Here is a 56611-nt window from a genome sequence, read left to right on the forward strand (position 1 = left end):
TCGCCATTGATGAGATTGGCCTGGCGCATGAAATGGCTGGTTTTCTGAAGCATGGTCTAGCCTCCGTTCGGCGCACTGACGGGCCGGTTTCTGGATCTCTTCGATGAGCGTGCACAAGGCGGCGATGCCGGCACGCTGGAGCCACTGCTCTTTACCTAGGGCAAGCCCCGCAAGCAATTGCAAGATGGCATATAGGGGTTGGGCCAGCACAAGACGAGAGCCGAGCCCTAACCAAAGACATGAACCACCACCGTCAGCCAGAAGGTCGTCGTGAAAGCGGCACAAGCCGTGGCGATGGTCATCTGGTTCGACGCCAGCGCCTGGCCGGTGTTGAACTGCACGGCGATCAGATAGGAATTAATCCCGGATGGCATCGCCGCCACCATCACAGCCACCTTGGCCGTCAAGGGCGGCAGGCCGAGCAGCCAGACGAAGACCAGCACCAGCGCCGGCATCAGGAACAGTTTCAGCGCCGAAAGCACCAGTGCCGGCCTGACATTGCCCGAAATGCCGAAGCGGCGCAGGCTGAGCCCCATGGCGAACAGCGCCACCGGCGCCGCCGTAGCGGCCAGCGCATCGACTAGGCGGATGGCGACAGCAGGCAGCGGCGCACCGGTGATGCGCCATGCAAGCCCCGCCAAAATGCCGATGACCAACGGATTCATGAACAACCGCCTGAGGAAGCGACGGACAACGCGCAAGGGATGCACGGGTTCGCCGCTGCCGCGCCCGAATATCTCGAACAGAACGATCGAGGCCATCAGCATGATCGGCAGATGCACCGAGACCAGCAGAGACAGCACCTCGAAGCCAGCCGCTCCGAATATGCCGAGTATAAAGGGCACGCCGAGCAGCACCACATTGGAAAATGCCGACGACACGCCGCCGACGACACCAGCACGGGCGTCGCGGCCGAAGACACGGGTGGTAACCAGATGGCCGGTGGCCCAGGTGATGGCGACAGCCGCGAAATAGGCGAACCACAGCGGCCATGGCGCCACACCGTGAAAGTCGGACCTCACCATCGTCTGGAACAGAAGCAGCGGCATCGCCACGTTGACGGCGAATTCGGCGATGCCCTCGCCGCTCGCCGGCCTGAGATAGCCGGTCCACCCGGCGACATAGCCGAGCGCGACAAGACTGAAGACGAAGAGGACGGTTTCGGTGAGCGCGGACATTTCCCGAGGGATAAGCGAGCCATGGTCGCGGCGCAATCGCGCCCGAATTTGATCATCGTCGGCTGGCAGGCTTATAGAGGGTTTGGATCATTGGGCGGACGACACGATAAATGGCCTTTGTCGGCACCTCGGAAGGCAATCTTGTCCGACGGCTGGCGGCTTTCGTCACCGTGCTGCTTTGCCTTGCCGTATCTGTGGCTCAGGCCACTGAGACCAAAAGCCTCAAGGGCGTGGCGCTGATCATCGGTCAATCGAACTACGAACATATCGCAGCCCTTGCCAATCCGGCCAATGACGCCCGCGACATGGCCAAGATGCTGACCGACCTCGGCTTCGACGCCCGCAACGTCACGGACCGCGATGCCACCAAGCTCAAGCGCGACCTCGACCGCTTCGTCGAGGATGCAGAAGGCGCCGACGTCGCCTTCATCTACTATTCTGGCCACGGCATCGAAGCCGGCGGCGAGAACTATCTGGTGCCGGTCGACGCCGATGTCTCCTCGCTGAAGAATGCCGGTGAGGCGCTGGTGCCGATTTCCACCGTCATGGACGAGCTGAAGAAGACCGTGCCGGTGACCATCGTGCTGCTCGATGCCTGCCGCACCAATCCGTTTCCGGCCGACGCAGTCGTGCGCCGGGTGCCGACGGCATCCGCCGAGCCGATCGGCGCCGGCGGACTGGAACCGATGCGTGGAGCGAAGGCGCTCGGCAATGTGACGGCGGAGGATGCCAGCCTGGGCACGGTTGTCGGCTTTGCCGCCGAACCGGGCCGCCCGGCGCTCGATGGCGCGATCGGCGAAAACAGCCCCTATGCGGCAGCGTTGCTGCGCCATCTCACCGCGATGAAGGGCACCGAATTCGGCTCGGTCATGCGCATGGTGACCGAAGAGGTCTATCTCGACACCAAGGCGAAGCAACGCCCCTGGGTCAGCGAGAGCCTGCGCCGTCTGCTCTATTTCGGCGTCGCGCCGCTGGAGCCGACGGGCGATGACGGCTTGATCACTGGCGAAAGGCGGCAATTGCTGCTGACCATTTCCGACCTGCCCGACCCCAAGCGGGCGCAAGTGGAGCTGGCCTCGCTCAAGGACGGTGTGCCGCTCGACGCGCTCTACGGCGTGCTGAAGGCGCTCGGCACGGAGAAAATCCCCGAGGATCCGAACGACTTGCAAAAGGTGCTCGACGGTCAGGCCGAGCGCCTGAAGAAGATGATGGCCGAACGCGCAGCGCTGCGCACCGACGACCCCGAGATCAGTCGGCTGGTCGCGTCCGCCGACAAGGCCATTGGCCAGGGCGCCATGGTGACGGCGCGCAAATTCCTCGATGACGCTGTCGGCCGGGTCGAGGAAAACAGCGGTGCGGTTGACGAGGCCGAGGATCTGGTCAAGCAAAAGCGTATCGCAGACGCCGCCATCTATGCCAAACGCGCCGACGCCGCCGCATTGGTCTTCGACTACAAATCCGCCGCCGACGACTATGCCAAGGCGTTCTCGCTGGTCGAGAAGTGGGACGAAAAACTGCGCTGGAACTACAAGAACCAGGAGGCCGAGGCGCTGAACGCCTATGGCTACGCCAGCGGCGATCTCGACGCCTTGCAGCAGGCGATAGAAGCCTACCGCGTCATCTTGAACTTCATTCCCAATGGCGAACAAAATCGCGACTGGGCCATCACCCGCAACAACATGGCAGTGGTGCTCCAGAACATCGGCGAGCGCGAGGTCGAGACCGCGCATCTCGAAGAGGCCGCGCAGATCTTTCGCGATTCGCTTGCCGTCTTCGAGCGCGAGAAGGACGATCCAAACTGGGCCGCCACGCAGAACAATCTGGGCAATGTCCTCCTAAAGATCGGCGAGCGCGAGAGCGACCCGGCCCGCCTCAATCAGGCCGTGGCGGCCATGCGCGCCACCTTGGAAAAGCGCCCGCGCGAAAAACTTCCGCTGGACTGGGCCTCGTCGCAGAACAATCTCGGCCTCGCGCTCTACGCCCTGTCCGAGCGCGAACCGAGCGGCGAACGCCTGGCCGAAGCCGAAGCCGCCTATCGGCTGGCGCTACAGGAATACACGCGCGCAAAAACACCCGTTGAATGGGCGATGGTCCAGAACAATCTCGGCAACACGCTGGTGACTTCAGGCATCCAATTCAACGACAAGGCGAAGATCAACGAGGCTGCCGATGCTTTCCGCGCCGCGCTCGAGGTGCGGACCCGTGAGACGTTCCCGGTGTCCTGGGCGACCAGCCGCCTCAATCTCGGAAATTCGCTGAGCGGTGTCGCCCGCTTCGACATGGGCACGGCCACGCTCGAAGAAGCTGCGGCTGCCTATGACGACGCGCTGACGGTGTTCACCCGCCAGCGCTTTCCGATGGACTGGGCCTCGGCGCAGAACAATCTCGGCTCGATCTACCAGACGCTTGGCCAGCGCACGCGCGATGCGGCCAAGCTGGAACAGTCGGCGGCCGCCTTCCAGGCGGCACGGCAGGTCTATGTCAGGCGGAAGTTCCCGCAGGACTGGGCGATGAGCTACTACAATCTCGGCAACACGCTGCAACTGCTGGGCGGCGTGACCGACAAGCCCGAGCACTACAGCGATGCGGTCGACGCCTACGGCAATGCGTTGCGCGAATACAAGCGCGAGACAAACCCGCGGCAGTGGGCGCTGGCCCAGGCCGGCCTGGGCTCGACTCTGCACTGGTTGAGCATGAGCAATGGCGATGCCAAGACCTTGCAGGCTTCGATCGCCGCGCGGCGGGCAGCGCTTGAAATACTCACCATCGAGGCCGCACCGGTCGACTGGGCCAATGCTCAAAATGGCATCGGCATGAGTCTACTCAATCTCGGCAATCTCCAGCGGACCGACAAATATCTCAACGACGCCGAAGCGGCGTTCACGGCGACACTGAAGGTGTTTACGCGCGATAGCCAGCCGCTGCAGTGGGCCTTCGAACAGAACAATCTCGGCGACGTCCACTGGAACCGCGCCAGCTACGGCGCAGGCAAGCCGGAATATCTCAAGGCGATCGAATTCTTCGAGAACGCCAAGCAGGGCTTTACTGAAGCCGGCTACACGATCCCCATCCCGCTCACCGACCAGAAGATCGAGTTGGCGAAGAAGCAGATGGCGAAAAAGTGAAGTTGCGGGCGCCAATGCATGTCGCCCAAAAGTGACCCCGGTTTTGGGACAACGACATGCATAAAAACAAAATCCAAAGCGCGTCGCGTGAATCCGTTTCGGGCGCGACGCGCTTTGGTCCGCCTTTCGCTTGTCTTTGTGCCGGCTTTCCGATCCCTATATGCGAATGACCGGGGCCGACATCCGGCTCTCGGAAGGTATCAGATGATTCGATTTGTGCTGGCGCTATTTCTGCTTGCTGTTCCGGCCGTCGCCCATGCGACGGACGCCGGCTGGGCGCTGCTGCGGGACGGCGGCCGTGTCGTGCTGCTGCGCCATGCGCTGGTCACCGGCACCACCGATCCGGCCAATTTCGACATCGACAACTGCGCCACCCAGGTCAATCTGTCAGCACGCGGCAAGCAGCAGGCGAACAAGATCGGCGCCTTGTTCGGCGCCCGAGCCGCTCCGGTCGAGCGTGTAATGTCCAGCCGCTATTGCCGCTGCCTCGACACCGCCCGCATCGCCTTCGAAGCCGACCCCGAGCCTTTCGCACCGCTCGATCTCCTGAAAACCGATCCGAAGGAGAAGGCCGCGCAGCTCGATGCGGTCCTGAAGGAAATCCGCGCCTATACCGGCTCCGACAATCTGGTCATGGTCACGCATCTGGAAAACATCGTTGCCCTGACCGGCGTGTCGCCGCGCGAAGGCGAAGCGGTGGTGGTCGAGCCGCAGGGCGACGGCCTGCGCGTGCTCGGCCGCGTCACCTTCTGACGAACCTGGCACTGTTGCCGAAATACCACCGCTGAAAGAAGCGCAAATTCGCCGCCACAATGCCGCTTGCGACAACCCGTCGCAGGGTCTATAGGCGCGCTCCCGGTCACGAAAACCGAAACGAGCACAACGGTTGGAGCTTTCGTCTCCGCCCGTGCAGGCGGCTTTGCCGCCCTGTATACGGCGCCGTTTCGGGGGTTGGGATCGCGGATGTAGCTCAGGGGGAGAGCGCCGGATTTGGGTCCGGAGGTCGCAGGTTCGAATCCTGCTGTCTGCACCACGGATAGCTCAGTTTGGGTAGAGCATCAGACTCATAATCTGACGGTCGAAGGTTCGAATCCTTCTCCAATGGCTGACAGGCCACCACCCTTTCACGGTGTTATCTGAAAAAACGGTCCGGGGACCGGAATGCTGAAGACCTGACGAGCCGCCGAAGCCCACGGGCCAAGGCCGGGTTCGAACGGTCTGACGCCATCGGCTCGCGGCCAGGCCCGCGGTGACGATCAAGGCGCAGTGTCGCCGGCAAGGGAGGCTTCGGCCTCCGGCGCCCGCTTCGCTGCCCCGCGATCCGCTCCCGAAGGTCCGCCGCGATTTGATGCCACCGGTCCCCGGATCATTCGTGCCGGGAATGACGAAGTGAAACGAGAAACGAAAGGGAAGATCGACGCATGACTTGACGCCTCGCATGGGGCCATGCCCGACAGGAGTAAGACAATGACGACTATTCTCGACAAGGTTCTTGGACGCGAGCGCGTCCTCGTAAGGGAAAACGAACGTGCCCTCACCCTCTACAAGGGGGAGATCAAGGCTGTCCTGCTGCCGGGCGAGCATTCGCTCGTCAACCGGCGCGGCAACCTTGAGGTGTCCCGGCACGATCTGAAGAACCCGGAATTCGTTTCGGCGTACGAGAAGGCGTTGTTCGACAAGCTCCCGGATGTGGCCGCGCGTCATTTCACGGTCGTCCGCACCGGACGCACCGACGTTGCCGTCATCGAGCGTGACGGCAATCTGCATGCCGTTCTGGCGCCGGACCGCAAGCTGGTGCTGTGGACGGATGCCGGTCCGTGGAAGGTGACGACGGTCGACACCTCAGTCGATCTCGCCATCGATCCGGCGCTGATGCGCCGGCTCGGGCAGGCCCGGAAGACGGAGTTGATGTCCGTCCATCCGGTTGTCGACGGCCAGGCCGGACTGCTGTTCGTCGACGGTGTGCTGGTGCGCACGCTCACTGCCGGCGTGCATGCGTTCTGGAATGTCGGGCGCATGGTGCAGATGAAGGTCGTCGATCTCAAGCGCCAGTCGCTCGATGTCGCCGGGCAGGAAGTGCTGACCAAGGATCGAGTGACGATCCGCGTCAACATCGCCGCCGAATACCAGGTCGTCGACCCGGTCAAGGCGGTGAGCACGGTGAAGGACTTCTCCGAAGCCCTCTACCGCGCCCTGCAGTACGCCTTCCGCAAGACGCTTGGCGCGCTGACGCTCGACCAGATCCTTGAAAAGAAGGTGACGGTCGATGAGGAGGCGGCGGCCAAGGTCCGTGCCGACATGGCCGCGATCGGGGTAGAGGTCAGCGATATCGCCCTCAAGGATGTGATCCTTCCGGGCGAGATGCGCGAAATCCTCAACCAGGTGGTTTCGGCCGAAAAGCAGGCCGAGGCCAACGTCATCCGCCGCCGCGAGGAGACGAACGCCACGCGTTCCCTGCTCAACACAGCCAGGGTGATGGCGGAGAACCCGGTGATGCTGCGGCTGAAGGAGCTTGAGGCTCTGGAAACCATCGCCGGCAAGGTCGAGCGGCTGACCGTCCACAACGGGACGGGCGGACTGCTCAACGACCTGGTCAAGCTCCGCGACAGCTGAGCTTACGCTGCGTCAAAGAGAAGGGCCGCTGGACCAACCGGCGGCCCTTCTTGCATTTCCCGGTAACCCTACCCACCTCACCCCGGCGCATCAGGCCTTTTCCTGCCGGGAAAAACCGATTAGACAGCGCCCAAACCAGATGCGGACAGATTCCGCCCGCAACCGAAGGAAGAGCCCTTGTCCACCACGTTCGAGAAAGTCGCCAAGATCATAGCCGACACCAGCGAGATCGATATCGACACCATCACCCCCGAGAGCCATACGATCGACGATCTCGGCATCGACAGCCTCGATTTCCTCGACATCGTCTTTGCCATCGACAAGGAATTCGGCATCAAGGTGCCGCTGGAAAAATGGACGCAGGAAGTCAATGACGGCAAGGCCTCGACCGACGATTACTTCGTCATGAAGAACCTGTGCGCCAAGATCGACGCGCTGGTCGCCGCCAAGAACGCCTGATATCGGCTGGCGAGCGGCCTTGACGGGCTGCGCTGCCTGACCCACAAAGCCGCTCATGAGCAGCCCCCGCGACGTCGTCATCACTGGCATTGGCCTTGTCTCTTCGCTGGGAGAAGGCCCCGACGCACACTGGCAGAAGCTGGCTCAGCCGGGCCTGCAGCCGGTGCTCGAAGCCGCGCGCTTTGCGCCCTACACCGTCCATCCTCTGCCCGAGATCGACTGGAACCTGCAGATCGCCAAGCGCGGCGACCAGCGGCAGATGGAAACCTGGCAACGGCTCGGCACCTATGCCGCCGGTCTTGCGCTTGACGATGCCGGCATCAAGGGCAATGACGAGCTCTGCACGACCATGGACATGGTGGTGGCCGCCGGCGGCGGCGAGCGCGACGAGGCCGTCGACGCCGCCATCCTGGCCGCTTCCGAAAGCCGCAACGACCGCGACGTGCTGCTTAACGAGAAGCTGACCACCGAATTGCGGCCGACGCTCTTCCTGGCCCAGCTTTCCAATTTGCTCGCCGGCAACATCTCCATCGTCCACAAGGTCACCGGGTCGTCCAGGACCTTCATGGGCGAGGAAGGGGCCGGCGTCGCCGCCGTCGAGACTGCCGCCGCGCGCATCCGCTCGGGACAGTCGACGCATATACTGGTCGGCGGCGCCTTCCAGACCGAACATTCCGACATGCTGCTGGGCTATGAGCTGGCGGGCTATCTGCATCGCGGCCCGTGGAAGCCCGTCTGGCAAAGACGGGGCGCCGAGGGTGGCGGCCTGGTCTCCGGCTCAGGCGGCGCCTTCCTGGTGCTGGAACAGCGCGAGCACGCGCAAAGCCGTGGCCGCAAGATCTATGCCGAACTCGGACCGGTGGTCTCCGGCCGCGCCAGGCGCTCGCGCGGCGAACTCGACGCCGAGATCGCGGCCTTGCTCGAACAGGCGGCACTCCCCAGCGGCAAGCTGCTTGCCCTGTCGGGCGCTTCCGGCGCGCACACGGCAACATCAGCCGAGAAGGCAGCGCTCGATGCCAATCCGGCGATATCGGCGCGCGGCTTCGCGACACTGACCGGGCATATGAAGGAAGCGCAGTTTCCGTTCGCCGTTGCGCTCGCGGCCCTGGCCGTCGACCGCAAGGCCGCCTACCCCGTTTTCGACGCCGCGGCCGAGAAGCCGTTCGAAGGCATCCCGCAAACCGTGCTTGCAACGGCGATCGGCTATCACCAATTCGAGGGCATGGCGCTGGTCAACGCTGCTTGAAGCAGTGCTGCGCGGTGGTGCTGCAAAATTAAGAGGATCCGGATGGCCAATCTCAGAGATCACATGGGCAGGCCGATCGTCGCCGTCACCGGCATCGGCGTTGTGACTTCGCTTGGCGTCGGCAAGGCAGACAATTGGACGGCGCTGACCTCCGGCAAGTCGGGCATCCACCCGATCACCCGTTTTCCTGTCGATCACCTCAACACCCGCATCTCCGGCATGGTCGACTTCCTCGATTCAAGCTCCAAGGGCGCCAGCCTGCTGACCTACGAGTTGGCCGAAACCGCAGCAGATGAGGCCGTGGCCGAATCCGGCCTCGATTCCTCTGACTTCGGTGGCCCGCTCTTCCTTGCCTCGCCGCCGGTCGAGCTTGACTGGCACGACCGCTTCTCGCTCTACAATTCCGACAGCAAGGACGCCGGCGCCGAAAGGCTGCTGCGGGTCGCACGCGGCCTGAAGGAATTGGACATTTTCGAAACCACGCAGTTCGGCTCGATCGCCGACCGGCTGGCAGACCGCTTTGGCACGCGCGGCCTGCCGATCACGCTGTCGACCGCCTGCGCCTCGGGCGCCACCGCCATCCAGCTTGGCGTCGAGGCGATCCGCCGCGGCGAATGCGATCGGGCGCTGTCGATCGGCGCCGACGGCTCGGCAACGGCCGAGGCACTGATCCGCTTCTCGCTGCTGTCGGCTCTGTCGACCCACAACGACATTCCGGAAAAAGCCTCGAAGCCCTTTTCCAAGGACCGCGACGGCTTTGTGCTGGCCGAAGGCTCCGGTGCGCTGGTGCTGGAATCGCTTGAGGCTGCCCTTGCCCGTGGCGCCAGCGTTCTCGGCATCCTGCGCGGCTGCGGCGAAAAGGCCGACGATTTCCACCGCACCCGCTCCAAGCCTGATGGTTCGCCGGCGATCGCAGCGGTTCGAGCGGCGCTTGCCGATGCTGGCTTGAGCAAGGACGAGATCGACTACGTCAACGCTCACGGCACCTCGACGCCGGAAAACGACAAGATGGAACATCTTTCGCTATCGACCGTGTTCGGCGAACGCATAGGCTCGATGCCGGTCTCGTCCAACAAGTCGATGATCGGCCACACGCTGTCGGCGGCGGGCGCCGTCGAGGCGGCTTTTTCGCTGATGACCATGCGCGAAAGCGTCATTCCGCCGACCATCAACTACGACAATCCCGACCCGGCGATCGAACTCGACGTGGTGCCGAACAAGAAGCGCAATGCCGAAGTCGGCACGGTTTTGTCGAACTCCTTCGGCTTCGGCGGCCAGAACACCTGCCTTGTCATGGCGCGGGAACCGGTCTAATTCATGTCGCCCAAAAGTGCGATGCGGTTTTGGGAAAACGACATGAACAAAATCAAAGACTTAAAACGCGCCACGCGTTTTTAAGTCGCCACTTCCGCTCCAACAGAACCGACAGGCCCTATGCGCGCACTGCAACTTATAGAGGACCGCCGTCTTGAAACGGTGGACCTGCCGCCCCCGCCGCCCCCCGCGCTCGGCGAGGTCACGCTGCGCATCAAGGCGGTGGCGTTGAACCATATCGACGTCTGGGGCTGGCGCGGCATGGCCTTCGCCAAGCGCAAGCTGCCGCTGGTCGTCGGCGCCGAAGCGTCGGGTGAGGTCGAGGCCGTCGGCCCCGGCGTTTCCAGCCTATTGCCGGGACAATTGGTGTCGATCTATGGCGCCCGCACCTGCGGCCTCTGCCGCGCCTGCCGCGAAGGCCGTGACAATCTCTGCGAACATGTTTCAGGCGTGCACGGCTTCCATCTCGACGGCTTCGCCCAGGAGAAGATCAACCTGCCGGCGCGCCTGCTGGTCCCCGCCCCTCCCGGCGTGACCGATATCGGCGCCGCTGTCGCGCCCGTCACCTTCGGCACCGTCGAGCACATGCTGTTCGACAATGCGAAGCTGCAGGCCGGCGAGACCATCCTCATCCATGCCGGTGGTTCCGGCATCGGCTCGGCGGCCATCCAGCTGGCCAAGCGCATGGGCTGCACCATCATCACCACGGTCGGCTCGAACGACAAGATCGACAAGGCCAAGGCGCTCGGCGCCGACCATGTCATCAACTACCGAGAGGACCGTTTTGAGGGCGTCGTGCGCAAGCTGACCAAGAAGAAGGGCGTCGATGTCGTCTTCGAGCATGTCGGCGCCGACACCTTTGCCGCCTCGATGCTGTGCCTGAAGCGCGGCGGTCGCCTCGTTACCTGCGGCTCGACCTCCGGCGTGTCGACGCAGATCAATCTGATGCAGCTCTTCCAGCAGCAATTGAAGCTGCTCGGATCCTTCGGCTGCCGCATGGAGAACATGGCCAACGCCATGCAGAAGATGGCGGCGGGACAGATAGCGCCGGTCATCGACACCGAAGTCGACTTCGACGGCATCGACGCTGCGCTGAAGCGCATGGAAGGCCGCGACGTCTTCGGCAAGATCATCCTGCGCGTTTCCTAATGCTCGGCAAGGTGTTCAAGAAAGCCCGCCGGGACTTCATGTTCCGCTATGGCCGAAGACTGCGCCAGATGGAGCACTGGCTGGTGGCGCGCGTGGCGATGACGATCATTTCGTTGCTGCGCCTCTTGCCTGCCGACAGCGCGCTCAATTTTGCCGACCGCGCCGCCCGGCGGATCGGCCCGCGCGTCGGACGCCACCGCGTTGCCATCAACAATCTGCGGCTTGCCTACCCCGAAAAGAGCGAAGTCGAGATCGAGGCCATCGCCTCCGACATGTGGGGCAACATGGCCCGGCTTGCCGCGGAATACATCTTCCTCGATGCGCTTTTCGACTACGATCCGAAGGCAACCAAACCTGGCCGGATCGAGGTTCGTGGCGCAGAGCATTTCCTCGATATCGCCGGCGAGGAGAAGCCCCACATCCTGTTCACGGGCCATCTCGGCAATTTCGAGCTGTTGCCGGTGGCGGCCGCCACCTTCGGCATGAAGATCACGGCGCTGTTTCGCCCGCCCAACAACCCGTACCTCGCCGACTACATCCACTCGACGCGGCGCTCGAGCATGGGCGCGCTGCTGCCCTCGTCCACCGGCGCCTCCTTCGCGCTGGCGTCCATTCTCGAGAATGGCGGCAATATCGGCGTCCTGGTCGACCAGAAATTCTCCAGCGGGCTGGAGACGACCTTCTTCGGCCGCCCGTGCCAGAGCAATCCGGTTCTGGGTATGCTGGCCCGCCACTATGATTGCGATGTCTATCCGGCGCGCTGCGTCCGGTTGCCGGGCAACCGCTTCCGCCTCGAGATCGAAGACAAGCTCACTCTACCGCGCAATGAGAGCGGCAGTGTCGACGTTCCAGCCACCACCCAACTGCTCGCCGACGTCGTCGAGCGCTGGGTTCGAGAGGATCCGGGACAGTGGATGTGGTTCCACAAAAGATGGGAGATCAGCGGCCGGCGTCGACGCCGTCGCGGACAGTCCAAGGACGCTGCCGGCCAGCGGCAGCGTCAATCTTAGGTCGTCAGTTCATCACCACGATCCGCGTATTGCCGAAGCCAACTTCGCGCACCATCGAATAGAAGACCGCCGCATTTGCCGTGTGCAACCGCACGCAGCCATGCGAGGCCGGACGCCCAAGTTGCCGGACTGCGCCGGTGCCGTGGATGGCGTAGCCGCCATGGAAGAACACCGAGTAAGGCATTGGCGACATGTGGTATTTTTTCGAATACCACATCCGCGCCGTCCGCTGCGGCCGATAGGTGCCCCGCGGCGTGAAGTAGCCGCTGCGGGCGGTGGACACGCTCCAGCGATAAAGCACCTGGCCATATTGGCTGACGGTCATGGTCTGGGACGAGACGTCGATGCTGGCGACCAGCGAAGCAGCCCTGCTTTCGATGGACGTGCCGAACAGCATCGCAGCAAAAGCTGCCGCCATGAGAACGATTTTATTCATGAGATCAAACCCCTTTGATGCCCCTTGCCTGCTCTGTCATCACGCGGTTTTTCATCTTTTTAACGACAGGTGAGTGATCTAACACACACTCCCTGATAAAATCGCCAATCTAAAGCAGCGAATTTGAACGATTTTCCCGCCATAGTTGTCGCCGCAACACGTGGTTTCGGTGCCAGCGGCGTGACACTTGCAAAAACCACCCGTTCGTTGCTCAACTCCCGGCATGAACGAACGACTCTTCAAAGCGATCGACGACCGTTCCGATGAACTGGTCGCACTGACCGCCGACCTGATCCGCTTCCCGACCATCAATCCACCGGGCGAAGCCTATCGTCCCTGCGCCGAATATGTCGGTGCGCGGCAACTCGGCTTCGAAACCGAATTCATCCGCGCCGAGGGCACGCCCGGCGACACCGACCGCTACCCGCGCGTCAATGTCGTCGCCCGCTTCGACGGCCGCGTGCCCGGCGCCTGCGTCCATTTCAACTCGCATATCGATGTCGTCGAAGCCGGCGAAGGCTGGAGCGTCGATCCCTTTGCCGGCCTGGTGAAGGACGGCAAGGTTTACGGCCGCGGCGCCTGCGACATGAAGGGAGGCCTCGCCGCCTCGATCATCGCGGCCGAGGCCTTCATGGAGGTTTTCCCCGACTTTTCCGGCGCCATCGAAATCTCCGGCACGGTCGACGAGGAGTCCGGCGGCTTCGGCGGCGTCGCCCACTTGGCGAAACTTGGCTATTTCTCCAAACCCAAGGTCGACCACGTCATCATCCCCGAGCCGCTGAACAAGGACCGCATCTGCCTTGGCCATCGCGGTGTCTGGTGGGCGGAGATCGAGACCAAGGGCGAGATCGCGCATGGCTCGATGCCGTTCCTCGGCGACAACGCGGTGCGCCACATGGGCGCCGTGCTGCAGGCCTTCGAGGACGAACTGTTTCCGGCGCTCGACCGCAAGGTGACGCGCATGCCGGTGGTGCCCGAAGGCGCAAAGCGCTCGACCATGAACATCAACTCGATCCACGGCGGCCAAACCGAGGATTTTCGCCCCGGCCTGCCGTCGCCCAACGTGCCGGATGCCTGCCGGCTGACCATCGACCGCCGCTTCCTGCTCGAGGAAGATCTTGCCACGGTCAAAAGCGAGGTGACCGATATCCTCGACCGGTTGAAGCGCGAGCGCAAAAAATTCGACTACGAAATCCGCGACCTGATGGAGGTGCTGCCGCTGATGACCGAGCGCGATGCGCCGGTGGTCCAGGCGGTGGCCCAAGGCATCATGGCGATCTTCGACCGCGAACCGGATTATGTCATTTCGCCAGGCACTTACGACCAGAAGCACATTGCCCGCATCGGCCACATTTATGATTGCATCGCCTACGGTCCGGGTATTCTCGATCTCGCCCACCGACCCGACGAATGGGTCGGGATTTCGGACATGGTGGAGTCGGCCAAAGTGATGGCGATCGGGCTGAACGTGCTGCTCAGAGGAACGGCTACCGGCTGATCCACCGGCATCAGCTGAAAAAACATTCCTCCCGGCGCCGTTGCAGAGCACGAAACGCAATTTACTCCACCTCGAAATCACGCTTCTATCGCACCAAGGTTCGAGCATTTGGGAGTTGCACGATGAAATTGTGGAAAACCATTCTTGCCGCCGCGCTGTTGGCGCTCGCAACCGGCAGTCAGGCATTTGCCGCGCGTACCGACCTGGTTATCGGCATTCCGCTCGAACCGCCCCATCTTGATCCGACCGCCGGTGCCGCCGCGGGGATCGACGAAGTGCTCTACGCCAACGTCTTCGAGGGCCTGACCCGCATCGGCCCGAGCGGCGAAGTGCTGCCCGATCTCGCCGAAAGCTGGGCTATCTCGGACGATGGCAAGGTCTACATCTTCAAGCTGCACACCGGCGTCAAATTCCATGACGGCACCGATTTCGACGCCAGCGACGTGAAATTCTCGCTCGACCGCGCCCGCGCCGACAATTCGGTCAACGCGCAAAAGGGCCTGTTCGCGGCCATCGATACGGTCGAAGTCGTCGATCCGGCGACGGTGAAGGTGACGCTGAAGAACCCGCAGGGGTCGTTCCTGTACAATATGGGCTGGGGCGACGCGGTGATCGTGGCGCCGGAGAGCGCCGATACCAACAAGGAAAAGCCCATCGGCACCGGACCGTTCAAATTCCAGAACTGGGCCAAGGGCTCGTCGATCACATTGGTCAAATCGGACAATTACTGGGGCGCTCCGGTGTTCCTCGACAAGGCCGAGTTCCGCATCGTCCCCGATGCTGCGGCCGCCGTGCCGGCGCTGCTCTCCGGCGACATCCAGGCCTTCCCTTTCTTCGATCCCGACAGCGTCGCGCAGGTCAAGGACGATCCGCGCTTCCATGTGGTGATCGGCTCGACCGAGGGCGAAACCATCCTGTCGATCAACAACAAGAAGCCGCCTTTCGACAAACTCGAGGTGCGCCAGGCGATTGCCTTCGCGCTCGATCGCAAGGCGATCATCGACGGTGCCTCGGCCGGCCTCGGCGTGCCGATCGGCTCGCACATGTCGCCCGCCAGCAAGGCCTATGTCGACCTCACCGGCCTCTATCCGCATAATGTCGACAAGGCCAAGGAACTGCTGAAGCAGGCCGGCCTTGAGAATGGCTTCAAGGCGACGCTGAAACTGCCGCCGCCCTCCTATGCGAGGCTCGGCGGCGAGATCATCGCCTCGCAGCTGCGCGATGTCGGCATCGACCTTGAGATCGTCCCCGTCGAATGGGCGCAGTGGCTGGATCAGGTGTTCACCAAGAAGGATTACGACCTGACCATCGTCTCCCACACCGAGCCGAATGACATCGATATTTATTCGCGCAAGGATTATTACTTCAACTATGACAACCCGGCTTTCGACAAGATCATCACCGAACTGAACCTCACCTCCGACGACGCCAAGCGCAACACGCTGCTGGGCGAAGCGCAGAAGATCCTGGCCGACGATGCCGTGGTCGGCTTCCTCTACGAACTGCCGAAGGTTGGGGTCTGGGACGCCAAGCTGCAGGGGCTGTGGGAGAACGCGCCGATCCAGGCGAATGATCTGACCAAGGTGAAGTGGACGGATTGACCGCCTACCTCCTCAAACGCCTCGCCATCGCCATCGCGACCTTGATCCTGGCTTCGATGGTCGTCTTCGCCGTGCTCGAAATCCTGCCCGGCGACCCGGCGCGGCTGATGCTGGGTCTCAACGCCAGCGCCGAGCAGGTCGAGCTGCTGCGCAACCAGATGGGCCTCAACGCGCCGCTTGTCCTGCGTTACCTCTCCTGGGTCGGCGGCCTGCTCAGCCTCGATTTCGGCCGCTCCTACACCTATTCGGTGCCGGTCATCGACCTGGTGCGCGAACGCATGGCGGTTTCACTGCCGCTGGCGCTGATCGCGCTGGCGCTGTCCACCGTCATCGCCATCCCGGTCGGGCTTTATTCCGCCAGCCGGCGCGGCCGGGCCGGCGACACCTTTGCCATGGGTATGGCCCAGCTCGGCGTCGCCATACCGAACTTCTGGTTCGCGCTGATGCTGATCTACCTCTTTGCCGTCTGGCTGCGACTGGCACCGGCCGGCGGCTTTCCCGGCTGGGGTGCCGGTGTCTGGCCGGCGCTGAAATCGCTGCTGCTGCCGGCCCTAGCACTTGCTCTGCCGCAGGCGGCGATCCTGGCCCGCGTTGCCCGCTCGGCGCTGATCGAGGTGCTGAACGAGGACTATATCCGCACCGCCCGCGCCAAGGGCCTGCCCTACCGCGCGGTGCTGTGGCGGCACGCGCTGCGCAATGCGATGATCCCGGTGCTGACCATTCTGGGTCTGCAATTCGCCTTCCTGCTCACCGGCACCATCATCATCGAAAACGTCTTCTATCTGCCCGGTCTGGGACGGCTGGTGTTCCAGGCGATCACCCAGCGCGACCTGATTGTCGTCGAAAGCATCGTCATGCTGCTGGTCGTCGCCGTCATTGCGGTCAACCTCGTTGTCGACATCTCCTATGGCATCGTCGATCCGCGCCTTCGAGGTCGGCAATGACACTGCACATCGAGATCCCGCAGGAGACGTTGGGCAGCGTTCTGGCCAAGGCATTTCGTAACCGCTCCTTCCTCGTCGGTTTCGCCATCACTGTGCTCGTGGCTGCAATGGCGCTCATCTCCTATGTCTGGACGCCTTACGACGTGACCAAACTGGTGATCTCGGACAAGACGCTGGCGCCCTCTGCGGCGCACTGGTTCGGCAGCGACCATTTCGGCCGCGACATCCTGTCGATGATCATGGTCGGCGCCCGCAATTCGATCGCCGTGGCGCTGGTCGCGGTCGGGATCGGCATGGGTGTCGGCGTGCCGCTCGGCGCCTTCGCCGCGGCGCGCGGCGGGTTTGTCGACGAGGCGCTGATGCGGCTGAACGACCTCGTCTTCGCCTTCCCGGCCCTGTTGTCGGCAATCATGATCACCGCCATCTTCGGACCCGGCGCGGTCAACGCCATCATCGCCATCGGCATTTTCAACATTCCGGTGTTTGCGCGCGTCGCCCGCGCCGGGGCGCTGGCGATCTGGCCGCGCGAGTTCATCCTTGCAGCGCGTGCTGCGGGCAAGAGCAAGACGCAGATCAGCATCGAGCACGTGCTGCCCAACATCGCCACGCTGCTTCTGGTGCAAGGCACCATCCAGTTCGCGCTCGGCATCCTCGCGGAAGCCGGCCTCTCCTATGTCGGCCTCGGCGCCCAGCCGCCGATGCCGAGCTGGGGCCGAATGCTGTTCGACGCGCAGACGCGCATGGTGGTGGCGCCGTGGATGGCGATTTTCCCGGGCATGGCCATCGTCATCACCGTGCTCGGCCTCAATCTGCTCGGCGACGGTATCGCCGACATCCTCGACCCGAAATCGCGGCGGCAGCGATGAGCCTGCTGGAGATCGAGAACCTGTCGCTTTCGATCGGCGACACGCCGATCCTGAAGGGGGTCGAGCTCTCCGTGGCGCCCGGTGGGGTCATGGGGCTGGTCGGAGAATCCGGCTCCGGCAAGTCGATGACGGCGCTGACGGTCATGCAGCTTCTGCCGCATGCGGCGCGCGCCAGCGGGCGCGTCACCTTCGATGGCATCGACATCCTGGCGGCCACCGAGGATCAGATGTGCGCCCTGCGCGGCGACGACATCGGCATGGTCTTCCAGGAGCCGATGACGGCGCTCAATCCGGTCAAGACCATCGGCGAACAGGTCGCCGAAGGCATACGCTGGCACACCAGGGCAAGCCGCGCCGAGGCCGAAGACCGGGCTCGTAAAATGCTCGACCGGGTTGGCCTTCCGCAAGCCAAATTCCCGCTGTCGCGCTACCCGCACGAACTGTCGGGCGGCCAGCGCCAGCGCGTCGTCATCGCCATTGCCTGCGCGTTGAAACCCAAGCTGCTTATCGCCGACGAGCCGACGACGGCACTCGACGTGGTGCTGCAGGCACAGATTCTCGACCTGCTGCGCGGCCTTGTCAGCGAAAGCCGCATGGGGCTGCTGTTGATCTCGCACGACCTTGCCGTCGTCACCGAAATGGCCGACCGCATCACCATCCTGCGCCATGGCGAGGTAATGGCGGCCGGCGACACCGCGCGTACACTGTCGGAACAGCTTCATCCCTACACGCGGCAGCTGGCGCTGGCCTCCATGCACGTGCCGGCACGCCCCAAAAGCCAAGCCGCGGTCCAGGGCAAACCGCTGCTTGAGGTCGAAGGCGTGACGCGTGACTATCTGGGACGGCGTACATCCCTGTTCAAACCCGCTCCCCCAATCCGCGCCGTCGACGACGTTTCCTTGTCGCTGGCACCCGGTCAGTCTGTGGCGCTGGTCGGCCGCTCCGGTTGCGGCAAGTCCACGCTTGCGCGCATGATCCTGGCGCTCGACAAATCGACATCGGGAACGATCCGCTTTCGCGGCCAGACCATCACCGGCAGGAGCGAGGCGGAGCTCAAAGCCGCGCGACGCGACATGCAGGTGGTGTTCCAGGACCCTTACGGCTCCTTCGACCCGCGCCAGAAGGTCGAGAAACTGGTGGCCGAACCGCTGCATGTGCTGGAGAAGAAACCAACGCCGGCCGAGCGCCGCGAGATGGTGGCGCATGCGCTGCATGAGGTCGGCCTCGGAGTCAGCGACATGGACAAATATCCGCATGAATTTTCCGGCGGCCAGCGCCAGCGCCTGTCGATCGCCCGCGCCATCATCACCAGGCCGAAGCTGGTCGTCGCCGACGAGCCGGTCTCGGCGCTCGACGTCTCGATCCGCGCCCAGATCCTCGACCTGTTCGCCGAACTCAACCAGAAGCTCGGCATCGCCTACCTCTTCATCACCCACGATCTGACAGTCGCCCGCGCCATCACCGACGAGGTGCTGGTCATGCATGACGGCAGCATCGTCGAGCGCGGCAAGACCGGCGATGTGCTCGACCATCCGCAATCGGAGGCCGCCAAAGCGCTGGTGGCGGCAGCGCCAGATTTGCATCGGGCGATCGCACGCCGGATGCAAGAGCAAGGGTGAGTGGCCGGTTCGCGCAGCGAATTCACCGTGCCGGTGGCACGATGAAAGGTCACGAACGGTGAAGCCCCGGTCCGCCTTCGGGGCGGATCAAAAGGTCCAGTGGACCTTTTGAAGGGAGCTGAACGCCCGAAGGGCTAAGGACGCTGCGAAGCAGCGGGGACCCAGCTGGCCGGGCGGGCGGCTTACTCCTCCGGCTTCACCACATCGACCGGGCTGATGTCGAGCAGGTCGAGCGTGCGGCGCAGCAGCCGCACCTCGCTCTCGGCCAGTTTCGAATCGGCCTTGGCGATTTCCGCCATGTGGAGCGCCAGCAGCTTGCGCCGCTCGACATCGAGATCGCGAAACAGCGCGATGGCCTGCGAACCGTTGGTCTCGTAGCCGAACTCGTTGAGATATTCGATGACTGCGTCGATGCTGGTTTCCGGGATGCCGAAAGCGTCCTTGCAGATGCGCCGGAAGGCAACCATCTCGCTCTCCGACACCGAGCCATCGGCCAGGATCATGCGAAACAGCATCAAGAGTTCCGCCGACAGCACAGGGTCATCGGCAACCTTGCGCACGCCGGGGTCGCCATCGAAGATCGAAAGAATCTGATCGAGCAAAGCCATTGCCAACAGCGTCCCTTTTACTAGTCCGCCCATCGCCTATGACCCCAAAGTGCGGACCGGCTTCGGGATAATGACATGCACTACAGGAAATCCAAGAGCAACGTGCCTGGATAGACGTAGCGCGGATTCGGTCTTGCGCAAACCGGGTCGCCATGATCGAAGGCGCGGCATCTCTTTTCCCGCCGGAATGCCCAGAAAATCCCGATGTTCGACCTCGCCACCCAGACCGTCATCATGCTTGCCTTCGCCGCCTTTGCAGCCGGCTTTGTCGATTCGATAGCCGGCGGCGGCGGCCTGATCACCATTCCAGCCTTGCTGCTTGCCGGTTTTCCGCCGGTTGCAGCACTTGGAACCAACAAGCTGCAGGGCATTTTCGGCACCGCGTCGGCGACCATCCACTACGCCATGAATGGCCATGTCGATCTGCGCCGTCAGTTGCCGTCCGCACTTCTGGCCCTTGCCGGCAGTGCCGTCGGCGCCTTGCTGGCGGCCTTCGTGCCCGGCGATCTCTTGCGGGCGCTGCTGCCGCTGCTTTTGATTGCCATCGCGGTCTACTTCGCCGTGAAGCCCAACATGAATGATGTCGACCGCGCCGAGCGTCTGTCACCCTTCCTGTTCGGGCTGACGATCGCACCCGCGGTCGGCTTCTATGACGGCCTGTTCGGGCCCGGCGCCGGCTCCTTCTACATGCTTGCCTTTGTCAGCCTCGCCGGCTTCGGCGTGCTGAAGGCGGCGGCCCACACCAAGCTGCTCAATTTCGCCTCCAACATTGGCGGCTTCATCGTCTTTGCCGTGGCCGGCGTCATCTACTGGAAGATCGGGCTGATGATGGGCGTCGCCCAGTTCCTCGGCGCGCGCCTCGGTGCAAGCCTCGCAATCCGCATCGGCGCAAGGCTGATCAAGCCGCTGCTGGTGATCATCTGCCTGGCGCTGGCGGTCAAGCTGCTGGCCGATCCTGCAAACCCATTACGCCAGCTAATTGGTGTATGAGCCCACGCCCTGATAGAATGTGGTCGTACGAATCATGTTGGAGGGACCACACATGAATCTTAGTGCACCCACTCAGCTTATTTTCATCATATCCCTTGTCATCGCCATCATCGGCGTTCTTGCCGCGCTTGGCGTTCTTGCGTTTATTCCCTTGGCGTCGGTCTGGATTGTGCTCATCGCCTATATCGTGCTTGCCGCCGGCTGCATGATGCGTGGCGCCTGAGCACGCATATCTCAGGGCAACCGAAGCGCCCGGCCAAAAGCCGGGCGCTTTTGCTTTCGGCCCGTTTTGATTCAGATCAGGGCGTCTGCTAGATTCGGTCGGCAAAGGATGGCCGATGCCGATCGAGATGCAGCGCCGCAAGGAACAGGACCGCTCCATTGCCGGGCGGTTCGAAATGCGCCGGCGGGCACCGCCGCTCGCGCTCGAGGGTATTGTGTCGGACATTTGCGGCTATCGCGAAACCGCGGCCGGCCGTTTCCGCAACATCGAATATGCCTCGCTGACCGTGCCGCTGGTGATCAGCTTCGCCGAACCCTTCGCCATCGGCCTTGGCCGCAGCCCCGGGGACAATGACCGTTTCGCCAGTTTCGCCGCCGGCCTGTTTGCCGGCCCGGTGATCATCGAATCGTTCGGCGACGCCTGCTGCGTGCAGATCAACTTCACCCCGCTCGGCGCCCGCCGCTTCTTCGGCCTACCGATGAGCGAGCTGACCGACAGCATGGTCGTTCTCGACGATGTGCTTGGCGCCGAGGGCTTGGCGCTGCGTGAAAGGCTCGGCAACGCGCCGGACTGGTCGACACGTTTCGACATCGCCGAAACGTTCGTCGCCACCCGTCTCGGCAATGCCGCTGAAACCTCGTCCGAAATCGTATGGGCTTATGAGCGTATTATCGCGTCCGGCGGCCGCGCCCGCATTTCCTCCATCGCCGAAAAACTGGGCTGGAGCCGCAAGCATCTCGCCGGCAAATTCTCCGATGCGACCGGCATCGGGCCGAAAACGCTGTCGCGTATCGTCCGCTTCAACCGGGCGCTCGGCCTGTCGCGGCAGGACCAAAGCGACTGGGCCGATATCGCCGCCGATTGCGGCTATGCCGACCAGGGGCATCTGGTGCGCGAGTTCCGCCAGCTCGCCGGCGATCCCCCAACGGCGCTGAGGTAACAATTCTTCAAGACGGCGGGACGGCCTTCGAACAGAGTGGGTTATCGACCAACTTGAATGAAGGAGGTTTCCATGCCCACCACCGGCGAAGCGCCCCGGCTCTACGCAGCGCTGCGCTACAAAAATGCAGGAAAAATGATCGACTGGCTGTGCGAGGCCTTTGGCTTCGAGGTCCGCGCCCGCTACGGCGAGGGTGACATCGTGCACCACGCCGAACTCACCTTCGGCTCCTCGATGATCATGCTGGGTACAGCGCGCAGCGACGACTACGGCAAGATGGTCGGCGAGCCTGGCTCCGGCGGCGGCAAGTCGATCTATGTCGCCGTCGACGATGCCGATGCCGCCCATGCCAAGGCGAAAAAGGCCGGCGCCGCCATCATCCAGGAACTGACCGACCGCGACTATGGCAGCCGCGAATTCATCTGCCGCGACCCCGAAGGCAATGTCTGGTCGGTCGGAACGTATTGGCCGAAGGCGAGCGAGAAGGCGTGAGCCACATTGCCGACGCTGAAGGTTAGCGAAAGCATCTGAACTTCGTCATCCACGGGCGAAGCAGGAGCGCAGCTCCGTCGCGGAGACCCGAGGATGACGACAGGACAGGCGTGTCAACTAATCACCAAAGCGGGCATATCAACTACCGTGCCAACCCAAAAATCGCGTCGCAGTCGAGATGCGTCTCCAGCTCGGCTGCGATCTCGTCCAGCGCCTTCTCCACTTCGGCACGATAGTCGATGCCGCCGCCCTTGACACCAAGGCTGGCAAGATATGCTGCGCGGAAAGCGTCGGCGGAAAACAAGCCATGCAGATAGGTGCCGAAAACCTTGCCGTCGGCGGAGATGGCGCCGTCATCGGCGCCGTTAATCACGGCGGATGGCCGCGCGGTGTCCGGCCCGGTGGTGCGGCCGAGATGAATTTCGTAGCCCTCGAGCGGCAGGCCGAACGGCACTGAGCGCGCGCTTGAATTGCGCACCGTCTTTTCCGGTTCCATTACCGTCTCGATGTCGAGCAGACCAAGGCCTTCCGCTTCGGTGAGGCTGCCCTCGATGCCATCGGGATCGCGCACCATGCGGCCGAGCATCTGGAAGCCGCCGCAGATGCCGACGACATGGCCGCCGCGTTTTCGGTGCGCCAGAAGATCGCGGTCCCAGCCATTCTCGCGGAACTTAATGAGATCGCCGATCGTCGACTTCGAGCCGGGAATGACCACCAGGCCGGCATCCTCAGGCAGGTGCTGTCCCGGCGGCACGAACACCACTTCGACCTGCGGTTCGGACTTGAGCGGATCGAGATCGTCGAAATTGGCGATGCGGCCAAGCATCGGCACGGCGACTTTCAGCGCCCGTTTCCCGCCTGAAGCCAAGCGTTCGAGCACCACGGAATCCTCCGAAGGCAATCGCGCCGCCGCCTTCAGCCACGGAACGACGCCGAAGCAGCGCCAGCCGGTGAATTGATCGATCGCCTTGATGCCGTCGTCGAAAAGCGAGACGTCACCACGAAACTTGTTGATGAGGTAACCGACGATCATTCGCCGGTCCTCTTCCGGCAGGATCAGATGCGTGCCGGCGACCGAGGCGATGACGCCGCCACGGTCGATGTCGCCGACCAGGATGACCGGCACGTCGGCGCGCATGGCAAAGCCCATATTGGCGATGTCGCGGCTTCTGAGGTTGATCTCGGCCGGCGATCCCGCGCCCTCGACGATGACGAGATCGGCGCCCTCGCCGACCTTCGCCCAGGAGTCCAGCACAACATCCATCAGCCGGCCTTTCAGCGCCTGGTAGTCGCGCGCCCGCGCCTCGCCGAACACCTTGCCCTGGACGATGACCTGCGCCCCGACATCGGTCTGCGGCTTGAGCAGCACCGGGTTCATGTGCACCGATGGCGCGATCCCGCAGGCCAGCGCCTGCAGCCATTGCCCGCGACCGATCTCGCCACCGCCCCTCTCACCGGGAATGTCGGCAACGGCGGCATTGTTCGACATGTTCTGCGGCTTGAACGGCCTGACCTTCAGCCCGCGATTCCTGGCCGCACGGCACAGCCCCGCCACCAGCACGGTCTTGCCGACATCCGAGCCCGTGCCCTGCAGCATGATCGCCTTGGCCATGGCTCAGACCCTGCCCTGCGCGCCGGGAATGGTCGACTTCTGCGCCAGCGGCCCGCCGCGCCAGATGTAGAGCGCCAGCAGCGGCTCGCTGCCGGTGCGCATGGCATGGCTGACATTGGAGGCGTGATGGATCACCTCGCCCGCCTGGCGGACGTGAAAGCCGCCCTCCCCCATGCGCCATTCGGTACCACCGGTCAGCGGAATGTAGATCTCCTCTGCAATATGATGATGGTCGGGATAGGTAATGCCGGGTCCCAGGATCAGCAATCCGGCCGCGGCCTCGTCATTGGCGAAATGACCGCGCAGCCCAAAGACCTCCAGCCAGCCATATTTCTGCAGGAACGCTTCGCCGAAATCCGCCGCATTGTAGGTCTGTCCCCAGCACAGATCGCCCCGACGGTCCGCCAGCAGCTGCACCAGCGCCTGAGCATCCGGCGGCGCCAGTTTGACGATTCGGTTGAGCAGACCAACGCAAGGCAGCGGATGCGGTTCGAGCGGACGCGCCGGCATTGTCCAGTCGATTCGGGCGACAGCGCCCCGCACCAGTGCGTCGTCCACGCCCCGGAGATAGGCATGGAAGCGGCCGAGCAGTTCATCGAAATATGTCGGCACTCTCTGCTCCGTTGATCCATTCATGCACAGCCGCTGCGCAGCAGGCCGGGTTGCGCGGCGGCATCATTGGTCTAGATTGGGCGGCGCGCAAAGCCAAAAACAACAGGCCAGCAGGCCAACCCCCGCCCAGGAAACACAGGGAGCACGCCATGGACGCCGCGGTCGATGCGAGCACCAGCCAGTTCGAACTCAACGAGGAGCAGCGCGCTATCCAGGAGATGGCCCAGGCCTTCGCCGCCGATCGCGTCGCGCCGAATGCGCTCGAATGGGACCGCGCAAAACACTTTCCCGCCGATGTGATCCGCGAGACCGGTCCGCTCGGCCTCGGCGGCATCTATGTCAGGGACGATGTCGGCGGTTCCGCGCTCGGCCGGCTCGACGCCGTGTTGATCTTCGAGGCGCTGGCGCACGCCGATCCGGCTTTCTCCTCCTTCATCTCGATCCACAACATGGCGGCGTCGATGATCGACCGCTTCGGCAGCGACGAGCAGCGCCAGCGCTTCCTGCCGAAGCTGACCTCGATGGAATGGCTGGCAAGCTACTGCCTGACCGAACCGGGCTCCGGCTCCGACGCCGCGGCGCTTAAGACGCGCGCGGTGAAGGACGGCGACGACTATGTGCTCAACGGCGCCAAGCAGTTCATTTCCGGCGCCGGCGACAGCGACCTCTATGTCGTCATGGCGCGCACCGGCGCCGATGGTCCGAAGGGCATTTCCACCTTCGTCGTGCCCAAGGACGCGCCCGGCCTCGCCTTCGGCGCTAACGAGCACAAGATGGGCTGGCACATGCAGTCGACCCGCCAGGTCATTTTTGAGGACTGCAAGGTGCCGGCGCAAAACCTGCTGTGGGGCGAAGGCGCGGGTTTCGGCATCGCCATGGCCGGCCTCGATGGCGGCCGGCTCAACATCGCCGCCTGCTCGCTCGGCGGCGCGCAATCCGCGCTCGACAAGGCGCTGGCCTATACAGGAGAGCGCAAGGCCTTCGGTTCCAAGATCAACCAGTTCCAGGCGCTGCAATTCAGGCTGGCCGACATGGAGACGGAACTGCAGGCGGCGCGCATCTTTCTCTACGCCGCCGCCTCGAAACTCGACCGCAAGGCGGTGGATGGCGGCAAATGGTCGGCGATGGCCAAGCGCTTCGTCACCGATATCGGCTTCAACGTCGCCAACGAGGCGCTGCAACTGCATGGCGGCTATGGCTACCTGCACGATTACGGCATCGAAAAACTAGTGCGCGACCTGCGCGTCCACCAGATCCTCGAAGGCACCAACGAGATCATGCGCGTGATCATAGCGCGCGCACTGATCGGTCGTTAAAGCCAGCATACCGGGAGAGAACAATGACGACGATCGCCTTCATCGGCCTCGGCAATATGGGCAATCCAATGGCCGCCAATTTGGTCAAGGCGGGGCATACGGTGCACGGCTTCGATCTGATGCCGGAGAATCTAACGGTTGCGCGCGAGCACGGCGTCATTGTCATGGCCAATGCCGTTGCCGCGGTGAAGGACGCCGATGTGGTGATTACGATGCTTCCCGCCGGCAAGCATGTGCTCTCGGTCTACGAGGACATCGCGCCCAAGGCCAAGCAAGGCGCGCTGTTCATCGACTCCTCGACCATCGATGTCGAATCGGCCCGTAAGGCGCATGCCGTTGCAAGGAAGCATGGTCTGCATTCGATCGATGCACCGGTCTCCGGCGGCACCGGCGGGGCTGCCGCCGGCACCCTCACCTTCATGGCCGGCGGCTCGGGCGAAGCTTTTGCTGCCGCCGAGCCGATCCTCAAGCCGATGGCTGGCCGCATCGTCCATTGCGGCGACGACGGCGCCGGCCAGGCAGCAAAAATCTGCAACAACATGATGCTCGGTATTTCGATGATCGGCGTCGCCGAGGCCTTCGTGCTGGCCGAAAAGCTCGGCCTCTCGCATCAGGCGCTGTTCGATGTCGCCTCGACCTCGTCCGGCCAGTGCTGGTCGCTGACCACCTACTGCCCGGTGCCCGGCCCGGTGCCGGCATCTCCGGCCAACAGGGATTACAAGCCTGGCTTTGCCGCGGCACTCATGCTGAAGGACCTGAAACTGTCGCAGGAAGCCGCGCAAAGTGCCGGCGCGGTGACGCCGATGGGGGCCGAAGCAGCCCAGCTCTATGCGCTGTTCAACGCCCAGGGAAATGGCGGCGCCGATTTCTCAGGTATCATAAATTTCCTTCGTGGCAATTCTCTATAAGTTTCGAATTTTGCAGCGGTTTTATCGATTTTTCTTGCACGAGAAATTTGCAAATTTAGATTTGCTTAAGCTCTCGATAACCCGACGGTAACGATGTGCCTATACAACGGACGGCGAGGCGGACATATCGCATCCGCCCGGCGCTCCGGATCAGGTCTCGCGTACCGGAGCCCGTAAGTTTCGCAAGTGTATTGTTGGCGAAACGCCATGCGTATCTGGCAAAGCCGCGTTCCCGATGGGACGCGGTTTTTGCGTTTCTGGGAACTATTGCTGCGGCGTCCAGTTATATTTTGGTTGCCGTGCCTGGACTGCCGATGTGATCCTCGTCAACCAGCACGATTGGCGCCCCTCCAGCCATGATGACAAGCAGGCGCAGGTTCCATTTCCCAGCGTTGCGCACGGCATGCGACATCACCCAGCCCCATCCACGGCTACCGTGGACAGGAATGCTGAGCTGGGCGTCGCCCAAGCCGTTTCCGAAGATCTGAACGCTGCCGACCACCCAATAGCCGGCGTCAATATCTTCACCAAGCGCGGCCTTGACACGGTCATCGACGCGCACCGTCTCCATGGTTAGCCGGTAGGCGTCGCTATTCTTCATCATGCGAGGGACGACGGCGATCACGGCGGCAATGCTGAAAAGCGAGATGACGAACAGGCTGAACCCGGCGATCGCCCAGTTGCGTTGCACCCTTCGAAAATGCTCGGCATCGCGCCAGGATACATTCTGCCACGCCCAGCGGCTGCCCTTGGCGCCCAGCACGAAGAGCATGACGATGTTGACCAGTGGGACGAACATCAGCAGCGCGATGAATGTGTTGTTGGCGAGGCCCCAGATCCAGTTGAGGAAAAACGCGCCCCAGTTCCAGCGGTCGAGTTCTGGCGGAATGTCGGCGGGCTGGTTGAGCGGTTGTACTGCCATCATCTCCCCCATCGGCAAAGACTGCCTCGCGGGAGTCTAGCGCAGGCGTGGCCAAACCGGAAACCGGCTTTCACCCCCTCGCCAAGTCGGACAGGCCGAAGCCTCAATCAGCCTTTCGACGACAGCCGGCGAAAATTCGCTTTCACCGCGCGGCTGGCGGGTCTCAGCGCAGCGCTGACCGAATTCGCCGCCGCGGTGCCGTTGAACAGCGACGGCGTGCGGCCGGAGAGGATCTCGGGCCAGAAGCGCGCGGCCGACTGGAACAGCGCCATTTGCGCGGCAAACGCGCCTTCGGCAACAGCCGTAGCTTTCTCCTGCACCGCGCGTACGGTTTCAGGGCTCCAGCCCCGGCCGCTCTGTGCGTCCGCGGCCATCAGCGGCAGGCGCATCATCGCCACCAGCGGCGCCAGCATCAAATCCTGGCCTATCCCGGCCGCCTCCAGCACCCGCCGGCTCTTGCCTGTCTTTGTCATGAAAATCCTGACCCCAATGCAGCCGGTCTTGGCCGGTCCCGCAACACTACGCGCGACGAGGGATATTCGTTCCCTTTTATCGCCACGGAAGTTGCGTTTGAGGCCGGACGCCCGGATTTGCAGGGCGCCCGGCGATCGTTCCGCCTACTTCTTGCGCAGATCCGCTTGCGCCAGATCCAACGCCCTGGCGATGCGCTCGCAAGCCATGTCGATCGTCTCGCGTGTCCAGATCAGCGGCGGCGACAGGATCATCGTGTCGCCGGTGGCGCGCAGCATCAGGCCCTGGGCGATAGCGTGGTCGCGAATGGTGACGGCGGCACTGCCCGCCGGCAGGAAACGCTCCTTGGTCGCCTTGTCCTTGACAATCTCGATCGCCCCCATCAGCCCGATCGAACGCACCTCGCCGACCAGCTCGTGGCCGGCAATGCGCTCCTGCAGCGCCTGGGCGAAATAAGGTCCGGTGTCGTTCTTGACCCGGTCGACCAAGCCCTCGCGCTCCATGATCTCAAGGTTCTTCAGCGCCACCGCGCAGGCCACGGGGTGACCGGAATAGGTATAGCCGTGGTAGAACTCGCCACCTTTTTCGACCAACGTCGCAGTGATGCGGTCGCCGACCAGCAGGGCCGAAAGCGGCTGATAGCCTGAGGTCAGCGCCTTGGCTGTGGTGATGGTGTCGGGCTCGATGCCGAAGGTCTGCGCGGCGAACCATTCGCCGGTGCGGCCATAGCCGGTGATGACCTCGTCCAGCATCAAAAGCACATCGTATTTGCGGCAGATGCGCTGCACTTCCGGCCAGTAGCTAATCGGCGGGATTTTCACCCCGCCCGCCCCCATCACCGGCTCGCCGATGAAGGCCGCAACCTTGTCGGCCCCGGCCTCGAGAATGGCGTCCTCGACGGCCTTTGCCGCGCGCAGGCCGAAATCATGGTCGCTTTCGCCGGGCAGTGCGAGCTCATAGGCATAAGGCATCATCACATGGACGATGTTGGGAACAGCGCCGCCGAGCTGCTTGTGCATCGGTTCCATGCCGCCCAGCGAGGTGCCGGCGATGGTCGAACCGTGATAGCCCATCTTGCGCGAGATGATACGGTTCTTCTCGGGCTTGCCTTCCAGCGCCCAATAGTGGCGCACGAGCCGCAGCGCCGTGTCGTTGGCCTCCGAACCGGAGGAGCCGTAAAACACCTGGGCGATGCCCTTTGGCGCCAGCTCCGCCAGCTTCTTCGACAACAGCACCGGCGTCGGCGTCGAGCATTTGAAGAATGAGTTATAGTAGGGCAATTCCTTTATCTGCGCGTAAGCCGCGTCGGCCAGCTCGTCGCGGCCGTAGCCGACATTGACGCACCACAGCCCGGCCATGCCGTCGAGGATCTCGGTGCCGTCGGCATCGTAGATAAACGGGCCGTTGGCATGGGTGATGATACGCGAGCCGGTCTCGCGCAATTCCTTGTGGTCGGTGAAGGGATGCAGATGATGCGCGGCGTCGATCTGCTGAAGCTGCTTCAGCGAATAGTTCTGATAGGTCATGTCTGGATCTTTCCTCTGAAATCATTCCGGCGGCGCCGGGGCGAATTCGTCAGAGGATAGCAGGTGGTGAATAGCCAATGCGGGCGCACAACCGCAAAAGCTCGGCGCGCAGCGTGCGCGGTGACGGTGTCACCGCGACCCGAAATACGCGAGCCCCGAAGGCGCTGACCAAGATCCTGACAAGAGCCATGGCCGCACCTTAGAGCAAAGGCTAGTCGAGGTGAACCACCCTTTGCTTGGCCCACGACGGCATCCGTCTAGGCTTTGGCGGACAGCGCCCTTTGCAGGAAGACGTATTTCATCGCCGTTTGCGCCGCCTGCGGCCGGCGATCGCCGCGCCCGCCATGGCCGCCCTCGGTCTCCTCGAAGAACAGCGTCCTGCCGTGGCCGGCTTCCTGCAATCGCGCCGCCATCTTGCGGGCATGGCCGGGATGGACGCGATCGTCCGCGGTCGACGTCGTCAACAGCACCGGCGGATAGGCGGCATCGCCCGATACATGCTGGTAGGGCGAGTAGGCGGCCAGCCACTTGGCCTCTTCCGGTTGCGACGGGTCGCCATATTCGCCCATCCACGAGGCGCCGGGCGGCAGTTGGGTGTAGCGCAGCATGTCGAGCAGCGGCACCTCGATGATGACGGCGCCGAACAGCTCGGGATGCTGGGTCAGAGAAACGCCGGTCAGCAGACCACCATTCGAACCGCCCTGGATGCCGAGCGAGCCGGCCGTTGCGATGCCGCGCTTGACGACATCCTGCGCCACCGCGGCGAAATCGTCGAAGGCATTCTGGCGATTGCCCTTCAGCGCCGCCTGGTGCCAGGCCGGTCCGAACTCGCCGCCGCCGCGGATGCAGGCCTGGACATAGGCATTGCCCTTTTCCAGCCACAGCCTGCCGCGCACGCCGGCATAGCCGGGCAGCAGCGGCACTTCGAAACCGCCATAGCCGTAGAGCAGCGTCGGCACCGGACCTTTCTGGTCCCGCCGCCTGACGACGAAATACGGGACCATCGTGCCGTCCTTCGAACGCGCCTCGAACTGTTCGGAAATCAGCGGCGCTGCATCGAAACGCGCCGGCTGCGACTTCACCGTGGCCAGCGTCTCGCCATCGTCGTCCGACCAGATGATCGAGCTCGGCGTCAGGAAATCGGTGAAGGAGAAGGAAACGCTGGAGCCGAAATGCTCGGCATGGGCGATCCCGACATTGCCGTTTTCGGGCAACGCCACCGGCTTGAGCGACCAGCGTTTCCCAATGCGCTCGGCGACGATGACCTTGCCGCGCACATTGTCCATCAGGTTGATGAACAGCCGGTCCTGCGTACGGGCAATGCCGGCGATGGACACGCGATGCGCCGGCTCGAGCATGGTTTCGACAGGTCCCAGTTCACCGGTCTCGATCCAGCGTTCGAAATCCAGGGAATAGAGCCCGTCAGGTTGGCACCCGGTGCCGTCGGGTGCGGTCCACAGGCTGCGCACGCTGAACACAAACCGGCCCTTGAACAGTGCGGTGTCGGTAACATCGTCGGGCAGCGGGATGCGCCGGTTCTCGCCCGATGGCAGGCGCAGGAAGCTGTGCGAAGAAAAGAAGGCGATCGCGCGGGCCAGAAACAAATACTGTCTGTCGCCGTCATATTCGACCCCGACGCCGGCCGCGAGGTCCTGCTTCTCCGCCTCGAAGATCGGCGTCGCGTCTTCCAGGCGCGTGCCGCGCTTCCACAGCTTCACGACGCGCGGATACCCGGACTGGGTCTTGTCCTCTTCCTCGAAGGCGGCCGAGACAAGGACGGTGTCCTTGTCCAGCCAGGAAAAGCCGGACTTGGAGGCGGGAGCCCTGAAGCCGCCCTCGACAAAGGATCTGGCCTCAATGTCGAATTCGCGCATTTCGCTGGCATCGCCGCCATCCGGCGACATCGCCACCAGGCAAAGATTGAAATCGGGATAGAGGCGGCTGGCGCCGCTGAACACCCACTTCACACCCTCCCTGGCCGACAGCACGTCGAAGTCGATAATCGTTTCCCAGTCCGGCTTCTCGGTCTTGTAGGAGGCGACCGTCGTGCGGCGCCAGAGGCCGAGCACGTTGGCCTTGTCCTGCCAGAAATTGTAGACATGGCCGTTGAGCGCAGCGCCGACCGCGATGTTGTCTTCGGCCGTCATCAGGTCGAGCGCGGTCTCGAACGCTGCCTGGTAGGACGGGTCGCCCTGCAACTGGCCGACCGTCAGCTCATTCTGGCGGTGCACCCAGTCGAGCGACTCCTTGCTGGTGCGGTCCTCCAGCCAGAGGAAACTATCGTCCGCAGCGGCATCCGTCTGGCGTCTTGTCGTCGATTGGGTCACGCGTGGTCTCCAAGCTATTGGCGGGCGGCGCTGCCTACATCGCGTCCCAGGCGGTTTTATTCAAGATGGTGACGTGAGGTCATCAGCACCGACGGGAGTAAGCCCTGTCTCTGGGAAAGCCTGTCAGGCGTTTTGGCGCTTGAAGGATCGGTAGAGCGCAAAGCTCACCAGCAGCGCATCGAGGCCGGCGATGACGACAGGCAGGCCGAGCGGACCGATGACCTGCATCAGCGCACCGGCACCAGGTGGTCCGACAATGCCGCCGGCGCCCCACATCAGCGCGAAGGCGGCGTTGCCGGCGACCAGCACCGTTCCCTTGAAGCGGCTGCCGAGTTCGACCAGCGCCATGGTGTAGACGCCGTAGCCGACCGCGCCCATCACCACCAGCACCGGCCACACCAGCGGCGTGGTGATCAGCACCGGCAGCGACAACGCACACGCCGCCGTCGCCAGTGCGCAAAAGACGATCATCGCCCGGCCGCCGAAACGTTCGGCCATCAGCCCGAGCGGAACCTGCAGAAGGATGTTGCCGGCCGACAGCGCCGTCACCAGCGCCGCGAGCTTTGCCTCGGGAAGCGAATAGCCGGCGCCGAAGACCGGGATCAGCGCATAGGTGCTCTGCTGCACCGCCGCCGAAACCAGCACCGCCAGCAGCAGTGCCGGCGCCAACCTGGCAAAGCCGAAAAGGCCGCTGGCGGGCTGACCGTCATCCTCGAAGCCGGTCAGCTTCGACGACAGCGCGCGCAGGATCAGCGCGCAGAGCCCAAAGCCTGCTATCGCGGCAATGAAGGGCGGCCATCCCGAGGCACCGACGGTGATCAGGATGAGCGGCCCGGCCGCGTAGCCGGCGCCCATCAGCGCATTGAACACGCCCATCACCCGCCCGCGCCGCGACGGCGGCGCCAGCGACAGTGCCCACACTTCGCCAAGCACATAGAGCGGGTTGATGACCACGCCGACGAGAAAGCGGATGACGAACCAGGCGACCCAGTCCTGCAAATAGCCGATCCCCAGAAAGCACAGCGCCCCGATCAGCGAACAGCCGACAGCGAGGTTGCGGGCGCCGAACAACCGCACGGCCGCCGGCACGAAGGACGCCGACAGGATCAGGCCGACCGGCATCATAGCGGCGGAAAGGCCAATCAAAGCCGGCGACATGCCTTGGCGCTGCATCAAAAGCGTGAACAGCGGATAGCTTAAGCCTTGCGCGGCGCCGAACATGGCAAGTGCCGCGGTGACGCCGGCCAGCGCCACCCATTGCGTCGCCGCTTCGCCCTCGCTCGAATCGGTCGCGGCCATGCTGCCTTTCCAGTGAATTGCCGACCCACCAGCGGCAAACCACTGAGCTAGCGGTTCGTTTTAGGGAAAGGAAGAGCCGCGGACGAAATCCCCTTGCGCCAAGCGGCTCAGTGGGCGCGTCCTGTCAGCCTGTTCCGTCAGGCTTGTCAGCTGTCGCAAACTGCCCTTCGATCATGTCGCTTCCCTCGTCCTAGTGGTCGCCGCCTCCGCAATAGCCTGCAGTCAGCCGGTCCATTATGCCGCCCGCTGCAAGCATTGTACGAGGACCACCATGACCGCTGCCCTGCACCCAGCCGAACCGCCTCTGGCAACCGACCGCGCCCGTCGCGGTGGCCGTGCGGGCAAGCGCGCCGGCGGCTCGGCCGCTTTCGAGCAGCCGGCTTTCCGGCAGCTGAGAAACCCGCTGACGCCGACCAAGCTGGTCTCCGACGACGAGCTGGAATCGATCCACCTCGCCTCGCTGCGCGTCTTGAGGGAGATCGGCGTCGACGTGCTGCACGACGAAGCCCGCCGCATCATGAAGCAACATGGGGCCGACGTGACCGAAGGCAGCGAGCGGGTGCGCTTCGACAGCGACATGATCCTCGATCTGATCTCGAATTGCCCGTCGGAATTCACGCTGCATGCCCGCAATCCGGCGCACAATGTCCGCTTCGGCGGCAACAATGTGATCCTGTCTATGATGGCCTCGGCGCCGAACTGTTCCGACCTCGACCGCGGCCGCCGCCCGGGCAACCAGGCCGACTACCGCAACTTCCTGCGCCTGGCGCAGATGCACAACATCCTGAACTGCACCGGTGGCTATCCGGTCGAGCCGACCGACATTCACCCGTCGGTGCGCCATCTCGAATGCATCCGCGACCTTGCCACGCTGACCGACAAGGTGTTCCACATCTATTCGCTCGGCAAGGAACGCAATGTCGACGGCATCGAGATCGCCAGGATCGCGCGCGGCATCAGCCACGAGCAGATGCTGGAAGAGCCGTCCGTCTTCACCATCATCAACACCAATTCACCGCTGAAGCTCGACGTGCCGATGATGGAAGGCATCATCCAGATGTCGAGCAAGGGCCAGGTCGTCGTCGTCACGCCCTTCACCCTGTCCGGCGCCATGGCGCCGGTGACCATTGCCGGCGCGCTGGTGCAGCAGAATGCCGAGGCGCTGTCGGGCATAGCCTTTGCGCAGATGGTGAAAAAAGGCGCGCCGGTTGGCTATGGCGGCTTCACCTCCAATGTCGACATGAAGTCCGGTTCGCCGGCCTTCGGCACGCCCGAATACATGAAGGCACAGCTGGTCGGCGGCCAGCTTGCCCGCCGCTACAAGATCCCCTACCGCACCTCCAACACCTGCGCAGCCAACACGGTGGACGCCCAGGCCGCCTATGAAAGCGTGTTCTCTTTGTGGGGCGCCATCCAGGGCGGCGGCAATCTGATGATGCACGGCGCCGGCTGGCTGGAAGGCGGCCTGCGCTGCTCCTACGAAAAGACCATCCTGGACATCGACCTGTTGCAGATGGTGGCAGAATTCCTGACCCCGCTCGACCTCTCCGACGAGGCGCTCGGCTTCGACGCCATCCAGTCGGTCGGCCCCGGCGGCCATTTCTTCGGCACCCAGCACACGCAGGACCGCTACAAAACCGCCTTCTACTCGCCCATCCTCTCCGACTGGCGCAATTTCGAGACCTGGGCGGAAGCCGGCTCGCCGACCGCACTGGAAAAGGCCAACAAGGTTTGGAAGGAACGGCTGGCGTCCTACGAGGAACCCTATATGGACCCGGCGATCCGCGAAGAACTAAACGACTTCGTCGAAAAGCGCACGTCCGAAGGCGGCGCACCGACCGATTTCTGAACGACACAGAGCGCAGCGTTCGTCACGCCGCTGGCCAACACCTGATTCAATTTACCCAAAAACGGATCTACCTTTATGAAATCTCACGTAAAAGCAGTTGTTATCGGCGGCGGCGTCGTCGGCTGTTCGGTGCTCTACCATCTGGCCAAGGCCGGCTGGACCGACATCATGCTGATCGAGCGCTCGGAGCTCACCTCCGGCTCGTCCTGGCATGCCGCCGGTGGCTTCCATACGCTGAACGGCGACCCGAACGTCGCCAAGCTCCAGGCCTACACAGTCCAGCTGTACAAGGAGATCGAGGAGATCTCCGGCCAGTCCTGCTCGCTGCATCTGACCGGTGGCGTGATGATGGCCGATACGCCCGAGCGCATGGATTTTCTTCGCCTGGCCCACGCCAAGGGCCGCTATCTCGGCATGGACACCGAGCTGATCACGCCCTCCGAGGCCAAGGCGATGTTTCCCCTGATGGACGAGACGAATTTCGTCGGCGCGATGTGGGATCCGGTCGAAGGCCATCTCGATCCCTCCGGCACCACGATTGCCTACTCCAAGGCGGCCAAGAAACTCGGCGCCGAGATCGTGCTGCGCAACCGCGTCGTCGACCTGACGCAGCAGCCCGACGGCACCTGGAATGTCGTCACCGAACAGGGCACGGTTCATGCCGAGCATGTCGTCAATTGCGGCGGCCTGTGGGCGCGCGAGATAGGCCGCATGGTCGGCGTCGAACTGCCGGTGCTGGCGATGGAGCATATGTACCTGCTCACCGAGCCGATGCCGGAGGTCGAGGAGTTCAACAAGTCGACCGGACGCGAGATGATAGGCGTGCTGGACTTCAAGGGCGAGATCTACACCCGCCAGGAGCGCAACGGCATCCTGCTCGGCACTTATGAAAAGGCCTGCAAGCCGTGGTCGCCGGTCAACACGCCGTGGGATTTCGGCCATGAACTCTTGCCGCCGGACCTCGACCGTATCGCACCGTCGCTGGAGATCGGCTTCAAGCACTTCCCCGGCATCGAGAAGGCCGGCATCAAGCAGATCATCAACGGTCCGTTCACCTTCGCGCTCGACGGCAACCCGCTGGTCGGACCGGTGCAGGGCCTGACCAATTTCTGGTGCGCCTGCGCCGTCATGGCCGGCTTCAGCCAGGGCGGCGGCGTCGGCCTCGCACTTTCGAACTGGATGGTGCATGGCGACCCGGGCTTCGACGTCTGGGGCATGGATGTCGCCCGCTTCGGCGAGTGGGCCGGCCTGCGTTACACCAACGCTAAGGTGCGCGAAAACTATTCGCGCCGCTTCTCGATTCGCTTCCCCAATGAGGAATTGCCGGCAGCGCGCCCGGCGCAGACCACGCCGCTCTACGACACCATGCTCGCCAACAACGCCGTCATGGGCGACAGCTGGGGTCTGGAAACCCCGCTATGGTTCGCGCCGAAGGGCAAGGAGCCGAAGGACATCGTCTCCTTCCACCGTTCCAACGATTTCAGCCCGATCGGCGAGGAAGTACGCGCCACGCGCGAACGTGTCGGCGTTACCGAGATCGCCAACTTTGCCAAATACGAAGTGTCGGGATCTGCGGCTGAGGATTTCCTCAACCGGCTGATGACCAACCGGATGCCGAAGATCGGCCGCATCGTGCTGACGCCGATGATCAACGAATTCGGCAAGCTGATCGGCGACTTCACCATCGCCAAGGCCGGTGAAGATCGCTTCATGATCTGGGGTTCGTCGGCCGCGCAGAAATACCACATGCGCTGGTTCGAAAAGCATTTGCCTAGGGATGGGGTGCGTATCCATCGCTTCGACCAGACGCTGGTCGGTCTTTCGATCGCCGGCCCAAAATCGCGCGACCTCCTGCAGAAGTTGGTCGATGTCGACATCTCAACAAAAGCCTTCCGCTTCATGGATTTCCGCGAAATGGCCGTCGGCGGCGCGCCCTGCATGGTCAACCGCATCACCTACACCGGCGATCTCGGCTATGAGATCTGGATGGCGCCCGCCTATCAGCGCCTGGTCTACAAGGCGATCAAGGACGCCGGGGAAGAGTTCGGGCTGGTCGATTTCGGCATGCGCGCCCTGCTGTCGATGCGCCTGGAAAAGAACTTCCCGACCTGGTTCCGCGAGCTTCGGCCGATCTACGGGCCGTTCGAAGGCTCGATGGACCGCTTCATCAAGCTCGAGAAGAACGACTTCATCGGCCGTGAAGCAGCCGCCAAGGAACAGGCGGAAGGCCCAAAGCTGCGCCGTGTCTCTTTCATCGTCGATGCGACCGATGCCGACGTGATGGGCGACGAGCCGATCTGGGCCAAGGTCAGCAAGGATTACGGCACGGTCGAAAAGCCGCATGGTTACGGCGCGCCGCGTTTCGACACGGCGGGCAAGGAGGTCCGCGGTTCCAAGGCTGCCGAGGGCGCTTCTGCCGTGCGTGGCATCGTCGATGGCGACTGGCGCGTGGTCGGCTGGGTGACGTCGGGCGGCTATGCGCATCATGTGCAGAAGTCGATGGCGCAGGGCTACGTGCCGGCTGCACTCGCCGAGGACGAAAGCGCTGGCCTGTTCGAGATCGAAATCCTCGGACACAGGCGCCCGGCCCGTATCAATGTCGAGGCGCCATTCGATCCGAGCGGCGAGAAGATGCGGACCTAAAAAGACGACAGCGCGCGTGAGATCGTGTAAGGGGCCTTCGGCAGTTGGCCGCAGGCTTTTCCCGCGATGAGAAGACGATCCCCTTGCACTATCTAGAGAAATGGACGGACTGGCTCTGCAACGGCAAGGTCGGTCCCTTCAACGCTGCGCTCTTCTGTCTCGCGGTCTACTGCCTCGTCCAGATCGCGGTGATGACGCTGTCATCCCATATCGTCGGAACCGGTGTCGGCGTCGACGATTCCGAACAGCTGATGTACATGCGCTATCTCTGGGCCGGCTACGGCGGCTCGCAGCCACCGCTTTACACATGGCTTGCCCGTCTCGTCGCCGCCGTGGTCGGAACGAATATCCTCGCGCTCAAGATCGTGAAATACCTCTTGATCGCCGGGGCACTGGCGTCGTCCTTCCTTGCCGTGCGCCGGCTGGGCTATTCCAGCCGGGCTGGCGCCGCCGCGATGTTCGGCCTGCTTTTGTTTCCGCAGATGGTGTGGGAGATGCAGCATGCCCTCACCCACTCTATCGCCGCCTTCTGTTTTTCAGTGGTGCTGTTTCTTGCGCTCGTCGAACTGGTGCAGCGGCGATCGCTGACAGCCTATGTGTTGTTCGGCGTGGCCATCGCGGCCGCCATCCTGTCGAAATACAACAATGTGATTTTTCTCGGCGCGCTGCTGCTGTCCACCCTGTCGCTGCGCGAAACACGCAGCGTGATCCTTAACCGCCAGTTTTTGATCAGCGTGGTGGTGGCGCTGCTGCTTTGCCTGCCGACACTCACCTGGAGCCTGACGCACACCGACCAGTTGCTGTCGCACGCCCGCGGCTTCGGCATGACCAGGGAAAGCGGCGTGATAGCAACGGCCTTCAATGGCATGCGCGGACTGGGTAAAGCGATGCTGTATTTCGCGGTGCTGCCGGTCGGCATATTCGCGGTGGCTTTCCTCATCGCATGGAAGAGGCCCGCGCCAAGTCCGCAACCGACGCCGTGGCCCGAAAAACTGGTGTGGCGCACCATCGCTTTTGCCCTCGCCATCACCATCGTGCTGGTCCTGGCGAGCGGCGCAACGCAGTTTCGCGACCGCTGGATGCTTCCCGTGCTTGTGCTGCTGCCGGTTGCATTGGCCGTGCGAATGGACGCCCGGGGCGACAGGGGACGGAAATGGCAGGACGTCATCGTCTTTGTCGGCGCAACGCTCGCCATCCTGGTGCTGCCGGTGACCTGGTACGCGCACCTTTATGGCGGCAGCAGCCGAGGCAGCATGGTGCGCATGGACTACAAGGCTCTCTACGCCCAGCTGACGGCAAACGGACCAGTCCGCACAACGATATCGAGCTGGCACTGGTTGGGAAATCTGCGTGTCATCGATCCCGATCTCATCGTCCTCGATGAAGAGTTGCCGGACTTCAGCCAGTTGCTGAAAGAGCCGGCGGTGCTCGTCACGACGAACGACAAGGAGGATGTCGAGGCCGTCCACGAACTGCTGGATCAGGCTGGCTATGTGGCGGACGGCCCGCCGCAGCAGCTTGCTGTGCCGCAGCTGTTCGGCAGCGACCCGCCCACTCGCATAGTGACGGTCACGCGGCTGAAGAAAGTGGCCGCAGGCGCAGCCCCACAATAGCATCGGCAGGGAGGCCTCGGGTGGAAAAGCAAGGGTTCGGTCATCACCGCAAGATCATGCCGTTCGAGCCGGGCTCGGTCGAGGCGCTGCGCGATGCCTCGCGCCGGAAGGCGGCGTCGCTGAACCAGCATGTTCTGGGCTATGGCGCGCTGGCTGAGACCGAATGGCAAGCAGCAGGCATCGCAGCGCCCGACCTTGCCGCGATGCGCCAATACCGGCTCGAGCGCATCCGCATTGAACTAAAGCGCCGCGGCTATGCCGGCGCCCTGCTCTACGACCCGGTCAACATCCGCTACGCCACCGATTCGACCAACATGCAGCTCTGGGTCGCGCACAACCCGACCCGCCACTGCTTCGTCGCCACCGAGGGACCGGTGGTGCTGTTCGACTATTTCTCCTGCGAACATCTGTCCGACCATTCCGGCGTCGTCGACGAGGTGCGGCCGGCAGTATCGTGGATGTATCTCTATAGCGGCGAACTGACCGAACAGAAGGTCCGCCGCTGGGCTGCCGGCATCGCCGATCTGGTCAGGGAACATGGCGGCGGCAACAGCCGCATCGCCGTCGACCACATCAACCCGGAAGGCGTCGAGGAACTCGCCCGGCTCGGTATTGCCATCGGCAATGGCGAAGCGGTGATGGAAAATGCGCGGCTGATCAAGTCGGCCGACGAAATCCTCGCCATGCGCCGCGCCATCGTCGCTTGCGAAGCGGCAATGGGCGAGATGGAGAAGGCGCTAAAGCCGGGCATCTCCGAAAACGAATTGTGGGCCGAACTGCACCGCGGCAATATTGCGCGCGGCGGCGAATGGATCGAAACCCGGCTGCTGGCGTCAGGGCCGCGCACCAATCCGTGGTTCCAGGAATGCTCGTCGCGTGTCATCGAGGAAGGCGACCTCGTCGCCTTCGACACCGACCTGATCGGCCCCTACGGCTTCTGCGCCGACCTGTCGCGCACCTGGCTGTGCGGCGATGCAAGGCCGTCGAACGAACAGCGCGACCTCTTCCGCATCGCCGCAGACCAGATCGCCCAGAATACCGCACTGATGCAGCCGGGCACCTCGTTCCGCGACCTGGTCGAGCGCTCCGTGGTGCCGCCGGGAGACTGCTTCCCGACCCGCTACGGCGTGCTCTATCATGGCGTCGGTCTGGCCGACGAATATCCGACCCTGCCGCATGCCAGCGACTGGACGCCGGACACGCCGGACGGTGTGCTGGAGCCGGGCATGGTGCTGTGCGTTGAAAGCTATGTCGGAAGGCTGGGCGGGCGTGAAGGCGTCAAGATCGAGGAACAGATCCTGATCACCGAGACCGGCAATGAGAAGCTCTCAACCTACCCGCTGGATGCGAGGCTTCTCGGCTAGCCCGGCAAGCGCTTCCCGCAGCGCCCTGACGGTCTTTTCGGGCGTCGTCCTGGCAGTGATGAACGGCAGGCCTTTGCGCCGGGCCGTCCAGCCGACGACCACCACCTTTTGTGCGGCAGGCTCGAAACGCCGCGCCAGCGCCCAGCTTTCGCAGTCGATCGCGGCGACATCCGCCCAACCCTCGGCAACGGCGACGATCGAGTCGCGATGGCCGCCGCTTTCGCTGCGTGAGGCAAAGATGTCGAGACTTTCGCCCAGCGCCTCCAGATCGCGAGTCGGCGCGATGATGCCGGACATGGAATCGAGGCTGTTGAAGGTGAAGCGCTTGCCACGGATCAGCGCGAGCGGCAGGACGGCCTTGCCGTCCGCTGGCGAGCGAACCTGTGGCCCCTCGCCTGTCCGCATCACCAGCGCGCTCGAATAGAGCTCGCCCTGACCGCCCTCGTAGGCATCGTAGCTCGGCTGCCCGACCACCTGCACATGGCTGGACAGGCCAAGCTCCATTGGCCCCCAACAGGTCTGCGCGAACAACAGCGCCGGATGCAGCCAGAGCTTATGGAAATCGAGTTCGTTCGGCGGCAGCGTCGCAGGGTCGGGCGCGATCAGCTTTCCCTGGGCATCGCGGATGCCGCCCGGCACCGCTGGCAGGTCACCATTGCGGCGCATGATTGTCTGCGGCGCGCCGATGCCTTGTTGGCGGAAGGCCTCGCGCAATGCTGCCCATTGCGCGTCGACCTCGCCGCGCGCTTCGGGCCAGTCATACATAGGCAATGCCGCAATCAATTCACTCATGCCGATATCAAATCATCATGCCTAGAGAAACGCTCGCAAAAACGCGGCGCCCAATCAGAATTGGCCGACACGCATTTCTGATGCCTCGGAATTATTCCTTGGGCGGCTCGGCGGGAACCGGCGCGCTTCCGAGCCCGCTGACGCTACGCGCCCTGATGCGCGGCTTGAACGCCCTGCCCGGCTCGGCCTGGCGCCGCAGCACCGGGTGCACGATCGGCTCCTTGGCCTTGAAGGCGTGGGCTTTGATCAGCGCGAAATAGTTCGGGTAGGCATAGCCGTTGTTCATCTTCAGCCACTCGTCGCGGCGGTCGGCAAACAGCTTCGGCAGCTTGTACCAGGCCACCGTCGGGGTCTTGTGGTGGACGAAGTGCAGATTGTTGTTGAGGAACAGGAACGACAGCGGCGAGCGCTCGATGATCACCGTGCGGCCTTCAGGGTGCTCGGACCACTGATGTTCGGCGAAGGTGCGGACGGCGATCAGCGACTGACCGAGCCAGACCGGCCCCAGAATGTAGAGCCATACGGGGATGCCGAAGCCGAACTGTACGACCGGCAGCACGATGGCGAGGCCGATCGCATGCAGCAGCCACGCCTTGCCGATCACCTTGTCGCCGGCAATGACATGCTTGGCATCGTCGATGAAGAAACCGATGCAGGACAGCCAGGGGCCGAGGAAGAAGCGGCCGGTCATGGTGTTGTTGATCTTGAGCAGGAATTTCATCGCCGGCGGCAGATCGTCATGCATCCACAGCGCCTGGTAATAGCTCTCGGGATCGTCGAGCGGATCTGTCAGGCGCTCGTCGGCGTGGTGGCGCAGGTGAAGCGTCTTGAAACGGCGGAACGGCCAGACCAGGCCGATCGGCAGGAAGACGAAGGCTTCGTTTATCAGCGCGCTGCGCGTCGGATGGCCATGCAGCACTTCGTGCATGATCGACGACTGCAAAGCCAGGATGAAGCCGAGGAGAGCGAGAGCCAGGATCGGGTAAGAGGGCCAGAGCAGGAGCCCGGTGGCAAGCCACGTTCCGTAACAGAAGATGGCGAGGACCACGGTCGGCCATTCGATGGTCGCTGCGTTGCGTCGCTTGATGCTCTTGCCTGCCATGCTATCGACCACTGTCCCTCAGTCGCCGGAACCCCAATTGATTCCTGACAGCATTGTGTCAGGAGACGTGATTCCACTCAACGAGACAAAGTGTACAAAATGTTGCGATTGCGCATTTTTGACCGCACATGTTAGACATTGTAAACAACCTTAGGGATTCATTTACGCCTAGAGCGCTGATTCGACGGCTCTGGCGCAAATTTTTCCTCTAAGAGCGCGGAGGACGAACAGTGGACAAACGGGATCTGTCAGCCATCTTTCGGGAGCGTCTCAAGCTGCTCCTGACACGGTCCGACCTCAACCAGTCGGCCTTCGCGTCAGCAGTCGGCATCGATCGATCGGCGCTGTCGCAACTGATGTCGGGCGCCTCGACGCGGCTGCCGCGCGCCGAAACGCTGCTCAACATCGCCGCCGAATTCAAAGTGTCTCTGGATTGGCTGCTTGGCCTCTCCCAGGACGAAGGCGTCACTGGCGAAATCCGCGAAAGCCTTGAGATCGAGGAGGCGCCCGACGGTTTCGACCGCACGCTGCTCGCCAAATGGTTCGCGGAAGCCGCAGGCACCAAGATCCGCTATGTCCCGGCCGGAATTCCCGATCTTCTGCGCACACGCCAACTGGTCGACTACGAAGCCAACATCACCAACCGCAGCCGTCTGGCGCAGGCCAGCGAGACCCAGTACCGGATTGAGTACAACCGCCGCCCGGAGACCGATATGGAGGTCTGCATGCCGCGCCACACCCTGGAGATTTTTGCTCGCGGCCTGGGCGTCTGGGACCGTTTTCCAGAAGCAGACCGGCGGCAGCAGCTCGCCCATATGGCGACGCTGCTTGACGATCTCTACCCGACCTTCAGGCTGTTTCTCTATGATGGCCGTATGCGCTATTCGGTCCCGCTGACCATCTTCGGTCCCTATCGCGCCGCCATCTATGTCGGCGACATGTATGTGGTGCTGAACGCCACCCAGCCGGTCCAGGCGCTGACCCGGCATTTCGACAATCTGATCCGTGCCGCCGACGTCAACCCGCATGAGGCGGCAAGCTACGCGCGCAATCTGGCCGGCGCCTCATTTCCATCAGGTTCTGCCTGACCGCCAATGCCCCTTGAAAGGTGCGCCGCGCGGCAATCATGGGGTCGCAAATACATTGACTGGACATAAAGACTTCTTTATATCCTTATTCCATTCGAAAATCTGAAAGCCGATCCGATGACCGCGACCAATCCCATCGATGCACTGCTGGCCGAAAAGGGTGTGCTGCTCGCTGACGGCGCCACCGGCACCAATCTGTTCGCGATGGGCCTGGAGGCCGGTGAAGCGCCCGAGTTGCTCAACGAGACGGCGCCTGACACCATCACCAGCCTGCACCAGAATTTCGTCGATGCCGGCGCCGACATCATCCTGACCAACTCCTTTGGCGGCACCCGCCACCGGCTGAAGCTGCATCATGCACAGGACCGCGTGCATGCGCTGAACAAGCGCGCCTCAGAGATCGCCCGCGCAGTCGCCGACAAGGCCGGCAGGAAAGTCATCGTCGCCGGCTCGGTCGGCCCGACCGGCGAGTTGCTGGTGCCGCTCGGCGCCATGACCTATGAAGAAGCGGTCGAGGCCTTCGCCGAACAGATCGAGGGTCTGAAGGAAGGCGGCGCCGAAGTCGCCTGGATCGAAACCATGTCGGCCCCGGACGAAATCCGCGCCGCGGCCGAAGCCGCCATCCGCGTCGGCTTGCCCTACACCTATACCGGCTCCTTCGACACCGCCGGCCGCACCATGATGGGGCTGCTTCCGAGGGATATCCACGGCGTCGTCGACGGACTTTCCGAGACACCGCTCGGCGTCGGCGCCAATTGCGGTGTCGGCGCTTCCGACATCCTGGCCTCGCTGCTCGACATGACCGAGGCGAAGCCGGAGGCGACCGTGATCGTCAAGGGCAATTGCGGCATTCCGGAATTCCGCGGCACCGAGATCCACTATTCCGGCACGCCGGAGCTGATGGCCGACTATGTCAGGCTGGCGGTCGATGCCGGCGCCAAGATCGTCGGCGGCTGCTGCGGCACCTCGTTCCAGCACCTTGCCGCCATGCGCAAGGCGCTCGACGCACACACCAGGGCGGATCGTCCGACTGTTGCGGCGATCGTCGAGCGCATCGGCCCGATGCGCAACAAGGTGGCGACGGAAAACACCGCCGAGACCAGCGAGGCCCGTCGCGAGCGTCGTCGCAGCCGGGCGTGATATCGGTCAGGAGTTATTCGCTGTTTTCAGCGTAGCGCGATAGCGCCGTGTTGAAATCCACGACGGTGCTGTCGGCATTTCCACCCATCGTCGTCACCAGATCACCCGATGACTGCGGATTGCCGATCTGCTCCAGCATGACGCGGAAGCGGTCGTTGTTCAGCGCCGACATCGCCGTGGTCCTGGCCGCGGCCACATCATTCATGATGCGCCGAGATTCCGCCGAAGGCGCCTGCGAAGCGGTCGACTGAACGTCCCTTGCTGCCGGCATCGAAGTCGCAATGTCTCTGATCTGCAATTCGGCCCCCAAAGCCCTGTATTAGCTCTTCGTAACAAGAGGAAATTGCGATCCCGTTCCGGAATTGCCGCACAATTTAACGATCCGGCATCACCCCCTTTGTTCGAGGCGCGCAGGATCTGTCGAGATTCAGGTCAGGCCGGCATCAGCTGAATATCGGCAAATCCTAAAAACGGCCGGCAGGGTTTCCCCCGCCGGCCTGCCTCACTCGCCCGTGGCCGGCTCCCCCGTATCAGAACGACCCCCGTCTGAAAGGAACCGGCTGTATTGCCACTACCGGTTACCGCCCAGCGCCGAGGCAAGGCGCACAAGCGAAAGGAACTCGGACCTGTACCCAAACGGGTCGGCTCCTCGGGCGGCGGTGGCAATCTCCATGATCCTGTCGTAGCCGAACTTCGCGGTCGCATCCTCGTCGCGCAGCTTCTGGCCGAAGGCTGCGACAGCGACGGAGAAGCGCTGGTCGGTGCTGGCCTGGTCGAACGACTCGACCTCGTTGGCCGATGTCACCGGCGTGGTGATCAGCTTCGAGACGTCTTCGTTCGGCAGCTTGTAGCGGATCTTCACGAAGGCATATTCGTCGGCATTGGCCACACCGCCATTGTTGACGGTCGCCTGGCCGTAGCGCAGCGGATCCATCTGCTCACCGCCACTGCCCTTCGGCGTGATCTCGTAGATGGCAGTGACCGAGTGGCCCGAACCGATATCGCCGGCATCGACGCGGTCATTGTTGAAATCCTCGCGGTTCAAGGCGCGGGTTTCGTAGCCGATCAGCCGGTACTCCGAGACCTTGTCCGGATTGAACTCGACCTGGATCTTGACGTCCTTGGCGATGGTGAACAGCGTCGAGGAAGCATCCTCGACCAGAACCTTTTCGGCCTCGGCCAGCGTGTCGATATAGGCGGCGGTGCCGTTGCCGTTCTGGGCGATGGTCTGCATCATCTGGTCGTTCAGATTGCCGCGGCCGAAGCCGAACACCGACAGGAAGACGCCAGTCTTGCGCTCCTGCTCGATCAACCGCTTCAGATCCTCGTCATCGGTCTGGCCGACATTGAAGTCGCCGTCTGTGGCCAGCATCACACGGTTGATGCCGTCCCTGACGAAGGACTGCTGGGCAAGCTTGTAGGCTTCCTTGATGCCCGCCTCGCCTGCCGTCGAGCCGCCCGGCTGGAGATTGTCGATGGCGTTGAGGATCTTGTCCTTCTCGGTGACCTTCGTCGGCATCAGCACCGTGCCGGCATTACCGGCATAGGTGACGATCGAGATCGTGTCGTCCGCCTTGAGCTTGCTGACCAGCAGCCGGAAAGCCGACTTGAGCAGCGGCAGCTTGTCCGGCTCGTCCATCGAACCCGAGACGTCAATCAGGAAGACCAGATTGGCCTTGGGCTGCTCGACCGGCTTGATGTCGAACCCCTTGATGGCGACGTGCATCAGCTTGGTGTGCCCGTTCCACGGCGTCGGCATGACGCTGACCGTCGAGTTGAACGGCGTCGACGGGGAGTCCGGTCCTTTCCAGTCATAGGGGAAGTAGTTGACCATCTCCTCGACGCGCACCGTATCGGCCTGCGGCAGGTAGCCCTGTTTCAGCGAGCTGCGCACGAAGGAATAGGACGCGGTGTCGACATCGATCGAGAAGGTTGAGACCGGATCCTGAAGTGCCGCATGCAGCGGATTGGTCTTGAAGTCCTCGATGCGGTCGCGGTTTGGCTCCTGCGGCGCAATCTGGTCGGCCGGCAATGTCGAAGGCTGCGCCAGGTACTTGGAATCGGTGGCGCCGGCCATGCGGTCGACCCGCACGGTGCCGGCCGGGGCAGCAGTGCCGTCAAGCGAAAACTCGCGGCTCTCGACCGGCGCGGGCTCGGACGGCAGGCCGCGCCCCAGCGCATCCTGCTGCGCCGGGGCGACAGCAACGGTGGATTCGGACTTCGGCGCCGCCGGCGGCGTCTGAAGGGCCGGAATGGCGTCGCGGCTTCGCGCTTCGGCGTCCGCATCGGCCTTTTTCTGGTTGTCACCCTCGGCAACCGGCGCCTGCTTGTCTTTTCCAGGCGCATTGAGCGCAGGCTTGTCGGCCAGCGTCTCGGTGATCTTCTCGTCGTTGCCGAACGGCGACGGCTGTTCCCTCAGCATATGGAAGGTGGCGTATCCGGCGATCGGCAGGGCGACGAGCCCGGCAATGGCCGGCGTGGCGATGAGTTTCTTTTGCATGATCTCACTCCAGAGCTTGTGTGCTCGTTCCGTGAGACGAAGCCCGCCAGCCGATCCTTGGGTGACGGCAGAAATATTTTCCTGATCATAGGCGCGCATGGCGGCTTCGAAGGCGCGCGCCTTCGCGCTCTCGCCCGGCGCCGGTATTGCTGCGTCGCGCAGCCTGTTGAGTTCGTTGTCGTCGACCATGGTCACACTTCCCCGGCTGAACGCATCAACGTCTTCAGCCGTTTCTTCGCTTCATGGATGTGCCAGGAAACCGTCGTCTCCGAGATTGCCATCGCCTCGGCGGCGGCCGCATGGCTCAAACCTTCGCCATAGACCAGAAGCACTGCATCGCGCTGTTTGTCAGGCAATTGGCGCACCGCTGCCCAGAGCGCCTCGGTGGGATCCTCGGGTTCGGCGGATGCCTCTCCCGATATCATGCTGTAGGTGCCATAGGCTTCGGTCTTGACGTTTTCGCGCGTGGTCTTGCGCATCATGTCGCGCGCCGCGTTCATCGTCACGGAGTACAGCCATGTCGTGAACGCGCCGCCGCCGCGATAGTCGCGGATCGCCTTGCCGAGACGCACGCACACTTCCTGGGCGATGTCTTCTGCATCGGCCTTCCTGCCGCACCAGCGATAGGCGGCGCGATAGACGAAGTCGTAGTGCCGCTCCAGCAATTTGCCGAAGGCACCCCTGTCTCCGCCCTTCGCCCGCCCGATCAATTCGGCGTCGGAGGCTTCACTTTCGTCCAGCATCATCGCCATCATTTGCCTGTAGGACGAAGGCTAATGGCCAATCCTTGGGCTTATGGAAAGATTTTTTTCGGGAGCAACGAATTCAAAGGCGCGACAGGTGCGCTGAGATTCAGGTCAGGCCGAGTCGAGAATGATGGCATTTCGAGAACCGGAGCGGAGCGTACTTAGGTACGCGAGCACCGGAAGCGCAGAAAGCCGTCATTCGCAGGCCGGCCTCACCTGAATATCAGCACACCTGGCCTGCGACCCAGCCGGACGACCAGGCCCACTGGAAATTATAGCCGCCCAGCCACCCCGTGACATCGACGACTTCGCCGATGAAAAACAGCCCCGGCACCGATTTCGCCTGCATCGTCTTCTGGTCCAGCGCGCTCGTATCGACACCGCCCAGCGTCACTTCGGCGGTACGATAGCCTTCGGAACCGGCAGGCTTGATGCGCCAGTCATTGACCGCGGCCTCGATGCTTTTCATCTGCAGGTCGGTCAAGTCAGCAAGATTGCCGTCGATCCCGCTGCGCTCGGCCACCGCTTGCGCAAGACGCTTCGGCAAATGGTTTGCCAGCACCGTCTGCACCGCCTGCCTGCCGTTGACGCGCCTGGCGGCGCGCAGCAGCGCGGCCACCTCCGTTCCAGGCAGCATGGCGACGCGGATCTCGTCGCCCTCGCGCCAATAGGACGATATCTGCAGGATGGACGGTCCGCTCAGACCACGATGCGTGAACAGCATCGCTTCCGAAAACCGCGTCTTGCCGCAGGCGACGTCAGCATCGACGGCATTGCCGGCCAGGGGTGCAAGCCGCTCCAGCGTTCTTGCGTCGAAGGTCAGCGGCACCAAAGCCGGGCGGGTTTCGGCCACAGGCAGGCCGAACTGCGCCGCCAGTTCGTAGCCGAAGCCCGACGCACCCATTTTGGGGATCGACTTGCCGCCGCATGCCACGACCAGCGACCGGCAGGCGACCATTCGGCTGGATAGCGCCAGGGCAAAAACACCTTCCGCTGGCTTGTCGACAGCCCGGACTTGCGTCGACAATGCCAGTTCCACACCCAGGTCCTGCATTTCAGAGACCAGCATGTCGATGATCTGGCGCGCCGAGCCATCGCAAAACAGCTGGCCCAGCGTCTTCTCGTGATAGGCGATGCCGTGGCGTTCGACGAGCCCGATGAAGTCGCGCTGCGTGTAGCGGCTGAGCGCCGAGATACAGAAATGCGGATTGCCCGAGAGAAAATTCTTCGGGCTGGTGTGGATGTTGGTGAAATTGCAGCGGCCACCGCCGGAGATGCGGATCTTCTCGCCGGGCTTCGACGCGTGATCGAGCACCAGAACCGAGCGGCCACGCTTGCCCGCCTCGATGGCGCACATCATTCCGGCCGCACCTGCGCCGATCACGACCACATCGTAGGATTTCATCAGCAAGACTGTTCCCGCTCGACTGCCGCCTTTGCAAACGGCGCTGTGTGCCGTCTCTACCGCTTCGGTGCGTGCGCAGGCAACGTCGTGACCAGCGCTTCTTCAGATCAGCGTTTCGGCAAAGAACCCCAGCAGCCGCTTCCAGTGGCGTTCCGCGCCGCCCTCGTCGTAGGAATTGTGATCGGGCACACACCAGCCATGGCCGGAGCCGACATAATTCTCGATGACATGGTCGACCTCGGCCACCCTCAGCGCTTCGGCCAGCCGCGCCGACTGTTCCGGCGGAAAGCTGCGGTCGACGCCGGCGGTGCCGACATAGACCCGCGCCTTGATCGAAGCCGCCTTGCGATGCGGGCTCTCCGGCGCGTCGCTCGCCAGATTGCCGCCGTGAAAACTCGCGGCGGCAGCGATGCGATCGGGATAGGTGGCCGCCGCATTCAGCGCCCGTCCGCCACCCATGCAATAGCCGACAGTGCCAACCGGCCCGGTGATGCCTTCCGAAGCCAGCGCGTCAAGGAAGGCGCCGCTGTCGCGAATGGTCATCTCCTGCGTCGTGCCGTTGACCAGCGCCATCAGCGCCACCTTCGTTTCCTCGACGGCAAAAGCCGACTTGGCATCGAACGGCCCATAGGGCGCATTGCGATAGAAAAGGTCCGGCACCAGCACGGCATAACCGTGCCCTGCCAGCCGTTCCGCCATCTCATCGAGCACGGGGCGCGGCCCGAAGGCGTCCATATAGAGGAGCACGCCGGCCTTCGCCGGCCCGGCTGGACGAAACAGCCCCGCTTTGGCCACGCCATCCCTAGTCTCGATCTCGATATCTCGCTTGGCCATGGCCCGCTCCGTCTCATTGTCGGGCGATACATATCCGTGCCGGGCGGCTGGGCAAGTCAATCGAAGGCCCGCCGCGTTCACAAATCCGTATTGCCTGCCGCTGGAACGGAAACTCAGCGCGCGAACGCCGCCATGTGAAAGGCCTGTACGTCAGCGGGATAGCGATAGGCTATGCCGTAGGGACAGGCGTTGCGGTCGAGGCAGCCGCCGGTCAGGCAAGGCGAACCATCCGCTCCAAGCACATGCGCGAGGCACGACTGATAGGCAAAGCCATCCTGCGAATAGGCGTCGACCGGACAGGATTTCATGCAGGGTTTTTCGACACATGCATCACAAAGGTGAACCGATGCCTGAGACGCCTCGACCGCGATCTCCTCCTCGAACAGCAGCGCGCCGCGATAGGCGTGCCAAAGCCCGTATGTCGGATGCATGAGAATGCCGAGCGGCGACGGTTTAAGCCCCTCCGCCCGCATCGCCCATTGCTGGAACGGCAGATAGGGTTTGTCCGAGGGCGACACCGCGCGCGCTCCAAAATCCTGCGCAACCGCTCCGATCACTTCACGCGACCAGGTGTCGAGCGGATTAGCGATGGTTTGCGGTTGCCGCTCGCGCCAGCGCAGGAAATGCTGCCAGGGTGCCGCGCCCGCCTGCCCGACCAAAAGGGCTGATTTGGCGGAAGCGCATGACAGGCCAGAGGGTGCCTCCTCGCCTTCGGCGAACGTGACACAGCCGCGAAGGATGAGGCCGTTGGCGGAAAGCGCAGCCGCTATGTCGTCAGCGGTGCCGCGCGCGATCATCCCTTCTTGTCCGGGTCGGAGAAAGCGCTCCGCCAGACTTCCTTGTGGATGATGTTGGCGACTTTAGCCCCGCCTGACTCGGGCTCCTTTCACGTGAAGGCGTCGGCCATCGACCCCTTCTTCTTGGCGATGAAATCCTTCAGCGCCTCATCGATCGACGGATCGAGATAAGGCGCCTCATAGCTTTCCAGCCAGCGGCGGGCGAGCTCATTGGCGCGCTGCGGTGCGGTCTTTTCGCCCTCGGCAAGCCACTGCTCGTAGGAATTGTTGTCGGCAATGCTGGAGCGGTAGAAGGCGGTCTGGAAATTCGCCTGCGTGTGGTCGCAGCCGAGATAGTGGCTGCCCGGACCGACCTGGCGGATGGCGTCCATCGCCTGGCCGTTTTCCGACAGGTCGACGCCTTCGGCAAATTTCTGCTGCATGCCGAGCTGGTCGATGTCCATCATGAATTTTTCGTAGCAGGAGGCGAGCCCGCCTTCGAGCCAGCCGGCCGAATGCAGCACGAAATTGGTGCCTGCCAGAATGGTCGAGTTCAGCGTGTTGGCGCTTTCATAGGCGGCTTGCGCGTCCGGAACCTTCGACGCGCAGAGCGAGCCGCCGGTGCGGAACGGCAGCCCGAGCCGGCGCGCCAGCTGTGCGGCGCCATAGGAGACCAGCGATGGCTCCGGCGTGCCAAAGGTCGGCGCGCCCGATTGCATCGAGATCGACGAGGCGAACGTGCCGAACAGCACCGGCGCGCCCGGGCGGATCAGCTGCGTGAACGAGGCGCCGGCCAGCACCTCGGCCAGAACCTGGGTCAGCGTGCCGGCGACGGTCACCGGGCTCATCGCGCCGGCAAGGATGAACGGCGTGACGATGCAGGCCTGGTTGTGGCGCGAATAGACTTTCAGCGCGCCCAGCATGGTTTCGTCGAACACCATCGGCGAGTTGGCGTTGATCAGGCTGGTCAGCACCGTGTTGTTTTCGACGAAATCGTCGCCGAACACGATCTTGGCCATGGCGACGGTGTCTTCGGCCCGCTCGGGCGCGGTGACCGAGCCCATGAACGGCTTGTCGGAATATTTTATGTGCGAATAGACCATGTCGAGATGGCGCTTGTTGACCGGCACGTCGACCGGCTCGCACACCGTGCCACCCGAATGGTGGATCGACGGCGCCATATAGGCGAGCTTCACGAAATTCTGGAAGTCCTCGATCGTTGCGTAGCGTCTGACACCGTTGAGATCGCGCACGAAGGGCGGGCCGTAGACCGGCGCAAAGACGGTGGCGTTGCCGCCGATCTGCACCGAACGCTCTGGATTGCGCGCATGCTGGATGTAGATGGGCGGCGCGGTCTTGAGCAGCGAGCGGCACAGACCCTTGGGAAAATGCACGCGCTCGCCCTTGACGTCGGCGCCGGCCTCTTTCCACAGCTGCAGCGCCTCGGCATCGTCGCGAAAGATGATGCCAATCTCTTCCAGCACCGTGTCGGTGTTGTTTTCGATGATCGCCAGGCCTTCCTCGTTGAGGACCTCATAGATGTTGATCTTGCGCTTGATGTAGGTGAGCTGCGTGCCCGGTCCGCCACCCGAGCGCGCCGCGCGCCTGGCGGCTGCGCCGCCGCTGGCCGCACGCCCGCGTCGCGCATTGGACGCTTCCTGGTCGACTGACGCGTTCTCACTCATGATCGTTTTCCCTAAAAACCGTTTGCGGCCGCATATCGCGGCTTCTCGCCCGGATCGTAGCCATGCACCCTATTCGAAACGGCCCGCCAGCGCCAACGCCTGTCGCAAAATCGACAAGAATTCCAATAGATTTGCGGTCGCTTTCCTTTTGCGGGAAGTCGCAAATCAGCTATGGATACACGTCCCCGCCGGGTTAGGTAATGACGCGATAAATTTGAGCCGCCGTGACCTCATCCCGCGCGGCAAGGAGCCTGAGAAAAATGTCCGACGACGAGATCATCCTCTCCGAGCTTTCCGACGACGAGTTGGTGCAGCAGATGCACGACGATCTCTATGACGGGCTGAAGGAAGAGATCGAGGAAGGCACCAACATCCTGCTCGAGCGCGGCTGGGCGCCCTACAAGGTGTTGACCGAAGCGCTGGTCGAAGGCATGCGCATCGTCGGCGAGGACTTTCGCGATGGCATCCTGTTCGTTCCCGAAGTGCTGCTGTCGGCCAACGCGATGAAGGCCGGCATGTTCATCCTGCGTCCGCTGCTCGCCGCCACCGGCGCGCCGAAGCAGGGCAAGATGGTCATCGGCACCGTCAAGGGCGACATCCACGACATCGGCAAGAACCTCGTCGGCATGATGATGGAAGGCGCCGGCTTCGATGTCATCGACCTCGGCATCAACAATGCGGTGGAGAAATATCTCGACGCCATCGAACAGCACCAGCCCGACATCATCGGCATGTCGGCGCTTCTGACCACGACCATGCCCTATATGAAGGTCGTCATCGACACGATGAAGGAAAAGGGCATCCGCGACGACTATGTCGTGCTGGTCGGCGGTGCGCCGCTCAACGAGGAATTCGGCAAGGCCGTCGGCGCAGACGCCTATTGCCGCGACGCGGCGGTGGCGGTCGAGACCGCCAAGGACTTCATGAAGCGCAAGCATAACGTGCGCGCTTCAGCCTGATCTTTTCAGCAAGGCGTCTGGCCAACAATCGAAAGCCGCGCCTTGCAGCGCGGCTTTTTTGTTCCCAGCTATTGGAACGGATAGGGCCGTCAGGGTTTGGTAACGGTGTCGTCGATGGCTTTCGCGGTCGATTTGATATCCCGGCCGACGCCGCGGACGGTGTTAGCACAGGCCGTAAGAGCCAGTACGCAAGCAAGGATTGCGATCGGCGCAACGCGTAACAGTTTCATGGACGGTTTATCCCTCTCTCGATAGATTCGCCCCACAGCAACGAAGGCCGTTTCGACCGGGTTCCATGGCCAGGAAACAAAAAACGAAACCGAATCAAGACGACAGGCTGCTGGTCATCGCCTGTGGAATGATCGCGCGCGAAGTTTTGGCCGTCAAGGAGCAGCTCAAGCTCGACCATCTCGACCTGACCTGCCTGCCGGCGGAGTTCCATTTCTATCCCGACCGAATCGCGCCGGCGATGGACAAGGCGATCGAGAAGGCCAAGGCGGACGGCTACCGGAACATCTTCGTCGGCTATGCCGATTGCGGCACTGGCGGCCTGCTCGACCGGGTGCTGGAGAAGCACGGTGTCGAGCGCATGGCCGGCCCCCACTGCTTTGCCTTTTACCAGGGCATGGATGCCTATGCGAAGGTCGCCGACGACGACATGATGTCGTTCTATATGACCGATTTCCTGTGCCGCCAGTTCGATGCCTTCTTCATGAAGCCGCTTGGCCTCGACAAGCATCCGGAGCTGATCAAGGACTATTTCGGCAACTACGAGAAACTGATCTACATCGCCCAGACCGACGATCCCGAACTCGACAAGGTCGCCGAGAAGGCCGCCAAGCTGCTCGGTCTCGTCTATGAGCGCCGCGCCACCGGCTATGGCGACCTGACGGTCGGGCTGGCGCAGGCCGCCGCCCACGCCTGAAGAAATTCTTGAGCCGCGACGCCGTCGAGAGCAGATGACAGGCCGCCCTGAATGGGTAAGTTGTGCGGCACAAGCAACAGCCTTATTCAGCCATCCGAACACGGAAACGTCCCGATGACCCCACGCCTCCTGCTCGCCGCCCTTGGCCTCCTCTGCCTCGTCCTGCCCGCTCACGCCGACGGCGAGGTGCAGAAGATCATCACGCCGGCCGACAAGGTGCGCCTCGACAAATATGGCGAGACCCGCAAGGGGGCCCTGGCCGAGGCAAAAGCCGGAGAACCCGCAGAGGTCAGTCAACTCGACGCATTGCTGGCAAAGCCACTGGTGGCCTTTTCCGACAAGGACCTGACCGGCAACTGGCAATGCCGCACCATCAAGGTCGGCGGCATCAGCCCGCTGGTCATCTATGGCTGGTTCAAATGCAAGGTCACTGACGACGGCTCCGGCTGGCGGCTGGAAAAGATCAGCGGCTCTCAGCGCACAACTGGCCGCTTCTTCGATGATAGCGAGAAACGCGCAATCTATCTCGGCTCCGGTTATGTCAATGACAACAAGCCAAAACCCTATGGCAGCGGCCCTGAAAGCGACCAGGTCGGCTACGCCTTCCGCAACAGCGCCACTGAATGGCGCATCGAATTCCCGGCGCCCTACTACGAATCGCATCTCGACATCATTGAATTGAAGCGCTGAGCTGTTGGTCTCTCACACCCGCGGTCATCAAGATTTAACCCCGCCCGGCACAGAATTGCGCCGGGCAGCGCTGTGCAAATGGATGCGCGCCGGCAGGAAGGCGCACCATGGCTTCAGCTGACAAAGAAAGTGCTGCAATCGTCGTTGTCACCGAAGGCGGGCCGCACATCTGGGCCATTGTCAACGCCGTCGCCGACCAGCTCGGCCCTGTCAGCGTCGTCCTCGAAAGCCCTGAATCCAAAAAGCAATTGCTGCTCGGCCGCGCCCGCCGCCAGGGCTGGCTTCTAGCCATCGGCCAGCTCGGCACGATGGTGCTGACCAGGCTCGGCAAGCGCTTTTTCGCCGGCCACGCCGAGCGGCTGATTGCTGAACAGAAATTGCGGACCGAGCCAAAGCCGGGACAAAAGATCATCCACGTCTCCTCGGCCAACGCAGCCGATTGCCTGCAGGCGATCGCCGACATCCGCCCGGGTGTGGTGCTGCTCGCCGGCTGCCGGCTGCTGTCGAGGCAGACGCTGGCGCAAATGCCTTGCCCGGTGCTCAACTACCACGCCGGCATCGCGCCGAAATATCGCGGCATGAATGGCGGCTACTGGGCGCTGGCTTCCGGTGATCCCGAAAATTTCGGCACCACCGTGCATCTGGTGGATGCCGGCGTCGACACCGGCGGCGTACTGAAACAGGTGCGCGGCAGGCCGGAGCCCGGCGACACAATTTCGAGCTATGCGCTGCGTCAGGCGGCGTTCTCGCGCGACATCTGCGTCGAGGCCGTCCGCGATGCACTGGCCGGCAAGCTGACGACGATCAAGCCGGACCTGCCGTCGAGACAATGGTACCACCCGACGATCTGGTTCTATCTCTGGACCGGCCTCACCAGGCGCGTGTGGTAGGCATTGTCCCCCACGCATTCTGTATGCTATTGTCCTACAGAAAGCGAGACAGCAGATGACCAACATGGCCCCTCTTAGCGTCCGGGTTACCCCAGACGAGCGCGATATCCTTGAAGCCGCCGCCAGTCAGGCAAACACCAATCTCAGCGACTTCATTCGCCGCAAGGCTGTTGAAGCCGCCGAAATGGAGGTGCTGGACAGTCGTATCGTGACCATACCGGCAGCCGATTGGGAAAAGTTCGAGGAATGGGCGAAGTCTCCTCCCAGGAGCTTGCCTGGATTGCGACAACTGGCAGCGTCAAAGCC

At 63.1% G+C, this 56611-nt stretch carries 51 protein-coding genes and 2 tRNA genes (2 of these 53 only partly in view); 32 read left to right on the forward strand and 21 right to left on the reverse strand.

Going from position 1 to position 56611, the window contains the following annotated elements:
* Positions 1 to 53: the 5' portion of an NAD-dependent succinate-semialdehyde dehydrogenase gene (locus ACWTU9_RS15695; protein WP_455859069.1), read on the reverse strand. It extends 1405 nt beyond the left edge of the window; 53 of the gene's 1458 nt are visible here — the first part of the coding sequence; its start codon is at positions 51 to 53; its stop codon lies off the left edge, out of view.
* Positions 54 to 227: 174 nt separating this feature from the next.
* Positions 228 to 1178: an AEC family transporter gene (locus ACWTU9_RS15700; RefSeq protein ID WP_455859070.1), complete on the reverse strand. Its 951-nt coding sequence runs from the start codon at positions 1176 to 1178 to the stop codon at positions 228 to 230.
* A gap of 110 nt (positions 1179 to 1288) precedes the next feature.
* Between ACWTU9_RS15700 and ACWTU9_RS15705 the strand changes: the two genes are divergently transcribed.
* The 10 genes from ACWTU9_RS15705 to ACWTU9_RS15750 all read left to right on the forward strand — a co-directional run bounded on the left by ACWTU9_RS15705 (position 1289) and on the right by ACWTU9_RS15750 (position 12094).
* A complete protein-coding gene (locus ACWTU9_RS15705) occupies positions 1289 to 4303 on the forward strand; it encodes a caspase family protein (protein ID WP_455859071.1) in 3015 nt (1004 codons plus the stop codon).
* Positions 4304 to 4507: 204 nt separating this feature from the next.
* Entirely contained in the window at positions 4508 to 5056 is a 549-nt protein-coding gene (locus ACWTU9_RS15710; protein ID WP_454574300.1) for a histidine phosphatase family protein, read from the forward strand.
* 206 nt (positions 5057 to 5262) lie between these two features.
* Positions 5263 to 5336: transfer RNA gene (locus ACWTU9_RS15715), tRNA-OTHER, on the forward strand.
* Between the two features lies 1 nt (position 5337).
* Positions 5338 to 5404: transfer RNA gene (locus ACWTU9_RS15720), tRNA-Met, on the forward strand.
* Positions 5405 to 5770: 366 nt separating this feature from the next.
* Positions 5771 to 6916, forward strand: a complete 1146-nt coding sequence (locus tag ACWTU9_RS15725) for a slipin family protein (protein WP_455859072.1) — start codon at positions 5771 to 5773, stop codon at positions 6914 to 6916.
* A gap of 177 nt (positions 6917 to 7093) precedes the next feature.
* The gene (locus ACWTU9_RS15730) at positions 7094 to 7375 is read left to right on the forward strand and encodes an acyl carrier protein (protein ID WP_040981809.1); all 282 of its coding nucleotides are present in this window, start codon (positions 7094 to 7096) and stop codon (positions 7373 to 7375) included.
* A gap of 55 nt (positions 7376 to 7430) precedes the next feature.
* Positions 7431 to 8621, forward strand: coding sequence for a beta-ketoacyl-ACP synthase (locus ACWTU9_RS15735; RefSeq protein ID WP_455859073.1), 1191 nt, complete (start codon positions 7431 to 7433; stop codon positions 8619 to 8621).
* Positions 8622 to 8663: 42 nt separating this feature from the next.
* Complete coding sequence (locus tag ACWTU9_RS15740; RefSeq protein ID WP_455859074.1) at positions 8664 to 9935, forward strand: beta-ketoacyl-ACP synthase; 1272 nt, start codon at positions 8664 to 8666, stop codon at positions 9933 to 9935.
* Positions 9936 to 10055: 120 nt separating this feature from the next.
* Positions 10056 to 11084 carry a zinc-binding dehydrogenase gene (locus ACWTU9_RS15745; protein WP_455859075.1) on the forward strand — a complete coding sequence of 343 codons (1029 nt, stop codon included), beginning with the start codon at positions 10056 to 10058 and terminating at the stop codon, positions 11082 to 11084.
* Positions 11084 to 12094 carry a lipid A biosynthesis lauroyl acyltransferase gene (locus ACWTU9_RS15750; RefSeq protein WP_455859076.1) on the forward strand — a complete coding sequence of 337 codons (1011 nt, stop codon included), beginning with the start codon at positions 11084 to 11086 and terminating at the stop codon, positions 12092 to 12094. Before ACWTU9_RS15745 ends, ACWTU9_RS15750 begins: the two co-directional genes overlap by 1 nt.
* Before the next feature lie 4 nt (positions 12095 to 12098).
* On the opposite strand, the gene ACWTU9_RS15755 is transcribed toward ACWTU9_RS15750, so the two are convergent.
* Positions 12099 to 12530, reverse strand: a complete 432-nt coding sequence (locus ACWTU9_RS15755) for a L,D-transpeptidase (protein WP_454587807.1) — start codon at positions 12528 to 12530, stop codon at positions 12099 to 12101.
* Positions 12531 to 12753: 223 nt separating this feature from the next.
* On the opposite strand from ACWTU9_RS15755, the gene ACWTU9_RS15760 reads away from it, so the two are divergent.
* The 5 genes from ACWTU9_RS15760 to ACWTU9_RS15780 all read left to right on the forward strand — a co-directional run bounded on the left by ACWTU9_RS15760 (position 12754) and on the right by ACWTU9_RS15780 (position 19058).
* A complete protein-coding gene (locus ACWTU9_RS15760; protein ID WP_455859077.1) occupies positions 12754 to 14028 on the forward strand; it encodes an acetylornithine deacetylase/succinyl-diaminopimelate desuccinylase family protein in 1275 nt (424 codons plus the stop codon).
* Positions 14029 to 14150: 122 nt separating this feature from the next.
* A complete protein-coding gene (locus ACWTU9_RS15765; protein ID WP_455859078.1) occupies positions 14151 to 15629 on the forward strand; it encodes an ABC transporter substrate-binding protein in 1479 nt (492 codons plus the stop codon).
* Positions 15626 to 16573: an ABC transporter permease gene (locus ACWTU9_RS15770; RefSeq protein ID WP_455859079.1), complete on the forward strand. Its 948-nt coding sequence runs from the start codon at positions 15626 to 15628 to the stop codon at positions 16571 to 16573. Before ACWTU9_RS15765 ends, ACWTU9_RS15770 begins: the two co-directional genes overlap by 4 nt.
* A complete protein-coding gene (locus ACWTU9_RS15775) occupies positions 16570 to 17439 on the forward strand; it encodes an ABC transporter permease (protein ID WP_455859080.1) in 870 nt (289 codons plus the stop codon). The genes ACWTU9_RS15770 and ACWTU9_RS15775 overlap by 4 nt, the downstream gene beginning before the upstream one ends.
* On the forward strand, positions 17436 to 19058 hold the full coding sequence (locus tag ACWTU9_RS15780) for an ABC transporter ATP-binding protein (RefSeq protein WP_455859081.1): 1623 nt from the start codon (positions 17436 to 17438) through the stop codon (positions 19056 to 19058). The genes ACWTU9_RS15775 and ACWTU9_RS15780 overlap by 4 nt, the downstream gene beginning before the upstream one ends.
* A 182-nt stretch (positions 19059 to 19240) precedes the next feature.
* Here ACWTU9_RS15780 and ACWTU9_RS15785 read toward each other — a convergent pair whose 3' ends face one another.
* On the reverse strand, positions 19241 to 19672 hold the full coding sequence (locus ACWTU9_RS15785; RefSeq protein WP_455859144.1) for a TerB family tellurite resistance protein: 432 nt from the start codon (positions 19670 to 19672) through the stop codon (positions 19241 to 19243).
* A gap of 198 nt (positions 19673 to 19870) precedes the next feature.
* On the opposite strand from ACWTU9_RS15785, the gene ACWTU9_RS15790 reads away from it, so the two are divergent.
* From ACWTU9_RS15790 to ACWTU9_RS15805, 4 genes are all read left to right on the forward strand, one after another.
* The gene (locus tag ACWTU9_RS15790) at positions 19871 to 20656 is read left to right on the forward strand and encodes a TSUP family transporter (RefSeq protein WP_455859082.1); all 786 of its coding nucleotides are present in this window, start codon (positions 19871 to 19873) and stop codon (positions 20654 to 20656) included.
* A gap of 52 nt (positions 20657 to 20708) precedes the next feature.
* Positions 20709 to 20879, forward strand: coding sequence for a hypothetical protein (locus tag ACWTU9_RS15795; RefSeq protein ID WP_454587813.1), 171 nt, complete (start codon positions 20709 to 20711; stop codon positions 20877 to 20879).
* A 115-nt stretch (positions 20880 to 20994) separates the two neighbouring features.
* Positions 20995 to 21819 carry a helix-turn-helix domain-containing protein gene (locus ACWTU9_RS15800; RefSeq protein ID WP_455859083.1) on the forward strand — a complete coding sequence of 275 codons (825 nt, stop codon included), beginning with the start codon at positions 20995 to 20997 and terminating at the stop codon, positions 21817 to 21819.
* A 72-nt stretch (positions 21820 to 21891) separates the two neighbouring features.
* Positions 21892 to 22311, forward strand: coding sequence for a VOC family protein (locus ACWTU9_RS15805; RefSeq protein WP_455859084.1), 420 nt, complete (start codon positions 21892 to 21894; stop codon positions 22309 to 22311).
* A 142-nt stretch (positions 22312 to 22453) separates the two neighbouring features.
* Here the strand turns inward: ACWTU9_RS15805 and ACWTU9_RS15810 are convergent, their stop codons facing one another.
* Both ACWTU9_RS15810 and ACWTU9_RS15815 read right to left on the reverse strand, forming a co-directional pair.
* Complete coding sequence (locus ACWTU9_RS15810) at positions 22454 to 23923, reverse strand: cobyric acid synthase (RefSeq protein WP_455859085.1); 1470 nt, start codon at positions 23921 to 23923, stop codon at positions 22454 to 22456.
* Positions 23924 to 23926: 3 nt separating this feature from the next.
* Positions 23927 to 24535 (reverse strand): dimethylsulfonioproprionate lyase family protein, encoded by a 609-nt coding sequence (locus ACWTU9_RS15815; RefSeq protein WP_455859086.1) that lies wholly within the window; start codon positions 24533 to 24535, stop codon positions 23927 to 23929.
* Between the two features lie 149 nt (positions 24536 to 24684).
* Between ACWTU9_RS15815 and ACWTU9_RS15820 the strand changes: the two genes are divergently transcribed.
* Positions 24685 to 25851, forward strand: a complete 1167-nt coding sequence (locus ACWTU9_RS15820) for an isobutyryl-CoA dehydrogenase (protein WP_455859087.1) — start codon at positions 24685 to 24687, stop codon at positions 25849 to 25851.
* A gap of 23 nt (positions 25852 to 25874) precedes the next feature.
* Positions 25875 to 26759 (forward strand): 3-hydroxyisobutyrate dehydrogenase, encoded by an 885-nt coding sequence (gene mmsB, locus ACWTU9_RS15825; protein WP_455859088.1) that lies wholly within the window; start codon positions 25875 to 25877, stop codon positions 26757 to 26759.
* Positions 26760 to 27042: 283 nt separating this feature from the next.
* Here the strand turns inward: mmsB and ACWTU9_RS15830 are convergent, their stop codons facing one another.
* From ACWTU9_RS15830 to ACWTU9_RS15850, 5 genes are all read right to left on the reverse strand, one after another.
* The gene (locus ACWTU9_RS15830) at positions 27043 to 27681 is read right to left on the reverse strand and encodes a cytochrome c oxidase assembly factor Coa1 family protein (protein ID WP_455859089.1); all 639 of its coding nucleotides are present in this window, start codon (positions 27679 to 27681) and stop codon (positions 27043 to 27045) included.
* A 107-nt stretch (positions 27682 to 27788) separates the two neighbouring features.
* Complete coding sequence (locus tag ACWTU9_RS15835; protein WP_455859090.1) at positions 27789 to 28154, reverse strand: hypothetical protein; 366 nt, start codon at positions 28152 to 28154, stop codon at positions 27789 to 27791.
* A gap of 144 nt (positions 28155 to 28298) precedes the next feature.
* On the reverse strand, positions 28299 to 29678 hold the full coding sequence (locus ACWTU9_RS15840) for an aspartate aminotransferase family protein (protein WP_455859091.1): 1380 nt from the start codon (positions 29676 to 29678) through the stop codon (positions 28299 to 28301).
* Positions 29679 to 29935: 257 nt separating this feature from the next.
* Positions 29936 to 32005: a prolyl oligopeptidase family serine peptidase gene (locus tag ACWTU9_RS15845; protein WP_455859092.1), complete on the reverse strand. Its 2070-nt coding sequence runs from the start codon at positions 32003 to 32005 to the stop codon at positions 29936 to 29938.
* Positions 32006 to 32128: 123 nt separating this feature from the next.
* Positions 32129 to 33304: an MFS transporter gene (locus ACWTU9_RS15850; protein WP_455859093.1), complete on the reverse strand. Its 1176-nt coding sequence runs from the start codon at positions 33302 to 33304 to the stop codon at positions 32129 to 32131.
* Positions 33305 to 33575: 271 nt separating this feature from the next.
* On the opposite strand from ACWTU9_RS15850, the gene ACWTU9_RS15855 reads away from it, so the two are divergent.
* The 4 genes from ACWTU9_RS15855 to ACWTU9_RS15870 all read left to right on the forward strand — a co-directional run bounded on the left by ACWTU9_RS15855 (position 33576) and on the right by ACWTU9_RS15870 (position 40773).
* Positions 33576 to 35153: a trimethylamine methyltransferase family protein gene (locus ACWTU9_RS15855; protein ID WP_455859094.1), complete on the forward strand. Its 1578-nt coding sequence runs from the start codon at positions 33576 to 33578 to the stop codon at positions 35151 to 35153.
* 75 nt (positions 35154 to 35228) lie between these two features.
* Positions 35229 to 37796: a GcvT family protein gene (locus ACWTU9_RS15860; protein ID WP_455859095.1), complete on the forward strand. Its 2568-nt coding sequence runs from the start codon at positions 35229 to 35231 to the stop codon at positions 37794 to 37796.
* Between the two features lie 44 nt (positions 37797 to 37840).
* Positions 37841 to 39409: an ArnT family glycosyltransferase gene (locus tag ACWTU9_RS15865; RefSeq protein WP_455859096.1), complete on the forward strand. Its 1569-nt coding sequence runs from the start codon at positions 37841 to 37843 to the stop codon at positions 39407 to 39409.
* Positions 39410 to 39465: 56 nt separating this feature from the next.
* On the forward strand, positions 39466 to 40773 hold the full coding sequence (locus ACWTU9_RS15870; RefSeq protein ID WP_455859145.1) for a M24 family metallopeptidase: 1308 nt from the start codon (positions 39466 to 39468) through the stop codon (positions 40771 to 40773).
* Here the strand turns inward: ACWTU9_RS15870 and ACWTU9_RS15875 are convergent.
* Both ACWTU9_RS15875 and ACWTU9_RS15880 read right to left on the reverse strand, forming a co-directional pair.
* Positions 40738 to 41565 (reverse strand): phosphate/phosphite/phosphonate ABC transporter substrate-binding protein, encoded by an 828-nt coding sequence (locus ACWTU9_RS15875; protein ID WP_455859097.1) that lies wholly within the window; start codon positions 41563 to 41565, stop codon positions 40738 to 40740. The two genes, ACWTU9_RS15870 and ACWTU9_RS15875, sit on opposite strands and share 36 nt — an antisense overlap.
* A 91-nt stretch (positions 41566 to 41656) precedes the next feature.
* Positions 41657 to 42667: a fatty acid desaturase gene (locus ACWTU9_RS15880; RefSeq protein ID WP_455859098.1), complete on the reverse strand. Its 1011-nt coding sequence runs from the start codon at positions 42665 to 42667 to the stop codon at positions 41657 to 41659.
* Between the two features lie 230 nt (positions 42668 to 42897).
* Here ACWTU9_RS15880 and ACWTU9_RS15885 point away from each other — a divergent pair, with 230 nt between their 5' ends.
* Together ACWTU9_RS15885 and bmt are read left to right on the forward strand one after the other, a co-directional pair.
* Positions 42898 to 43755 carry a helix-turn-helix domain-containing protein gene (locus tag ACWTU9_RS15885; RefSeq protein ID WP_455859099.1) on the forward strand — a complete coding sequence of 286 codons (858 nt, stop codon included), beginning with the start codon at positions 42898 to 42900 and terminating at the stop codon, positions 43753 to 43755.
* 117 nt (positions 43756 to 43872) lie between these two features.
* The gene (gene bmt, locus ACWTU9_RS15890; protein WP_455859100.1) at positions 43873 to 44895 is read left to right on the forward strand and encodes a betaine--homocysteine S-methyltransferase; all 1023 of its coding nucleotides are present in this window, start codon (positions 43873 to 43875) and stop codon (positions 44893 to 44895) included.
* Positions 44896 to 44908: 13 nt separating this feature from the next.
* On the opposite strand, the gene ACWTU9_RS15895 is transcribed toward bmt, so the two are convergent.
* The 7 genes from ACWTU9_RS15895 to ACWTU9_RS15925 form a co-directional block, all read right to left on the reverse strand.
* Positions 44909 to 45100 (reverse strand): hypothetical protein, encoded by a 192-nt coding sequence (locus tag ACWTU9_RS15895; protein WP_455859101.1) that lies wholly within the window; start codon positions 45098 to 45100, stop codon positions 44909 to 44911.
* Between the two features lie 366 nt (positions 45101 to 45466).
* Positions 45467 to 47584: a YfbK domain-containing protein gene (locus ACWTU9_RS15900; protein WP_455859102.1), complete on the reverse strand. Its 2118-nt coding sequence runs from the start codon at positions 47582 to 47584 to the stop codon at positions 45467 to 45469.
* Between the two features lie 2 nt (positions 47585 to 47586).
* Positions 47587 to 48147: an RNA polymerase sigma factor gene (locus tag ACWTU9_RS15905; protein ID WP_455859103.1), complete on the reverse strand. Its 561-nt coding sequence runs from the start codon at positions 48145 to 48147 to the stop codon at positions 47587 to 47589.
* A gap of 217 nt (positions 48148 to 48364) precedes the next feature.
* Positions 48365 to 49546: an NAD(P)/FAD-dependent oxidoreductase gene (locus ACWTU9_RS15910; protein WP_455859104.1), complete on the reverse strand. Its 1182-nt coding sequence runs from the start codon at positions 49544 to 49546 to the stop codon at positions 48365 to 48367.
* Between the two features lie 102 nt (positions 49547 to 49648).
* A complete protein-coding gene (locus tag ACWTU9_RS15915) occupies positions 49649 to 50380 on the reverse strand; it encodes a dienelactone hydrolase family protein (RefSeq protein WP_455859105.1) in 732 nt (243 codons plus the stop codon).
* Positions 50381 to 50493: 113 nt separating this feature from the next.
* Positions 50494 to 51177, reverse strand: a complete 684-nt coding sequence (locus tag ACWTU9_RS15920) for a hypothetical protein (RefSeq protein WP_455859106.1) — start codon at positions 51175 to 51177, stop codon at positions 50494 to 50496.
* Positions 51178 to 51266: 89 nt separating this feature from the next.
* On the reverse strand, positions 51267 to 52841 hold the full coding sequence (locus ACWTU9_RS15925; protein ID WP_455859107.1) for a trimethylamine methyltransferase family protein: 1575 nt from the start codon (positions 52839 to 52841) through the stop codon (positions 51267 to 51269).
* Positions 52842 to 53101: 260 nt separating this feature from the next.
* Here ACWTU9_RS15925 and ACWTU9_RS15930 point away from each other — a divergent pair, with 260 nt between their 5' ends.
* The gene (locus ACWTU9_RS15930) at positions 53102 to 53800 is read left to right on the forward strand and encodes a corrinoid protein (protein WP_013531175.1); all 699 of its coding nucleotides are present in this window, start codon (positions 53102 to 53104) and stop codon (positions 53798 to 53800) included.
* An 89-nt stretch (positions 53801 to 53889) separates the two neighbouring features.
* Here ACWTU9_RS15930 and ACWTU9_RS15935 read toward each other — a convergent pair whose 3' ends face one another.
* Complete coding sequence (locus ACWTU9_RS15935) at positions 53890 to 54030, reverse strand: EncA/B family entericidin (RefSeq protein WP_454574340.1); 141 nt, start codon at positions 54028 to 54030, stop codon at positions 53890 to 53892.
* Between the two features lie 65 nt (positions 54031 to 54095).
* Between ACWTU9_RS15935 and ACWTU9_RS15940 the strand changes: the two genes are divergently transcribed.
* From ACWTU9_RS15940 to ACWTU9_RS15955, 4 genes are all read left to right on the forward strand, one after another.
* On the forward strand, positions 54096 to 54725 hold the full coding sequence (locus ACWTU9_RS15940; RefSeq protein WP_455859108.1) for a DUF1638 domain-containing protein: 630 nt from the start codon (positions 54096 to 54098) through the stop codon (positions 54723 to 54725).
* Between the two features lie 114 nt (positions 54726 to 54839).
* Positions 54840 to 55415 carry a DUF4893 domain-containing protein gene (locus ACWTU9_RS15945; protein ID WP_455859109.1) on the forward strand — a complete coding sequence of 192 codons (576 nt, stop codon included), beginning with the start codon at positions 54840 to 54842 and terminating at the stop codon, positions 55413 to 55415.
* A gap of 107 nt (positions 55416 to 55522) precedes the next feature.
* On the forward strand, positions 55523 to 56305 hold the full coding sequence (locus tag ACWTU9_RS15950; RefSeq protein WP_455859110.1) for a formyl transferase: 783 nt from the start codon (positions 55523 to 55525) through the stop codon (positions 56303 to 56305).
* A gap of 55 nt (positions 56306 to 56360) precedes the next feature.
* Positions 56361 to 56611, forward strand: partial view of a type II toxin-antitoxin system TacA family antitoxin gene (locus tag ACWTU9_RS15955; protein ID WP_455859111.1) — the 5' portion only. Its footprint extends 16 nt past the window's final position; 251 of the gene's 267 nt are visible here — the first part of the coding sequence; the start codon lies at positions 56361 to 56363; its stop codon lies off the right edge, out of view.

It is taken from the genome of Mesorhizobium sp. 128a (assembly GCF_053848025.1).

What these genes read in the sequence shown, in the direction of transcription:
- ACWTU9_RS15805 (WP_455859084.1), top strand. Translation starts at nt 21,892, where the DNA reads ATGCCCACCACCGGCGAAGCGCCCCGGCTCTACGCAGCGCTGCGCTAC.
- ACWTU9_RS15705 (WP_455859071.1), top strand. Translation starts at nt 1,289, where the DNA reads ATGGCCTTTGTCGGCACCTCGGAAGGCAATCTTGTCCGACGGCTGGCG.
- ACWTU9_RS15700 (WP_455859070.1), bottom strand. Translation starts at nt 1,178, where the DNA reads ATGTCCGCGCTCACCGAAACCGTCCTCTTCGTCTTCAGTCTTGTCGCG.
- ACWTU9_RS15755 (WP_454587807.1), bottom strand. Translation starts at nt 12,530, where the DNA reads ATGAATAAAATCGTTCTCATGGCGGCAGCTTTTGCTGCGATGCTGTTC.
- ACWTU9_RS15920 (WP_455859106.1), bottom strand. Translation starts at nt 51,177, where the DNA reads ATGATCGCGCGCGGCACCGCTGACGACATAGCGGCTGCGCTTTCCGCC.
- ACWTU9_RS15930 (WP_013531175.1), top strand. Translation starts at nt 53,102, where the DNA reads ATGTCCGACGACGAGATCATCCTCTCCGAGCTTTCCGACGACGAGTTG.
- ACWTU9_RS15855 (WP_455859094.1), top strand. Translation starts at nt 33,576, where the DNA reads ATGACCGCTGCCCTGCACCCAGCCGAACCGCCTCTGGCAACCGACCGC.
- ACWTU9_RS15810 (WP_455859085.1), bottom strand. Translation starts at nt 23,923, where the DNA reads ATGGCCAAGGCGATCATGCTGCAGGGCACGGGCTCGGATGTCGGCAAG.
- ACWTU9_RS15800 (WP_455859083.1), top strand. Translation starts at nt 20,995, where the DNA reads ATGCCGATCGAGATGCAGCGCCGCAAGGAACAGGACCGCTCCATTGCC.
- ACWTU9_RS15820 (WP_455859087.1), top strand. Translation starts at nt 24,685, where the DNA reads ATGGACGCCGCGGTCGATGCGAGCACCAGCCAGTTCGAACTCAACGAG.
- ACWTU9_RS15740 (WP_455859074.1), top strand. Translation starts at nt 8,664, where the DNA reads ATGGCCAATCTCAGAGATCACATGGGCAGGCCGATCGTCGCCGTCACC.
- ACWTU9_RS15905 (WP_455859103.1), bottom strand. Translation starts at nt 48,147, where the DNA reads ATGGCGATGATGCTGGACGAAAGTGAAGCCTCCGACGCCGAATTGATC.
- bmt (WP_455859100.1), top strand. Translation starts at nt 43,873, where the DNA reads ATGACCGCGACCAATCCCATCGATGCACTGCTGGCCGAAAAGGGTGTG.
- ACWTU9_RS15895 (WP_455859101.1), bottom strand. Translation starts at nt 45,100, where the DNA reads ATGAATGATGTGGCCGCGGCCAGGACCACGGCGATGTCGGCGCTGAAC.
- ACWTU9_RS15875 (WP_455859097.1), bottom strand. Translation starts at nt 41,565, where the DNA reads ATGAGTGAATTGATTGCGGCATTGCCTATGTATGACTGGCCCGAAGCG.
- ACWTU9_RS15835 (WP_455859090.1), bottom strand. Translation starts at nt 28,154, where the DNA reads ATGACAAAGACAGGCAAGAGCCGGCGGGTGCTGGAGGCGGCCGGGATA.
- ACWTU9_RS15900 (WP_455859102.1), bottom strand. Translation starts at nt 47,584, where the DNA reads ATGGTCGACGACAACGAACTCAACAGGCTGCGCGACGCAGCAATACCG.
- ACWTU9_RS15745 (WP_455859075.1), top strand. Translation starts at nt 10,056, where the DNA reads ATGCGCGCACTGCAACTTATAGAGGACCGCCGTCTTGAAACGGTGGAC.
- ACWTU9_RS15780 (WP_455859081.1), top strand. Translation starts at nt 17,436, where the DNA reads ATGAGCCTGCTGGAGATCGAGAACCTGTCGCTTTCGATCGGCGACACG.
- ACWTU9_RS15750 (WP_455859076.1), top strand. Translation starts at nt 11,084, where the DNA reads ATGCTCGGCAAGGTGTTCAAGAAAGCCCGCCGGGACTTCATGTTCCGC.
- ACWTU9_RS15945 (WP_455859109.1), top strand. Translation starts at nt 54,840, where the DNA reads ATGACCCCACGCCTCCTGCTCGCCGCCCTTGGCCTCCTCTGCCTCGTC.
- ACWTU9_RS15765 (WP_455859078.1), top strand. Translation starts at nt 14,151, where the DNA reads ATGAAATTGTGGAAAACCATTCTTGCCGCCGCGCTGTTGGCGCTCGCA.
- ACWTU9_RS15760 (WP_455859077.1), top strand. Translation starts at nt 12,754, where the DNA reads ATGAACGAACGACTCTTCAAAGCGATCGACGACCGTTCCGATGAACTG.
- ACWTU9_RS15775 (WP_455859080.1), top strand. Translation starts at nt 16,570, where the DNA reads ATGACACTGCACATCGAGATCCCGCAGGAGACGTTGGGCAGCGTTCTG.
- ACWTU9_RS15910 (WP_455859104.1), bottom strand. Translation starts at nt 49,546, where the DNA reads ATGAAATCCTACGATGTGGTCGTGATCGGCGCAGGTGCGGCCGGAATG.
- ACWTU9_RS15725 (WP_455859072.1), top strand. Translation starts at nt 5,771, where the DNA reads ATGACGACTATTCTCGACAAGGTTCTTGGACGCGAGCGCGTCCTCGTA.
- ACWTU9_RS15880 (WP_455859098.1), bottom strand. Translation starts at nt 42,667, where the DNA reads ATGGCAGGCAAGAGCATCAAGCGACGCAACGCAGCGACCATCGAATGG.
- ACWTU9_RS15735 (WP_455859073.1), top strand. Translation starts at nt 7,431, where the DNA reads ATGAGCAGCCCCCGCGACGTCGTCATCACTGGCATTGGCCTTGTCTCT.
- ACWTU9_RS15795 (WP_454587813.1), top strand. Translation starts at nt 20,709, where the DNA reads ATGAATCTTAGTGCACCCACTCAGCTTATTTTCATCATATCCCTTGTC.
- mmsB (WP_455859088.1), top strand. Translation starts at nt 25,875, where the DNA reads ATGACGACGATCGCCTTCATCGGCCTCGGCAATATGGGCAATCCAATG.
- ACWTU9_RS15830 (WP_455859089.1), bottom strand. Translation starts at nt 27,681, where the DNA reads ATGGCAGTACAACCGCTCAACCAGCCCGCCGACATTCCGCCAGAACTC.
- ACWTU9_RS15935 (WP_454574340.1), bottom strand. Translation starts at nt 54,030, where the DNA reads ATGAAACTGTTACGCGTTGCGCCGATCGCAATCCTTGCTTGCGTACTG.
- ACWTU9_RS15850 (WP_455859093.1), bottom strand. Translation starts at nt 33,304, where the DNA reads ATGGCCGCGACCGATTCGAGCGAGGGCGAAGCGGCGACGCAATGGGTG.
- ACWTU9_RS15915 (WP_455859105.1), bottom strand. Translation starts at nt 50,380, where the DNA reads ATGGCCAAGCGAGATATCGAGATCGAGACTAGGGATGGCGTGGCCAAA.
- ACWTU9_RS15790 (WP_455859082.1), top strand. Translation starts at nt 19,871, where the DNA reads ATGTTCGACCTCGCCACCCAGACCGTCATCATGCTTGCCTTCGCCGCC.
- ACWTU9_RS15860 (WP_455859095.1), top strand. Translation starts at nt 35,229, where the DNA reads ATGAAATCTCACGTAAAAGCAGTTGTTATCGGCGGCGGCGTCGTCGGC.
- ACWTU9_RS15940 (WP_455859108.1), top strand. Translation starts at nt 54,096, where the DNA reads ATGGCCAGGAAACAAAAAACGAAACCGAATCAAGACGACAGGCTGCTG.
- ACWTU9_RS15710 (WP_454574300.1), top strand. Translation starts at nt 4,508, where the DNA reads ATGATTCGATTTGTGCTGGCGCTATTTCTGCTTGCTGTTCCGGCCGTC.
- ACWTU9_RS15925 (WP_455859107.1), bottom strand. Translation starts at nt 52,841, where the DNA reads ATGAGTGAGAACGCGTCAGTCGACCAGGAAGCGTCCAATGCGCGACGC.
- ACWTU9_RS15840 (WP_455859091.1), bottom strand. Translation starts at nt 29,678, where the DNA reads ATGACCTATCAGAACTATTCGCTGAAGCAGCTTCAGCAGATCGACGCC.
- ACWTU9_RS15870 (WP_455859145.1), top strand. Translation starts at nt 39,466, where the DNA reads ATGCCGTTCGAGCCGGGCTCGGTCGAGGCGCTGCGCGATGCCTCGCGC.
- ACWTU9_RS15950 (WP_455859110.1), top strand. Translation starts at nt 55,523, where the DNA reads ATGGCTTCAGCTGACAAAGAAAGTGCTGCAATCGTCGTTGTCACCGAA.